This is a genomic window from Agromyces sp. C10, from assembly GCF_023217995.1.
GTDB classification, from domain to species: Bacteria; Actinomycetota; Actinomycetes; order Actinomycetales; family Microbacteriaceae; genus Agromyces; species Agromyces indicus.
In genome coordinates this window covers 1-54,796 of record NZ_JALPSX010000001.1, presented here as the reverse complement: position 1 = coordinate 54,796, position 54,796 = coordinate 1, and the positions used below count along the sequence as shown (strand labels likewise).

General features: G+C 72.9%; 59 protein-coding genes and 1 pseudogene (1 of these 60 cut by a window edge). 33 read left to right on the top strand and 27 right to left on the bottom strand.

Annotated elements, in window-relative coordinates:
- Positions 1–19, top strand: the end of a protein-coding gene (locus M1L56_RS00300; RefSeq protein ID WP_248597670.1) for an alpha/beta fold hydrolase. It extends 815 nt beyond the left edge of the window; the window shows 19 of its 834 coding nt (coding positions 816–834); the start codon falls outside the window, past its left edge; its stop codon occupies positions 17–19.
- Positions 20–110: 91 nt separating this feature from the next.
- Entirely contained in the window at positions 111–809 is a 699-nt protein-coding gene (locus tag M1L56_RS00295; protein ID WP_248597669.1) for an alpha/beta fold hydrolase, read from the top strand.
- 47 nt (positions 810–856) lie between these two features.
- Here the strand turns inward: M1L56_RS00295 and M1L56_RS16170 are convergent.
- Positions 857–1,733: pseudogene (locus M1L56_RS16170) on the bottom strand (RNA polymerase sigma-70 factor).
- A gap of 10 nt (positions 1,734–1,743) precedes the next feature.
- Positions 1,744–2,331 (bottom strand): carboxymuconolactone decarboxylase family protein, encoded by a 588-nt coding sequence (locus M1L56_RS00285; protein ID WP_248597668.1) that lies wholly within the window; start codon positions 2,329–2,331, stop codon positions 1,744–1,746.
- 270 nt (positions 2,332–2,601) lie between these two features.
- On the opposite strand from M1L56_RS00285, the gene M1L56_RS00280 reads away from it, so the two are divergent.
- The 3 genes from M1L56_RS00280 (at position 2,602) to ectB (ending at position 6,357) form a co-directional block, all read left to right on the top strand.
- A complete protein-coding gene (locus M1L56_RS00280) occupies positions 2,602–3,963 on the top strand; it encodes a hemolysin family protein (RefSeq protein ID WP_248597667.1) in 1,362 nt (453 codons plus the stop codon).
- The gene (locus M1L56_RS00275; RefSeq protein ID WP_248597666.1) at positions 3,960–4,991 is read left to right on the top strand and encodes a hemolysin family protein; all 1,032 of its coding nucleotides are present in this window, start codon (positions 3,960–3,962) and stop codon (positions 4,989–4,991) included. Before M1L56_RS00280 ends, M1L56_RS00275 begins: the two co-directional genes overlap by 4 nt.
- Before the next feature lie 79 nt (positions 4,992–5,070).
- A complete protein-coding gene (ectB, locus tag M1L56_RS00270) occupies positions 5,071–6,357 on the top strand; it encodes a diaminobutyrate--2-oxoglutarate transaminase (protein WP_248597665.1) in 1,287 nt (428 codons plus the stop codon).
- A gap of 7 nt (positions 6,358–6,364) precedes the next feature.
- On the opposite strand, the gene M1L56_RS00265 is transcribed toward ectB, so the two are convergent.
- Complete coding sequence (locus tag M1L56_RS00265) at positions 6,365–7,474, bottom strand: hypothetical protein (protein ID WP_248597664.1); 1,110 nt, start codon at positions 7,472–7,474, stop codon at positions 6,365–6,367.
- A gap of 104 nt (positions 7,475–7,578) precedes the next feature.
- Here M1L56_RS00265 and M1L56_RS00260 point away from each other — a divergent pair, with 104 nt between their 5' ends.
- From M1L56_RS00260 to M1L56_RS00245, 4 genes are read left to right on the top strand one after another with little or no spacing between them, the layout of a single operon-like run.
- Entirely contained in the window at positions 7,579–8,046 is a 468-nt protein-coding gene (locus tag M1L56_RS00260; protein WP_248597663.1) for a VOC family protein, read from the top strand.
- Positions 8,047–8,091: 45 nt separating this feature from the next.
- On the top strand, positions 8,092–8,727 hold the full coding sequence (locus M1L56_RS00255; protein ID WP_248597662.1) for an NAD(P)-dependent oxidoreductase: 636 nt from the start codon (positions 8,092–8,094) through the stop codon (positions 8,725–8,727).
- A complete protein-coding gene (locus M1L56_RS00250; protein ID WP_248597661.1) occupies positions 8,724–9,164 on the top strand; it encodes a MarR family winged helix-turn-helix transcriptional regulator in 441 nt (146 codons plus the stop codon). Before M1L56_RS00255 ends, M1L56_RS00250 begins: the two co-directional genes overlap by 4 nt.
- A gap of 7 nt (positions 9,165–9,171) precedes the next feature.
- Positions 9,172–10,035, top strand: coding sequence for an SDR family oxidoreductase (locus M1L56_RS00245; RefSeq protein WP_248597660.1), 864 nt, complete (start codon positions 9,172–9,174; stop codon positions 10,033–10,035).
- Positions 10,036–10,248: 213 nt separating this feature from the next.
- Here the strand turns inward: M1L56_RS00245 and M1L56_RS00240 are convergent, their stop codons facing one another.
- Positions 10,249–10,926, bottom strand: a complete 678-nt coding sequence (locus M1L56_RS00240; protein ID WP_248597659.1) for a response regulator transcription factor — start codon at positions 10,924–10,926, stop codon at positions 10,249–10,251.
- Positions 10,919–12,982, bottom strand: a complete 2,064-nt coding sequence (locus tag M1L56_RS16020; RefSeq protein WP_248597658.1) for a sensor histidine kinase — start codon at positions 12,980–12,982, stop codon at positions 10,919–10,921. Before M1L56_RS16020 ends, M1L56_RS00240 begins: the two co-directional genes overlap by 8 nt.
- Before the next feature lie 194 nt (positions 12,983–13,176).
- Here M1L56_RS16020 and M1L56_RS00230 point away from each other — a divergent pair, with 194 nt between their 5' ends.
- Genes M1L56_RS00230 through M1L56_RS00220 form a run of 3 tightly spaced genes read left to right on the top strand, consistent with a single transcriptional unit; the run spans position 13,177 to position 15,804 of the window.
- Positions 13,177–13,647 carry a hypothetical protein gene (locus M1L56_RS00230; protein ID WP_067946203.1) on the top strand — a complete coding sequence of 157 codons (471 nt, stop codon included), beginning with the start codon at positions 13,177–13,179 and terminating at the stop codon, positions 13,645–13,647.
- Positions 13,631–15,118, top strand: coding sequence for a multicopper oxidase family protein (locus tag M1L56_RS00225; protein ID WP_248597657.1), 1,488 nt, complete (start codon positions 13,631–13,633; stop codon positions 15,116–15,118). Before M1L56_RS00230 ends, M1L56_RS00225 begins: the two co-directional genes overlap by 17 nt.
- Positions 15,119–15,135: 17 nt before the next feature.
- Positions 15,136–15,804 carry an HAD family hydrolase gene (locus tag M1L56_RS00220; protein WP_248597656.1) on the top strand — a complete coding sequence of 223 codons (669 nt, stop codon included), beginning with the start codon at positions 15,136–15,138 and terminating at the stop codon, positions 15,802–15,804.
- Between the two features lie 19 nt (positions 15,805–15,823).
- Here the strand turns inward: M1L56_RS00220 and M1L56_RS00215 are convergent, their stop codons facing one another.
- Complete coding sequence (locus tag M1L56_RS00215; RefSeq protein WP_248597655.1) at positions 15,824–16,819, bottom strand: DUF5937 family protein; 996 nt, start codon at positions 16,817–16,819, stop codon at positions 15,824–15,826.
- A 46-nt stretch (positions 16,820–16,865) separates the two neighbouring features.
- Here M1L56_RS00215 and M1L56_RS00210 point away from each other — a divergent pair, with 46 nt between their 5' ends.
- From M1L56_RS00210 to M1L56_RS00175, 8 genes are all read left to right on the top strand, one after another.
- Complete coding sequence (locus M1L56_RS00210; RefSeq protein WP_248597654.1) at positions 16,866–17,267, top strand: cupin domain-containing protein; 402 nt, start codon at positions 16,866–16,868, stop codon at positions 17,265–17,267.
- Between the two features lie 10 nt (positions 17,268–17,277).
- The gene (locus M1L56_RS00205; protein WP_248597653.1) at positions 17,278–17,568 is read left to right on the top strand and encodes a DUF4287 domain-containing protein; all 291 of its coding nucleotides are present in this window, start codon (positions 17,278–17,280) and stop codon (positions 17,566–17,568) included.
- A gap of 150 nt (positions 17,569–17,718) precedes the next feature.
- A complete protein-coding gene (locus M1L56_RS00200) occupies positions 17,719–18,291 on the top strand; it encodes a CalY family protein (RefSeq protein ID WP_248597652.1) in 573 nt (190 codons plus the stop codon).
- A 38-nt stretch (positions 18,292–18,329) separates the two neighbouring features.
- On the top strand, positions 18,330–18,953 hold the full coding sequence (locus tag M1L56_RS00195; protein ID WP_248597651.1) for a signal peptidase I: 624 nt from the start codon (positions 18,330–18,332) through the stop codon (positions 18,951–18,953).
- Positions 18,950–19,384: a hypothetical protein gene (locus M1L56_RS00190; protein ID WP_248597650.1), complete on the top strand. Its 435-nt coding sequence runs from the start codon at positions 18,950–18,952 to the stop codon at positions 19,382–19,384. Before M1L56_RS00195 ends, M1L56_RS00190 begins: the two co-directional genes overlap by 4 nt.
- Before the next feature lie 77 nt (positions 19,385–19,461).
- The gene (locus M1L56_RS00185) at positions 19,462–21,279 is read left to right on the top strand and encodes an Ig-like domain-containing protein (RefSeq protein WP_248597649.1); all 1,818 of its coding nucleotides are present in this window, start codon (positions 19,462–19,464) and stop codon (positions 21,277–21,279) included.
- Positions 21,280–21,365: 86 nt separating this feature from the next.
- Positions 21,366–22,082, top strand: coding sequence for a response regulator transcription factor (locus tag M1L56_RS00180; RefSeq protein ID WP_248597648.1), 717 nt, complete (start codon positions 21,366–21,368; stop codon positions 22,080–22,082).
- The gene (locus M1L56_RS00175; protein WP_248597647.1) at positions 22,075–23,319 is read left to right on the top strand and encodes a histidine kinase dimerization/phospho-acceptor domain-containing protein; all 1,245 of its coding nucleotides are present in this window, start codon (positions 22,075–22,077) and stop codon (positions 23,317–23,319) included. Before M1L56_RS00180 ends, M1L56_RS00175 begins: the two co-directional genes overlap by 8 nt.
- Here M1L56_RS00175 and M1L56_RS00170 read toward each other — a convergent pair.
- A complete protein-coding gene (locus M1L56_RS00170) occupies positions 23,306–25,039 on the bottom strand; it encodes a PfkB family carbohydrate kinase (protein ID WP_248597646.1) in 1,734 nt (577 codons plus the stop codon). The two genes, M1L56_RS00175 and M1L56_RS00170, sit on opposite strands and share 14 nt — an antisense overlap.
- Before the next feature lie 175 nt (positions 25,040–25,214).
- Between M1L56_RS00170 and M1L56_RS00165 the strand changes: the two genes are divergently transcribed.
- The 3 genes from M1L56_RS00165 to M1L56_RS00155 all read left to right on the top strand — a co-directional run bounded on the left by M1L56_RS00165 (position 25,215) and on the right by M1L56_RS00155 (position 28,039).
- The gene (locus M1L56_RS00165; protein ID WP_248597645.1) at positions 25,215–25,880 is read left to right on the top strand and encodes a DUF6518 family protein; all 666 of its coding nucleotides are present in this window, start codon (positions 25,215–25,217) and stop codon (positions 25,878–25,880) included.
- 54 nt (positions 25,881–25,934) lie between these two features.
- Positions 25,935–26,510, top strand: a complete 576-nt coding sequence (locus tag M1L56_RS00160; protein ID WP_248597644.1) for a GNAT family N-acetyltransferase — start codon at positions 25,935–25,937, stop codon at positions 26,508–26,510.
- A 200-nt stretch (positions 26,511–26,710) separates the two neighbouring features.
- A complete protein-coding gene (locus M1L56_RS00155) occupies positions 26,711–28,039 on the top strand; it encodes an MFS transporter (protein ID WP_248597643.1) in 1,329 nt (442 codons plus the stop codon).
- Between the two features lie 76 nt (positions 28,040–28,115).
- On the opposite strand, the gene M1L56_RS00150 is transcribed toward M1L56_RS00155, so the two are convergent.
- The gene (locus M1L56_RS00150; protein WP_248597642.1) at positions 28,116–28,595 is read right to left on the bottom strand and encodes a GNAT family N-acetyltransferase; all 480 of its coding nucleotides are present in this window, start codon (positions 28,593–28,595) and stop codon (positions 28,116–28,118) included.
- Complete coding sequence (nhaA, locus tag M1L56_RS00145) at positions 28,592–30,448, bottom strand: Na+/H+ antiporter NhaA (RefSeq protein WP_248597641.1); 1,857 nt, start codon at positions 30,446–30,448, stop codon at positions 28,592–28,594. The genes M1L56_RS00150 and nhaA overlap by 4 nt, the downstream gene beginning before the upstream one ends.
- 93 nt (positions 30,449–30,541) lie before the next feature.
- Between nhaA and M1L56_RS00140 the strand changes: the two genes are divergently transcribed.
- The gene (locus M1L56_RS00140; RefSeq protein WP_248597640.1) at positions 30,542–30,889 is read left to right on the top strand and encodes a cupin; all 348 of its coding nucleotides are present in this window, start codon (positions 30,542–30,544) and stop codon (positions 30,887–30,889) included.
- 15 nt (positions 30,890–30,904) lie between these two features.
- Here M1L56_RS00140 and M1L56_RS00135 read toward each other — a convergent pair whose 3' ends face one another.
- Together M1L56_RS00135 and M1L56_RS00130 are read right to left on the bottom strand one after the other, a co-directional pair.
- Complete coding sequence (locus M1L56_RS00135; protein ID WP_248597639.1) at positions 30,905–31,471, bottom strand: NADPH-dependent FMN reductase; 567 nt, start codon at positions 31,469–31,471, stop codon at positions 30,905–30,907.
- Positions 31,472–31,498: 27 nt separating this feature from the next.
- Positions 31,499–32,446, bottom strand: a complete 948-nt coding sequence (locus M1L56_RS00130; RefSeq protein WP_248597638.1) for an oxygenase MpaB family protein — start codon at positions 32,444–32,446, stop codon at positions 31,499–31,501.
- Between the two features lie 94 nt (positions 32,447–32,540).
- On the opposite strand from M1L56_RS00130, the gene M1L56_RS00125 reads away from it, so the two are divergent.
- Positions 32,541–32,903, top strand: a complete 363-nt coding sequence (locus M1L56_RS00125) for a CHY zinc finger protein (RefSeq protein WP_248597637.1) — start codon at positions 32,541–32,543, stop codon at positions 32,901–32,903.
- 4 nt (positions 32,904–32,907) lie between these two features.
- On the opposite strand, the gene M1L56_RS00120 is transcribed toward M1L56_RS00125, so the two are convergent.
- From M1L56_RS00120 to M1L56_RS00085, 8 genes are all read right to left on the bottom strand, one after another.
- Complete coding sequence (locus M1L56_RS00120) at positions 32,908–33,210, bottom strand: hypothetical protein (RefSeq protein WP_067946093.1); 303 nt, start codon at positions 33,208–33,210, stop codon at positions 32,908–32,910.
- A 160-nt stretch (positions 33,211–33,370) separates the two neighbouring features.
- A complete protein-coding gene (locus M1L56_RS00115) occupies positions 33,371–33,790 on the bottom strand; it encodes a DUF6098 family protein (RefSeq protein ID WP_248597636.1) in 420 nt (139 codons plus the stop codon).
- 140 nt (positions 33,791–33,930) lie between these two features.
- Complete coding sequence (locus M1L56_RS00110) at positions 33,931–34,731, bottom strand: alpha/beta fold hydrolase (RefSeq protein ID WP_248597635.1); 801 nt, start codon at positions 34,729–34,731, stop codon at positions 33,931–33,933.
- A 19-nt stretch (positions 34,732–34,750) separates the two neighbouring features.
- Positions 34,751–36,106 carry a class I SAM-dependent methyltransferase gene (locus tag M1L56_RS00105; RefSeq protein ID WP_248597634.1) on the bottom strand — a complete coding sequence of 452 codons (1,356 nt, stop codon included), beginning with the start codon at positions 36,104–36,106 and terminating at the stop codon, positions 34,751–34,753.
- Positions 36,103–37,482: an FAD-binding oxidoreductase gene (locus tag M1L56_RS00100; protein WP_248597633.1), complete on the bottom strand. Its 1,380-nt coding sequence runs from the start codon at positions 37,480–37,482 to the stop codon at positions 36,103–36,105. Before M1L56_RS00100 ends, M1L56_RS00105 begins: the two co-directional genes overlap by 4 nt.
- 55 nt (positions 37,483–37,537) lie before the next feature.
- On the bottom strand, positions 37,538–38,443 hold the full coding sequence (locus M1L56_RS00095) for a potassium channel family protein (RefSeq protein WP_248597632.1): 906 nt from the start codon (positions 38,441–38,443) through the stop codon (positions 37,538–37,540).
- Positions 38,444–38,473: 30 nt separating this feature from the next.
- Positions 38,474–39,814 (bottom strand): serine hydrolase, encoded by a 1,341-nt coding sequence (locus M1L56_RS00090; RefSeq protein ID WP_248597631.1) that lies wholly within the window; start codon positions 39,812–39,814, stop codon positions 38,474–38,476.
- A 34-nt stretch (positions 39,815–39,848) separates the two neighbouring features.
- Positions 39,849–40,367 carry a bifunctional nuclease family protein gene (locus tag M1L56_RS00085; protein WP_248597630.1) on the bottom strand — a complete coding sequence of 173 codons (519 nt, stop codon included), beginning with the start codon at positions 40,365–40,367 and terminating at the stop codon, positions 39,849–39,851.
- Between the two features lie 160 nt (positions 40,368–40,527).
- Between M1L56_RS00085 and M1L56_RS00080 the strand changes: the two genes are divergently transcribed.
- Both M1L56_RS00080 and M1L56_RS00075 read left to right on the top strand, forming a co-directional pair.
- Positions 40,528–41,247 (top strand): IclR family transcriptional regulator, encoded by a 720-nt coding sequence (locus M1L56_RS00080; RefSeq protein WP_248597629.1) that lies wholly within the window; start codon positions 40,528–40,530, stop codon positions 41,245–41,247.
- An 83-nt stretch (positions 41,248–41,330) separates the two neighbouring features.
- Entirely contained in the window at positions 41,331–43,721 is a 2,391-nt protein-coding gene (locus M1L56_RS00075) for a glycoside hydrolase family 65 protein (RefSeq protein ID WP_248597628.1), read from the top strand.
- A gap of 6 nt (positions 43,722–43,727) precedes the next feature.
- Here M1L56_RS00075 and M1L56_RS00070 read toward each other — a convergent pair whose 3' ends face one another.
- Positions 43,728–45,641 (bottom strand): FAD-binding monooxygenase, encoded by a 1,914-nt coding sequence (locus tag M1L56_RS00070; RefSeq protein ID WP_248597627.1) that lies wholly within the window; start codon positions 45,639–45,641, stop codon positions 43,728–43,730.
- 165 nt (positions 45,642–45,806) lie between these two features.
- Between M1L56_RS00070 and M1L56_RS00065 the strand changes: the two genes are divergently transcribed.
- The 3 genes from M1L56_RS00065 to M1L56_RS00055 are packed head-to-tail and all read left to right on the top strand — an operon-like array spanning position 45,807 to position 47,500.
- Positions 45,807–45,989, top strand: coding sequence for a hypothetical protein (locus M1L56_RS00065; protein WP_067946072.1), 183 nt, complete (start codon positions 45,807–45,809; stop codon positions 45,987–45,989).
- Positions 45,990–46,027: 38 nt separating this feature from the next.
- A complete protein-coding gene (locus tag M1L56_RS00060; protein ID WP_248597626.1) occupies positions 46,028–46,723 on the top strand; it encodes a YdeI family protein in 696 nt (231 codons plus the stop codon).
- A gap of 27 nt (positions 46,724–46,750) precedes the next feature.
- Positions 46,751–47,500, top strand: a complete 750-nt coding sequence (locus M1L56_RS00055; RefSeq protein ID WP_248597625.1) for a sulfite exporter TauE/SafE family protein — start codon at positions 46,751–46,753, stop codon at positions 47,498–47,500.
- On the opposite strand, the gene M1L56_RS00050 is transcribed toward M1L56_RS00055, so the two are convergent.
- Together M1L56_RS00050 and speB are read right to left on the bottom strand one after the other, a co-directional pair.
- A complete protein-coding gene (locus tag M1L56_RS00050; protein WP_248597624.1) occupies positions 47,501–47,980 on the bottom strand; it encodes a YdeI/OmpD-associated family protein in 480 nt (159 codons plus the stop codon). It abuts the gene before it with no gap.
- 17 nt (positions 47,981–47,997) lie between these two features.
- Positions 47,998–48,957, bottom strand: coding sequence for an agmatinase (gene speB / locus M1L56_RS00045; protein WP_248597623.1), 960 nt, complete (start codon positions 48,955–48,957; stop codon positions 47,998–48,000).
- A gap of 190 nt (positions 48,958–49,147) precedes the next feature.
- Between speB and M1L56_RS00040 the strand changes: the two genes are divergently transcribed.
- The gene (locus M1L56_RS00040) at positions 49,148–49,822 is read left to right on the top strand and encodes a type 1 glutamine amidotransferase domain-containing protein (protein WP_248597622.1); all 675 of its coding nucleotides are present in this window, start codon (positions 49,148–49,150) and stop codon (positions 49,820–49,822) included.
- Between the two features lie 9 nt (positions 49,823–49,831).
- Here M1L56_RS00040 and M1L56_RS00035 read toward each other — a convergent pair whose 3' ends face one another.
- The 3 genes from M1L56_RS00035 to M1L56_RS00025 are packed head-to-tail and all read right to left on the bottom strand — an operon-like array spanning position 49,832 to position 52,404.
- Positions 49,832–50,719, bottom strand: coding sequence for a LysR family transcriptional regulator (locus tag M1L56_RS00035; protein ID WP_248597621.1), 888 nt, complete (start codon positions 50,717–50,719; stop codon positions 49,832–49,834).
- Between the two features lie 38 nt (positions 50,720–50,757).
- Complete coding sequence (locus M1L56_RS00030) at positions 50,758–51,501, bottom strand: SUMF1/EgtB/PvdO family nonheme iron enzyme (RefSeq protein ID WP_248597620.1); 744 nt, start codon at positions 51,499–51,501, stop codon at positions 50,758–50,760.
- 9 nt (positions 51,502–51,510) lie between these two features.
- Complete coding sequence (locus tag M1L56_RS00025) at positions 51,511–52,404, bottom strand: lytic transglycosylase domain-containing protein (RefSeq protein ID WP_248597619.1); 894 nt, start codon at positions 52,402–52,404, stop codon at positions 51,511–51,513.
- 140 nt (positions 52,405–52,544) lie between these two features.
- Between M1L56_RS00025 and M1L56_RS00020 the strand changes: the two genes are divergently transcribed.
- Positions 52,545–53,093 (top strand): hypothetical protein, encoded by a 549-nt coding sequence (locus tag M1L56_RS00020; RefSeq protein ID WP_248597618.1) that lies wholly within the window; start codon positions 52,545–52,547, stop codon positions 53,091–53,093.
- On the opposite strand, the gene M1L56_RS00015 is transcribed toward M1L56_RS00020, so the two are convergent.
- Positions 53,023–53,586 carry a hypothetical protein gene (locus tag M1L56_RS00015; RefSeq protein ID WP_248597617.1) on the bottom strand — a complete coding sequence of 188 codons (564 nt, stop codon included), beginning with the start codon at positions 53,584–53,586 and terminating at the stop codon, positions 53,023–53,025. The two genes, M1L56_RS00020 and M1L56_RS00015, sit on opposite strands and share 71 nt — an antisense overlap.
- A 61-nt stretch (positions 53,587–53,647) precedes the next feature.
- Between M1L56_RS00015 and M1L56_RS00010 the strand changes: the two genes are divergently transcribed.
- Positions 53,648–54,247 (top strand): TetR/AcrR family transcriptional regulator, encoded by a 600-nt coding sequence (locus M1L56_RS00010; protein ID WP_248597981.1) that lies wholly within the window; start codon positions 53,648–53,650, stop codon positions 54,245–54,247.
- A gap of 25 nt (positions 54,248–54,272) precedes the next feature.
- Here M1L56_RS00010 and M1L56_RS00005 read toward each other — a convergent pair whose 3' ends face one another.
- A complete protein-coding gene (locus tag M1L56_RS00005) occupies positions 54,273–54,749 on the bottom strand; it encodes a DNA alkylation repair protein (RefSeq protein ID WP_248597616.1) in 477 nt (158 codons plus the stop codon).
- Positions 54,750–54,796: the final 47 nt, after the last annotated feature.

The following is a 54,796-nucleotide window of genomic DNA, read 5'->3' as shown; positions in this document are numbered from 1 at the left end:
CGCCTTCGTGCAGAAGTAGGCGCTGCTTCCGCACGACACGGTTCCGACCGAGGGGCCCGGGGCGACCCGGGCCCCTCGTCGCATCCGCGCGGCTTCGCTACCATCGCGGGATGCCGGACCTCGTGCTCCTCGGGAGCGTCTTCCTCCCGGCCGCGGCGTTCGACCCGCTCGCCGAGGTGCTCGAGCGTCGTGGGCGCACCGTGCGGGTCGCCGACGCCGGCCCGGCGGCGACCGCCGAGGACGTCCTGGCCGCCTACCGTGCCGCCATCGCCGAGCGCGGCGACGTCATCGGCGTCGCGCACTCGAACGCGGGCACCTACATGCCGGCGCTCGTGGCCGACGGTGCGCTGACCTCGATCGTGTTCATGGATGCCGTCCTCCCCGCGCCGACCGGCGGGGTCGTGCCCGCCGTGCGCCCGGACCTCGGCGGGCTGCTCCGCCCGCTCGTCGTCGATGACGCCCTCCCCCGCTGGACCGAGTGGTGGCCGCCGGAGACCGTCCGCGCCCTGTTCCCGGACGAGGCGACGTTCGAGCGGGTGCACGCCGCGACGCCGCGCGTGCCCGCGTCGTACCTCGGCGCGGCCGTGGACGTGCCCGCCGGATGGACGGACGGGCTCCGGGCGGCGTACCTCGCCTTCGGCGACGCCTATGCCGACGAGCGGCTGCTGGCCGAATCGCTCGGCTGGGCCACGCAGACCATGGAGCTCGCGCACCTCGGCCACCTGCAGCGCCCCGCGGAGGTCGCCGACGCCCTCGAGGTCCTCATCGAGGCGGCGGGCAGCGGCGGGCTGCCACCGCGGCGACCATGAGCGGATGACGCGTCCCGCCGTCGCCGGCGGCGGCCGCGCGGCATCCGTCACCGCGCGAGCGCGGCCTCGGCGCCCAGCCGCGCCAGCTTGTCGGGATTCGCGACCGAGTAGATGCGGGTCACGAGCCCGCCCTCGATGGTGACGCTGAGCGCCCCGACGAGCTGCCCGTCGACCTCGACGAGCGCGCCCGGTCCGCCGTTCACCCACGCGGGCACCGCCCGGTACGCCACCGCGTACTTGCGGATGGAGCCCGCGAGGTAGGCGACGAGCTTCTCCGCGCCCACGATCGGCCGCCGCGCCGCGCCGCGCACCTTGCCGCCGCTGTCGGCGACCGACACCACGTCGGGTGCGAGCACGTCCATGAGCCCCTGCAGGTCGCCCGTGTTGAACGCGTCGAGGAACCGTTCGAGCACGCGCTCCTGCTCCGCCCGCGCCACCTCGACGCGGGGCCGGTCGGGCGGCGACGTGCTGCTTGGCCCGGTGCGCGATCTGGCGCACCGCCGCGGGCGTCTTGTCGACGGCATCCGCGATCTCGTCGTACCGCACGTCGAACACCTCGCGCAGCACGAACACCGCCCGCTCGGCGGGGCCGAGGGTCTCGAGCACCGTGAGGGTCGCCATCGACAGCGACTCGGCGAGTTCCACGTCGTCGGCGACATCCGGGCTCGTCAGCACCGGCTCGGGCAGCCACTCCCCCACGTAGTCCTCGCGGCGGCGCGAGAGCGTGCGCAGGTGGTTCAGCGCCTGGCGGGTGACGATGCGCACGAGGTAGGCGCGCAGGTCGCGCACCTCCGCGCGATCGACGCGCGACCAGCGCAGCCACGACTCCTGCAGCACGTCCTCCGCGTCGGCGGCCGAGCCGAGCAGCTCGTACGCGACCGTGAACAGCAGGTTCCGGTGCGTGACGAACGGGTCGGCGCTCATGCGCGTCACCCTACGCCGCCCCCGCCACGGCCGGGCGCTCCGCGAGCGGCGGCAGGCCGCACGCGTCGGCGTAGTGGTCCGAGCGGATGCCGAGCGCGAGGTTCATCCGCGCCGTCGCGTTCATCAGCGCGACCTTCGCCGCGAGCTCGAGCAGCGCGGCCGGCCCGAGGTCGTCGAGCAGGGCGTCGGACAGCTCGTCGGTCACGGCCGGCGGGCTCTGGCACATCGCCTCGGCGTACTCCATCACGCGGCGCTCGAGCGGGCTGAAGACCGACGCCTCCCGCCATCCGGGCACCTGGCGCACCTTCTCCTCGTCGAGCCCGCGGTGGTGCGCCATGAAGTAGTTGAAGTCGAGGCAGAAGCTGCAGCCGACCTCGGCCGCCGCGGCCATGCGGGCGAACACGGCGAGGTGCTCGTCGAGCGCGTCCCAGCGCTCCGACTTCCGGCCGATGCCCATCAGGTCGGTGAACACCCGCGGGTTGTGCCAGAGCACCCCGATCGAGTCGGGCACGTCGCCGACCATGCGCCGCATCGCGAACTTCGCCAACGCGCCGTACGGCCCGGTGACCTCGGTGGCGGGAATCCTCGTGGTGGTCATGTCTCCTCCAACGTTCGTTCGTCGTGACATGGAGACACCGGCCGCGCACCCGTCGTGACATCCCTCGGACGATCAGCGCTCAGTCCGTACAGCCGCCTTCAAGCGTCCGCTCGTACGCTGGGCCGCACACATTCGCATTGGAGGCGACGAGCACACCGTGCCCACCACCACCGAGGGTCCCGCCGCGACGTGCGGACCCGCGACCGCTGACACACCCCCGGCCGACGATCCCAGCCATAGATCCGAGCACGGGTCTCCGGCGGTGACGCGATGATCACCGCGCTGCTGCTCCTGCTGCTGGGACTCCTGCTCACCGCTGCGATCATCGCGGCGAACGGCTACTTCGTCGCCCAGGAGTTCGCGTACATGTCGGTGGACCGAGCGCGACTCCGCGCTCGAGCCGAAGCCGGCGACGCTCAGGCCGCGCGGGCCCTCGCCGTGACGAAGCGCACGTCGTTCATGCTGTCGGGGGCGCAGCTCGGCATCACGGTCACCGGCCTGCTCGTCGGGTACGTCGCCGAGCCGTTCATCGGCGAGTCGCTGGGCATGCTGCTCGGCGGGGTCGGCGTTCCGACCACGACGGGCATCGCGGTGGGCACCGTGTTCGCTCTCGCGCTCGCCACGGTCGTGCAGATGATCTTCGGCGAGTTGTACCCGAAGAACCTGGCCATCGCGAACCCGGAACCCCTCGCACGCGCGCTCGCACGATCCACGCAGGCCTACCTCGCGGTGTTCGGATGGCTCATCGCCCTGTTCGACCGCGCCTCGAACGCAGTGCTCCGGCTGATCCGGGTCGAGCCCGTCCACGACATCGACATCAGCGCGACCGCGGCCGACCTCGAGCACATCATCGACGACTCGCGCGCGAGCGGCGACCTGCCCGCGGAGCTGTCGATCCTCCTCGATCGCGTCCTCGACTTCCCCGAGCGCGATGTCGAGCACGCCATGATCCCCCGCGTCCGGGTCGACGTCGCCGGCCCTGAGACGACGATCGCACAGATGCGCGCTCGCATGGCGAGCGGGCACACGCGCTACCCCGTGCTGGGCGAGGGCGAGGAGCCGGTCGGCGTCGTGCATCTCGCCGACGTGCTCGCCGCCGAGCCGGACGACGCGCGCCCGGTCACGGCCGTCATGCGCGAACCGCTCGTGGTGCCGACGCTCATGCCGCTTCCCGACGCCCTCGCCGCACTCACCGAGTCGCACAACGAACTGGCCTGCGTCATCGACGAGTACGGCGGCTTCAGCGGCATCGTGACCATCGAGGACCTCGCCGAGGAGCTCATCGGCGAGATCGAGGACGAGCACGACACCCCCGCCGGGGTCGGCGCGGAACTCGACGCCGACGGCGCCTGGGTCATGGATGGCGACCTGCACCTCGACGAGGTCGAGCGCATCATCGACCGCGACCTGCCGCGCGGCGACTACGAGACGATGGCGGGCCTCATCATCGCGCAGGAAGGCAGCCTTCCGGAGGTCGGCGAGACCGTGCGCGTCGACCTGCCGACGACCGGTGCCGAGCTCGCGGAGGACGAGCCCGGGCGCCGCCACCTCCTCATCGAGGTCGCGGAGGTCGACCGTCACGTGCCCTCCGTCATCAAGGCGAGGGTCGTCGAAGAGGAGGGCGAGCGATGAGCGCCGGGGCCGTCGTCGCGATCACGATCGCGCTCATCGCGCTCAGCGCGTTCTTCGTCGTCATCGAGTTCTCGCTCATGGGGGCACGCCGCCACCGCCTCGAACAGGAGGCCTCGGGCAGCCGATCCGCGCGGGCGGCGCTGCGCGGCATGAACGAGCTGACCATCATGCTCGCCGGCGCGCAGCTCGGCATCACGGTATGCACGTTCGCGCTCGGCGCGGTCACGAAACCCGCAGTCGACGGATGGCTCGGCCCGGTGTTCGCCTCGTGGGGCGTGCCCGACTGGCTGGCCGGCAGCGCAGCGTTCGCGCTGTCGCTCCTGTTCGTGACCTTCCTCCACCTCGTGATCGGCGAGATGGCGCCCAAGTCGTGGGCCATCGCCCATCCGGAGCTCGCCGCGAAGGCGATCGCCCTGCCGTCGCGGGGCTTCATCTGGGTCTTCCGCCCGTTCCTCGTCTGGGTCAATCGCATCGCCAACCGCCTCGTCGCCCGAGCGGGCGTCGAGCCGGTCGATCGCGCCGCCGTGGGCGGTCGGGACGCCGACACCATCCGACAGCTCGTCGAGCATTCGACCCAGGCGGGCGTCCTCGAGCCCGAGCTGCGCACGCAGATCACCGAGGTCATCGGATTGCAGGAGCTCACCGTCGGGGAGATCGCGAACCCCGACGCCGAGCCCGCCGCGGTCGGGGCGGACGCCACGGTCGCCGACGTCCGCGCGGCCGCGCTGGCCTCGGGGCATCTGCGCATCCTCGTCCGCGACCCCGACGGTCGCGTGACGCGGTTCGTCCACGTCCGCGACACGCTGCAGGCGGCCGATGGCACGCGGGCCGACACGTTCGCGAGGCCGGCGTACCGGGTCGACGCGGCGACCCCGGTGTACGAGCTGCTCCGCGACCTGCGCGAGCAGCGGGTCCAACTCGCGGTCGTGGAGCGCGCGGGCACCCTGCTCGGCATCGTCACGCTGACGGATGTCGCTTCGCGACTGCTTCCCGTGGTGGCGGCCCAAGCGGAGCTGCGCCCCCGCTGATCCCCTCCCACATTGCGCTCCCGGGCTGAGGCCGTAGGGTCGATGCACCGCCACCTTCCTCGAGAGGAGACCGCCTGCCATGAGCAGCGTCACGACCAGCGCCACCGACCTGGACGTCTTCGACCGCCGCGAGTCGGAGGTGCGCGGGTACGTGCGCGCGTTCCCGACCGTGTTCGACCGCGCGACCGGATCGACCCTCGTCGACGCCGACGGCCGCGAGTACCTCGACTTCTTCGCGGGCGCGGGCGTGCTGAACTACGGGCACAACAACCCGGCGTTCACGCGGGCGCTCATCGAGTACCTCGAGCGCGACGGCATCATCCACGGCCTCGACATGGCCACCTCGGCCAAGCGGGCGTTCATCGAGGCGTTCGAGCGCTTCATCCTCGAGCCGCGGGGCCTCGACCACAAGCTGCAGTTCACCGGCCCGACCGGCGCGAACTCCGTCGAGGCGGCGCTGAAGGTCGCCCGCCAGGCGACCGGCCGGTCGACCGTGGTCGCGTTCACGAACGCCTTCCACGGGCTGAGCATGGGCGCGCTCGCGGTCACCGGCAACAGCCACTACCGCTCGGCGGCGGGCGTCGGCCTCGACGACGTCGCGCGCATGCCGTACGACGGCTACCTCGGTGCCGACGTCGACACGCTCGACCTGCTCGAGAAGCAGCTCGACGACCCGGGTTCGGGTCTCGACCTCCCGGCGGCGGTCATCGTCGAGGCCGTGCAGGGCGAGGGCGGCATCAACATGGCCCGCGTCGAATGGCTCCAGCGGCTCCGTGCGATCACCGAGGCCCGCGGCATCCTGCTGATCCTCGACGAGATCCAGGCGGGCGTCGGCCGCACCGGCCGCTTCTTCGCGTTCGAGCACGCCGGCATCGTGCCCGACATCGTGACGGTCTCGAAGTCCATCTCGGGCTCCGGGCTGCCGATGTCGCTCGTGCTCCTCCGTCCGGGCGTCGACGTGTGGAAGCCCGGCCAGCACACGGGCACGTTCCGTGGCAACAACCTCGCGTTCGTGTCGGCCCGGGTCGCGCTCGAGACGTACTGGGCGGATGCCGCCTTCGCCGAGGCGGTCACCGCCAAGGGCGAGCTGCTGCGCACCGAGCTCGAGCGGATCGCCGACGAGCACCCGGACCTCGACTTCGTCGTCCGCGGGCGCGGTCTCATGATGGGCATCGCCTGCGACGCCGACCGCACCCTCGCGGGCCGCGTGTCGAAGGCGGCGTTCGAGCGCGGCCTCGTCATCGAGACGTCGGGTGCGCACGACGAGGTGCTGAAGTTCCTGCCCGCGCTCACGATCACCGAGGACGAGCTGCGTCGCGGCCTCGCGATCGTGCGGGAGAGCCTCGCGGCGGTGCGCGCCGCCTAGGCCGCGGTCATCGCGACTGGGCGACGATCGCGCGGGCGACCTCCTCCACACGCTCGCCGCGCACCTGGTACAGCGCATCGCCCACGGCGACGACGGCGACCGCCGCCGGGTCCTCCGCGGGCCGTTCGACGACGGCGGAGGCCTCGACGCCGGCCGGCGCCCCGTCGAGCGGGAGCCCGTCGAACGCGACGTCCGCGTCGGGGGCGCGGAAGGCATCCATGAGCGGCCCGAACCCGGGTGCGGCGGTCACGGTCACCACCGTCCCGCCGTCGACCCGCAGTTCGCAGTCGAACGTGCGCGCGGCGGCGTGCACGGCGGCGGCGAAGTCGCGGAGCGGCTCCGCCGTGGCATCCGTCACCAGGTATTCGACGGTCGTGCCGGCCCGCAGCTGCGCCGCGTCGACGATGCCGTCGCGGTCGAGCGCGCCGGTGCACGCGGCATCCGTCGCACGCAGCTCGACCGCGGGCCGCTCGAGCCGGTCGGGCGTCGCGGTGCCCAGCGTCGCGAACGCCGCCTCGGCGACGTCGGCGAGTCGGTCGAGCATCCGCTCGGCATCGATGCCCTCGAACCGGCTGCCGGTTCCCGCGAGGCCGGCGGCGGTGATGGACGCGACCGCCCAGTCCTCCCCCACCGGCGCCGACAGGAACCAGCCCGCATCGCCCGCCGCGACGGAGGCCTCGACGCCCGCCGCCTCCCGAGTGTCGGGTGACGGCGCGTCGCCGAGCAGCAGCGGCACCCACTCGCCCGCGGCATCCGGAAGCACGTCGAGTCGCAGGTAGGCCCAGTCGCTCGGCGCCTGGTACTCGGGCATGCCGGAGCCGACGCGCCAGGAGCAGGCGAACCCGCCCACGCCCTCGAGCAGCACGCCGGTGAACGCGTCGGTACCGTTCACCGCGGGAACCGGGTCGACCGGGTCGCCGTCCGCGCCGACGAGGGCGGCGGCCACGAGTTCGCCGGAGACGAGGTCGTCGCAGGACAGCGGCCCCGAGGCATCCGCCGACGGCGACGGACTCGCGCCTGCCGTGGGCGTCTGCCCGGCCTGTGGCCCGCCGGCGCATCCCGCGAGGGCCGCGGCCAGCACGGCCGCGGACGCGGGCAAACCTCGCTTCGCCCCCACCCCTCGACTCTAGCGACGCAGCGCACGTTCGCGAAGGCCCGCGCGGATGGGACGCGGTGGGCGTACCGTGGCCCCGAGCACCGTTCCGAACAAGGGGGTTCCCGATGGCCGAGCTCGCACCGATCCAACCGTGCCTGTGGTTCGAGGACCAGGCGCGCGCGGCGATGGACTACTACGTCGACGTCTTCCCGAACTCGCGCATCGTGGAGGTCGTCGAGTATCCCGACGAGTCGCTCGACGAGCACTTCCGGGGCATGGCGGGCAAGGTGGTGAACGGGCGGTTCGTCCTGAACGGCGTCGAGTTCACCTGCCTCGACGGCGGTCCGCTCTTCACGTTCAACGAGTCGATCTCGTTCATCGTCTCGTGCGCCGACCAGGCCGAGATCGACCATTACTGGTCGCGGCTCTCGCACGTGCCCGACGCCGAGCAGTGCGGGTGGTGCAAGGACCAGTTCGGCGTCAGCTGGCAGATCCTGCCCGCGAACATGAACGAGCTCACCCGGCGGCCCGAGCAGGTCCAGGTGATGATGCAGCAGAAGAAGGTCGTCATCGCCGAACTCGAGCAGGCCTGACGAGCGGATGCCGCAGGCAGTTGCTTTAGCGGCTAAACTGTCTGCATGACCACCCTCGCTCTCTTCGGCGCGACCGGGAAGACCGGTCGCCGCGTCCTCGATCGGGCCCTCGCCGAGGGCTTCGACGTCCGCGCCCTCGTGCGCGACCCCGCCCGCCTCGGGGTGCAGCACGAGCGGCTCACCGTCATCCGCGGCGATGTGCTCGACGCCGCCGCGGTCGACGAGACCGTCGCCGGCTCCGACGCCGTGCTCAGCCTGTTCGGCCACGTGAAGGGGTCGCCGGCGTCGCTGCAGGCCGACGGCACCCGCCACATCGTCGCCGCCATGCAGCGCCACGGCGTCAGCCGCATCGTGTCCCTCTCGGGCGGCGGCCTGCGTGCCGAGCAGCACGATCGCCCCAAGGCGGCCGACCGGGTCATGCGCCTGCTGCTCAAGACCCTCGCCGGCGACGTCCTCGCCGACGCCGAGGCCCACCTCGGCGTGCTCCGCGACAGCGGCCTCGACTGGACCATCGTCCGCGGCCCCCGACTGCTCGAGACCCCCGGCACGGGGACGTACCGCGTCGGATGGGTCGGCGTCGGCACGGGCATGCAGATCAGCCGCGACGACCTCGCCGACTTCATCCTGAGCCAGGTCGAGGACCGCACCTACGTGCACCAACTGCCGTTCGTCAGCGCATGACTGACGACACCTCGCGCCGCGAACACGTCGCCCGCGTCATCGAGCGGACGGTCGCCCTCGGGCGTTCGCTCCGGAGCGGACGCCGCACGCCCTTCCACGGGCGAGTGCTCACCGGCTCGCAGCTCGAGGCCCTGTTCCACCTCGCCCACGACCCCGCACCGGTGACCCCGAGCGCCCTCGCCGCGGCGCTCGCCCTGACCCCCGGCGCGGTCACGCAGCTCGTCGACGGCCTCCGCGCGGAGGGCCTGGTCGAATCGGCGCCGCACCCCGACGACGCCAGGTCCCGCGTCATCCGCCTCAGCGCGGAGGCCGCTGAGCAGGTCGACGCCTTCGAGCAGGAGCTCGTCGCGCACGCCCTGCCGACGTTCGACGCCCTCGACGATGCCGAGCTCGAGACGCTCGCCTCGCTCCTCGACCGGGTCGGCCGACGACCGTGAGCGCGCGATGACGAGCGACGCCGTCTTCGTCACGGGCGCCACCGGGATCGTCGGGTCGGCCGTGGTCGACCACCTGCTCGAGCGCGGCGAGCCGGTCGTGGCGGGCGTGCGAACCGAGGCGGATGCCGCACAGTTGCCACGCGGCATCCGTCACCGCCACTTCGACTTCGGCATGCCCGCGCACCGGCTCGATGCGGTGCTCGACGGATGCGACCGGCTCTTCCTGATGCGCCCGCCGCCCATCGCCGACGTGGAGCGGTACCTGTTCCCGCTCATCGACGCGGCGATGCGCCGCGGCATCCGGCAGATCGTGTTCCTCTCGCTGCAGGGCGTGCAGGCGAACCGGTCGACCCCGCACCACGCTGTCGAGCGGTACCTGCGGGAGGTCGATGCGCCGTTCACCTTCCTACGGCCGAACTTCTTCATGCAGAACCTGACGACGACGTACCGCGACGACATCCGCGACCACGACGAGATCTTCGTGCCGGCCGGCCGATCGCGCACGGCCTTCATCGACGCGCGCGACATCGGCCGGGTCGCGGCGGCGGTGTTCACCGGGCCTGGCCACCTCCGCGCGGCGTACACCCTGTCGGGCGAGCAGAGCCTGACGTACCGCCGGGTGGCCCGGCTCCTCTCCGAGGTGCTCGGCCGGGAGATCCGCTACGCGCGGCCGGGCGAGCGGGAGTACCTCGCGCGTCTCGCCGCGAACGGGGCGCCCGAGGACTACCTCGCCGTGCAGCGCATGATCCACCGCGTCGTGCGCTGGAACGTCTCGGCCCTGCCCAACCGGGCGGTGCGCCGGTTGACCGGCCGGCCGGCGACGACGTTCGCCGAGTTCGCGGCGCGGGAGCGCGCCGCCTGGGAGCGCTGAGCGCCCCGGCCGACGGGAGCCGCCACGCCACGAGCCTCGCGGAGGAGGCCGTCGGCATCGTCGAAGTCGTCGCCGATGTCGCCCGTGGCCGCGTCGAGGATGGTGCCGATCGAGCTGCTCATACCTCGATCCAAGCAGCACCCACCGACACCCGGCACGGCCCGACGGGAGACCCGAAACGGCCGGACAGCGGCCGATTCCACCGCCCGCCGACTACCCCTCGGCGCTCCTCAGGAACGCCAGCACCGCGGCCACCCGCCGGTGCACGCCCGACTCCGGCAGCCGCAACTTGGTGAAGATCGCGTTGACGTGCTTCTCGACGGTCGACGACGACAGGAACAGCGCCTGCTCGATGCCCGCGTTCGTCTTGCCCGCCGCCATCTCGCGCAGCACCTCGAGCTCGCGCGGCGACAACGCGGCGAGCGGACTCGCGGCGTTCGCGCTGCGCCGGCGCACGAGCGTGTCGACGATCTGCGGATCGATCACCGATCCGCCCGCGCGCACCTCTCGCAGCGCGTGCACGAGGTCCTCGAGGTCGCCGATCCGGTCCTTCAGCAGGTAGCCGAGGCCGGCCGACCCGTCGGCGAACAGCGCGAGTGCGTAGCTCTCGTCGGCGTGCTGCGAGAGCACCACGACCCCGGTCGAGGCCGCCGTCGCACGGATGGCGTGCGCGGCCTCGATCCCCTCCATGTGGTGGCCCGGCGGCATCCGGATGTCGGTGAGCACCGCGTCGGGACCGAGCCGTCGCACGGCGTCGAGCAGTTCGGTCGCGTTGCCCACCGAGGCGAGGACCTCGACCTCGCCCGAGTCCTCCAGCAGGCGCCGAAGCCCCTCGCGCACGAGGTAGTTGTCCTCGGCGATGACCACGCGCAGCGCGCTCCCGTCAGCCACCCGACGCTCCCGCCGTGCTGAGTGGCAGGTCGACGACCACGGTGGTCCCCGTCGGCACGGCGGGTGCCACCTGCACCGTGCCGCGGAGCGCCGCCACCCGGTCGCGGATGTTCGCGAGCCCCCCGCTCGTCGCCGACGCGGGCGACACGTCGCCGATGCCGCATCCGTCGTCGCTGATCGAGATGCGCAGGTGCCCGTCGTCGCGCGCGAGCCCGACCGAGGCGTGCGACGCGTGCGCGTGCTTGGCGGTGTTCGCAAGCGCCTCGCGCACGACGTAGTACGCGGTCGTCTCGACGTCGTCGGGGTAGCGCTCGGCGCGCACCGCGGCATCCGCGTCGACCGTCAAGGGGATCGGGTACCGGGCGACACCCGATTCGACCGCCGCGACCAGCCCGTTGTCGCTCAGCACCGGCGGGTGGATGCCGCGGGCGAACTCGCGCAGGTCGGTGAGCGTCTCCCGGGCCTGGTCCTGCAGCTCCGCCAACTCGTCGGCGGTGAGCTCGCCGCGCTCCAGGCGGTTCCGGGCGAGGCGCAGCCCGGCGATCTGCGCGACGACGTCCTGCTGGATGCCGTCGTGCAGGTCGCGCTCGAGGCGGCGCCGCTCGTCGTCCTGGGCGGCGACGAGCCGTTCGCGCGAGGCGGTGAGCTCGTCGAGCTGCTCGGCGAGCTGGGCGGTGAGGCGCAGGTTGGCGACGGATGCCGCGGCCTGGCCCGCGACGGTGCGGAGCATCGTCCGCTCCTCGTCGGAGTACTCGCCGCGGCGGCGGGGTCCGAGCTCGATCCGGCCGAGGGTCTCGTCGGCGTGCACCAGGTCGACCGACTCGACCGGCTCGGTGCCGGCGGCCTCGCCGGGGATCGCGGCGACGCCCGCGGGGGCATCGGCGAGCGCGCCATCCGTCGCCGCCAGCCGGATGCGGACCCACGTCGCGTCGAGCCCGGCGCGCACGGCCTCGGCGAGCCGGGTGAGCAGCTCGCGCGGCTCGCCCGCCTGCTCGAGGCGGGAGCCGAGCTCGCTCAGCATGCCGAACTGGCGGTCGCGATCGCCGAACAGGGCGCGGTGCAGCCGACGCTGCATCCACGTGCGCACCGGCAGCAGCACGACCGCGAGGAGCGTGGTGAGCAGGATCGCCGGCACCGTCTGCAGCGGTGGCGTGAGCAGCACGGCGGGCGTCGCGACCCCGGCGGCGTAGACGACCGTGATGAGCAGGTTCGACGAGCGTTCGACGCGCGCGCCGCGTTCGCCCGGCCCGATGTCGAACGCGCCGTAGCGGAGGATGCCGTGGATGGCCGCGACGGGGATCGCGAGCATCGACGCATAGACGAGCAGCTCGACGCCCCACAGGCCCGGCGCGAACGTCCAGAGCAGGAACGCCACGATGGCCCCGGCGACGGTCAGCGCCATGACCCGCGTGCGCGCCCGCACCTCGGGCGGGCCGAACGCGGCCCGGGAGACGAGCACGGCGAGCGCGAGCGCGACGGCCGCCCACGCCTGCAGCACGAGGTACTGCACGAGCGGCGCCGCCCACTCGAGCCACGGCACGGCGAGCGGGTTCGGGATCGCCTCGCCGCTGATGCCGAGGAACGGCGACATCACCACGTGCGGGGTGGTGAGCAGGGTCAACGGGCCGACGAGCACGGGCAGCCAGAGGAAGTGGACCGCGACGCGCTCCCAGCGCCGATCGGGGACCCCGTCCGGGAAGGTCGCGAAGACGATGAGCAGCGAGGAGGTCGCGAGCGCGTCGGCGGTCAGGCCGAGGGTGTTGAAGAGCGGGAACCACGACTCGGTCAGCAGGTCGGGCGTGCGGAGCACCAGGGTCTCGTAGGCCGACCCGACGAGCATCGACGTGGCCCCGAGCGCGATGAGCACCGCGACCCGCGACGACGACACGGTGAGCAGCCACATGCCGAACACGAACAGCGGCAGTGCGCCGAGCAACGGCCAGGCGAGGCCGTGGTCGCTGTCGGCGTCGAGGAAGCCCCGCACGACGACGACGTAGACCAGGGACGCGACCCCGATGGGGCCGAACGTCGCGAGGCACACCCACCTGCGGTCCACGGTTCCATGGTCCTCCTGTCGCGGCGATCGCGGGAGGGGGCGAACCGGGACGCCCCTTGGCGGCTGGCCTCCATCACGCGTCCGGTGCTCCGCCATGCGGCATCCGGCGGGCTGCGTTCCGGCGCGGGCGGCGCCGGGCGAACGTGGGGTCGAGCGGATGCCGCGACGAGGCGCCGCACGAAGGAGAAGGCATCATGCGCACCCTGTACACCGGTCTCGCCTGGACCGTCGCCGGCGCGGTCGTCGTCCAGGCCGCCGCGATCGCGTTCGCGTTCAGCGGCATGCTGAACCTCGTCTCGGAGGGCGGCGTGGTCGACAAGGCGCTCCTCGAGGGCTTCCAGGCGGCCGGCGTCGGCGAGGCCGGGTTCCTGGTCCACGGACTCGTCGGCGGCATCGTGATCCCGCTCGTCGCCGTCGCGCTGCTCGTCGTGTCGTTCTTCGTCCGCGAGCGCGGCAGCACCATGTGGGCGGCGATCGTCCTCGGGCTCGTGGCGCTGCAGGTCACCCTCGGCTTCTCCGTCACCGACCTGCCCTACCTCGGGCTCGTGCACGGCGCGAACGCGCTCGCGGTCGTCGCGGCGGCGTCCGTCGCCGCCCTCCGGATGCGTCGCACTCGCGGCGAGTCCGCCCCGGAGGAGGCGACCTCACGTGCGGTCGCGGCGTGAGCTGCTGCGACGCGTCGCCGTCGGCGTCGCGGTCGCGACCGGACTCGGCGCGGCGGGGCTCGCGTGGAGTTCCACGCTGCTCGGCGAGTACTCGGTCATGGACCTCGGCGCCGAGCAGGCGGGGCACGGCGCGCACGCGGCGGGCGGAGCGGCATCCGTCGCCGGCAGCCCGGGCACGACCGACGTGACCGCGCTGACCGCCGACCCGGATCGGCCGGCCGACGTGCGGGTCGAGTTCGTGGCGCGGCAGGAGCGCATCGACGTTCCCGGCGGACGCACGGTCGACGGCTACACCGTGAACGGCACGTCGCCGGGGCCGGAGCTGCGCGCCCGGCAGGGCGACCTCGTCGAGGTGACGTTCGTGAACGAGTCGGTGGTCGACGGCGCGACGCTGCACTGGCACGGCATCGACGTGCCGAACGCGGCCGACGGCGTCGCGGGCATCACGCAGGACGCCGTACCCGTGGGAGGGCGCCACGTGTACCGCTTCGAGGCGACGGATGCCGGGACGTACTGGTACCACTCCCATCAGGTGTCGCACGTGCAGGTCGAGCGCGGGCTGCTCGGTGCCATCGTGATCGAACCCGCCGACCCCCCGGAGGTCGCGACCGACGCCGAGACCACCGCGCTGCTGCACGTGTACGGCGGGCGGCACACGGTGAACGGCCGCGCCGAGGATGCCCGCGTCGACGTCGAACCCGGTACGACGGTGCGCGTGCGCGTGATCAACACCGACCAGGGCACCGCCGCCGTGTGGTCGGCGGCGCCGTTCCGGGTCGTCGCGACCGACGGGCACGACGTGCACGAGCCGACTCCCGTCGACGGCGAGCGCGTGCTCATCCCCGCCGGCGGTCGAGCGGATGTCGCGGTGCGGGCACCCGACGACGGCTCCGCCGTGCGCCTGCATACCGGCGGCCGCAGCGTGATCGTCGGCGGCCCGGCGGCATCCGTGCCCCCGCCCTCCGCGCAGCCGTCGCGGACCCTCGACCTGCTCGCCTACGGCAGCCCCGAGCCGCTCGAGTTCGGCACCGCCGACCCCGACCGCGAGTTCGACTACGTCATCGCCCGCCGCTTCGGCATCATCGACGGCCGGCCCGGCAACTTCTGGACCATCAACGGGCGCATGTTCCCCGACATGCCGATGTTCCACGTGCGCGAGGGGGACGTGGTCGTCATGCACGTCCGCAACGACTCCGGCGACGTGCACCCGATGCACCTCCACGGGCACCACGTCGTGGTCCTCTCGCGGGACGGGATCGCGGCATCCGGGAGCCCGTGGGTCGTCGACTCGCTCGACGTGCACCCCGGCGAGGCGTACGACGTGGCATTCGTCGCCGACAACCCGGGCATCTGGAGCGACCACTGCCACACGCTGCGGCACGCGGTCGACGGACTCGTCGCCCACGTCATGTACGAGGGCGTCACCACGTCGTTCACCATCGGCGCGGTCTCGGGCAACCGGCCGGAATGAGGCGTAGAACGGGACGCATGACGCCCACGGCCCGACCGAGCACCATCCTGTTCGACATCGACGGAACGCTCCTCGACTCCAACTTCCTGCACGTGGACGCATGGCAGCGCGCGTTCGCCCTGCAGGGCGTCCACGCCGACGCCTGGCGGATCCACCGGGCCATCGGACAGGACGCCTCCAGGCTCGTGACGGAACTCGCGGGCGAACGCGACGAGGCATGGACGGCGGAGGCCAAGCAGGGGCACTCCCTCTTCTACCGCGAGCTCGCCCCGCGGCTGCGGGCCTTCGACGGCGCCACGGACCTGCTCCGGGCGGTCGCCGACCGCGGCACGCGCGCCGTGCTGGCCACCTCCGCCCCCGACGAGGAACTCGAACTGCTGCTGCGTGCGCTCGACGCCGGCGACGCCGTGCACGCCACGACCTCGGCCGACGACGTCGACCGCGCCAAGCCGGACCCCGTCATCCTGGCCGTCGCGCTCGAGCGCGCGGAAACGGAGGCCGCCGACGCCGCCTTCGTCGGCGACTCGACGTGGGACATGATCGCCGCCGAACGCGCCGGGGTCATCGCCTACGGCGTGCGATCGGGCGGCACCTCGGCCGCGGAACTGCGCGAGGCGGGGGCGCGCGAGGTGTTCGACGATCCGGCCGACCTGCTCGCCCGTCTCGACGAGCTCGTGCTCGGCTAGCCCCGCATCCAGGTCGCGATCAGGGAACGCGCGCCGACCCGACGAGCGCCTCGCCGAGCGGCGCCCGGAGGTGCAGCATCCGCGCACCCTCGCGGCGGCTCACGATGAGGCCGGCCTCGCGCAGCACCGTCAGGTGGTGCGACGCGGTCGACAGGGCGAGTGACGCGTCCGCGGCGACCTGCGAGGTCGTGCGCGGCGCGTGCGAGGTGAGCAGGATGCCGGCTCGGGCGGGGCCGAGCAGCGCGCCGAGTGCATCGGCGAGCGCCGCGGCATCCGTCGCCCATCGCTCGGTCACGCCCTGCGCCGGGTAGAAGACGGTGGGCTGGGCCGGCGGCTCGGTGAGCACGGAGCATCCGGTTCCGCCGAGCACCGACGGCACGAGGACGATGCCGGAGCCCCGGCAGTCGAGCACCTCGGAGTGGAGGCGCAGCTCGACCCGGACGGCGTCGTCGTGCCATTCGATCGCGCGGTGCAGCCCGCCGACCATGCCGCCGAGCCCGTCGGTCGCCACGCGGCGGGCGCGCACCGCGATGTCGGCCCGAAGGATGCGCTCGAGCTCCGTCCACACGGGCGCGAGCAGGGCCGCCCACAGCTCCAGCCACGCGTCGGCGATGAGGCGCCGCGCCAGCGGCAGATCGGCCAGCATGCGCTCGACCGCATCGCGGCGGTGGCCTGCGGAGCGGACCACGACCTTGCGGAGGTCGACGGCCATGGGGCCGAGCGGCGCCTCGCCGAGTCGCGCCGCCTCATCGGCCGGCTCGAGGTCCCACGTGGGCGTGGTCGTGAGGAAGTCGGGGAAGTAGCCGCGCTCGCCGATGAGCACGGCGAACAGCTCGAACGCGTCGCGCGGCACGTTCGCGCGCACGCTTCGGAGCCAGCCCCACTGCAACGGGTGCTCGTCCGGACGCTGCAGCACGCGGACCGCGTGGCACAGCTCGTGCCCCGGCGAGACGCCGAACCGGATCGCGGAGATGTCACCGGGGGCGAGCCGGAACTCCGCGAAGTTTCGCTCCACGTCGAAACACTAACGGCGACGGATGCCACGGCGCGACGCTTGCCCCATGACCGATGCAGAGATCACCCTCAGCCCGTCCGGAACCGCGGCGACGGTTCCGGTGCTCGTGCCCGCCGAGACGCTGCACATCGGCACCGGGCGCACGCGGCGCTTCGTCGGACGCGAGTACGGCGCGGGCGTCTCGTACTTCTTCGTCGACAACGACCCCGGCCAGGGACCAGGCCTGCACTGGCATCCCTACCCGGAGACGTGGGTCGTGCTCGAGGGCACCGCCCGCATCATCGTCGGCGACGCCGAGCTGGTTGCCACCTGCGGAGACACCGCCACGGTGCCAGCCGGCGTGTGGTACCGCTTCACCAACACCGGCGACGGCCCACTGCGGATGCTGTGCATCCACGCGTCCGACACCATCATCCAGATCTGGGCCGACGGGCCCGCCGACCGCTGAGGAGCAGCGCATGTCCTTCCAGGCTTATCTCGACAACATCGAGGCCAAGACCGGCCTCACCCCGCGGCAGTTCATCGAGCTCGCGACCGAACGGGGCTTCGGCCCCGGCACCAAGGCGACGCCGATCGTCGCCTGGCTCGCCGAGGACCACGGCCTCGGCCGCGGCCACGCCATGGCGCTCGTGCACGTCATCACGAAGGGACCGCAGATCAGCGCCAAGCACGTCGACAGCGGCGGCGCCCACAGCGACCCCGCCGACACGCTGTGGCTCGACGGCGCGGCGACGAACCCGAACGGATGACGCGACCCCGGGTTTCCATACCGTTGCATTGATCCCCAGCTGTGACCCAAGCCTGTCCGGACGGTGGATCTGCCGTGGGGTTCCTGTTGCCGACGCCTCCATAGCGTTGCCATCACGACGTTCACACGAACAGAACAGGAACCCCACCCCATGGACGCCATCACCCCCGAGGCCCCCCAGGCCACCGAGAAGCCCCGCTCGCGCAAGCGCATCCTCGTCCCGCTCGCCGGCCTCCTGGTCGCCGCCGCGGTCACCGCTGGATCGGGTGCGGACTTCATCTCCAACTCGGTCAACTCCGCCAACGCGTTCAACGCCGGCACGCTGACGCAGTCGAACTCGAAGGCCGGCAACGCGATCTTCAACGTGAGCAACCTCAAGCCGGGCGACGTCGTCAACGGCAAGGTCACGATCACCAACACCGGCTCCCTCGCCTCGAACATGAAGCTCACCGAGGACGCGGTCAACAACTTCGCCACGAAGGCGAACCTCACGCTCGTCATCACGCAGACCGGCTCGCAGACCCCCGTGTGGTCCGGCACCTTCGGCGCGCTCACCACCTCGGGCCCGATCGACCTCGGCACCTTCGCCGCCGGCGAGGCGCGCGAGTACACCTTCAGCGTCACGCTCGCCCAGGCCGCGACCAACGCCGAGCAGGGCAAGACCGCGTCGGCCACGTACACCTGGAACGGCACGCAGACCGCCGCCACCACCTACAACCAGTGACGACCTGACGACCACGAGACCAGGACGGGAGCAGCAGCATGAGCGCCACGCGCACGGCGAAGACCATCGGCAACGCGATGATCACGGCGGTCGCCCTCATCGCCACCGCCATCGCAGCGCTCATGCTGCTGCCCGGCCTGCTCGGGCTGGACCGCTACGTGATCACGGGCGGCTCCATGTCGGGCACCTTCGAACGCGGCGCCCTCGTGTTCGAGCGGCAGGTCCCGGTCGCCGACCTCCGCGTCGGGGACGTCATCACCTACCTTCCCCCGGCCGAGTCCGGCATCACCGAACTCGTCACCCACCGGATCATCTCCATCGAGCCCGCTCCCGCCGGCACCGACTCCCCGATCTTCCAGACCCAGGGCGACGCCAACGAGAGCGCCGACCCGTGGACCTTCGCCCTCGAGGATGCGGTGCAGCCCCGGGTCGAGGGCTGGCTGCCCGAGGTCGGTTGGATCTTCATCGGCCTCGCCGAACCGCTCACCAGGGTCCTCGTGATCGGCATCCCCGCCGGCATCGTCGCCCTCCTCTGCCTCCGCGACGTGATCAGCGCGCTCCGCGGCTCCAAGGCCACCGGGACGCCTGTTCCCCCCGACCCGAACGCGGGCGTCCCGGTTCTCACTCCCGCCCCCATCCCCACCGGGCAGGTCGTCACGTGACGACCGCGCCCACCTCCCCCCGGCGACGCCGCCCACTCCGGTGGGCGGCGGTCGCCGCGCTCACCGCCCTGTCGCTCCTGCACCTCTACGCCGCCCCCTTCGGCGACATCATGACCGACCCGTACCTGATGTTGTCGGTCCTGGTCGGCGTGATCGGCCTCGGCGCGGCCGCGCGCTTCGCCGCCGCGGGATGCATCGAGTCCCGCCTGGGCATGGCGATCGTCGCGGGCGCATCGCTCGTCGGTGCGCTCCTCGCCCATGTCGTCGGCCTCCCCGGCGCCGCGGCCCAGGCCTGGACCGCCCGCGACATCGCGATCACCGTCCTCGCCGCGGGCCTCCTCGTCGCCCTCCGCATCGGGCTCAGCAGCGGATGCGAGCCGGCGCCCGCCCGCGCCGGCGCGGGCGAGCGCGAGCGTTTGTTGCGCCGGTGAGGTGCTCCCGTGGGGTGGCTGTAACCCACCGCCGCGTAGCGTCGGAACCGACCCCCGCCCCCTGAAGGGACCACCCCATGATCCACGCTGCCGTCCGCATCGCGATCGGCGCCGCACTCGCGGTGCTGCTCGTCGCGGGCGTCGGCGCGAACGGCCCGGGGTTCTCCTCGGCGGCGTTCACCTCCCAGACCTCGAACGGATCGAGCGCCGTCGGCGCCGCCGTCGACTGGACGCCGCCCACCGTCTCGGTCCAGAACCCGGGCACCGGCCTGAAGGACACCGTCTCCATCACGGCCGCCGCGTCCGATGCCGAGACCGGCATCCGCGACGTCGTCGTCCAGATGCAGGCCGCGGGCGCGACCACCTGGACCACGCTGTGCACCGCGACCGCGTCGCCGTACCGCTGCAGCTGGGACACGCGGACCGTGCCGGACGGCAGCTACGACCTTCGCGCGATCGCCACCGACAACGCCGGATACACCACCACCTCCGCCCTCGTCCGCACCACCGTCGCCAACGCGTTCGCCGTGCTGCTCGCCGACCCGGGCGACGTGGTGCGCGGCACGGTGCCGCTCGCGACGACCCTGCAGAACGCCGGGACCGGCACCTACTCGGTCCGCGTCGAGTACGCCGCCGCCGGCTCCGGTACCTGGCGGACGCTGTGCAGCAACCTCGCGGCGCCGTACACCTGCAACTGGAACACCGCGTCGTTCGCCAACGACTACTTCGACCTCCGGTCGGTGGCGACACTCAACGGCATCACCACGACGTCGGCCGTCGTCGCCGACGTGCTCGTCGACAACCTGGCGCCGACCGTGGCGATCACCGATCCGGGCACGCCGCTCAGCGGCACGGTCACGCTCGCGGCATCCGCCTCGGACGCCCATTCGGGCGTGAACCGGGTCGTGATCCAGTACGCGCCCACCGGCACGACCGCCTGGAAGGACGCCTGCACCGTCACCGCGCCGCCGTACTCGTGCCGATTCGACACCACAACGGTCGCCGACGGCGTGTACGCCTTCCGCGCGGTGGCGACGGATGACGCCGGCAACTCGGCGACGTCGACCACGGTGTCGAACCGCACGGTCGACAACAGCGTCATCTCCATCTCGATGGAGGACCCGGGCGCCTTCCTCAGCGGCACCGTCACGCTGACGACCGCAGCCAACTCCAGCGCCGGCGTCAAGTCGATCGTCATCCAGCGCGCCCCGAGCGGCACCGGCACGTGGACGACCGTGTGCACCATCACCACCGCGCCGTACGGCTGCGCGTGGGACACCCGCACCATCGCCGACGGCCTCGTCGACTTCCGCGCCGTCCTCACCGACAACGCCAACAAGCAGGCCACCTCCAACACGGTGAGCGGTCGCCGAATCGACAACACTCCCGTGCGCGGGTTCGACGTGCAGACCGCCAACGGCGGCGCCGCCCCCGGCAAGGTCGACACCGGCGACACCATGACGTTCACGTACAGCGAGCAGATGAACCCGGCGAGCATCGTGGCCGGATGGAACGGGTCGGCGCTGCCGGTCACCCTCCGCCTGCGCGACGGCAACCTGCTCGGACTCGGCAACGCCGGCGACACCGTCGACATCCTCCGCTCGGGCGCGGCCGTGAACCTCGGATCGGTGAACCTCAAGCAGGACTTCATCAAGACGAACAAGACGTCGAACTTCAACGCGACGCTCACCGCGACCACCGCCACGGTGAACGGCGTGCCCGTCACCGTCATCCAGGTCACCGTCGGGTCGCTGCTGAACGGCGGCGCGCTGCGCACCGTGAACACCGCGTCCGCGATGGTGTGGAGCCCCTCGGCCGCGGCCACGGACATGGCCGGCAACCCCTGCTCGACCGCTCCGGTGACGGAGTCCGGCGCGCTGGACCGGGAGTTCTGAGCATGGGCGACCCGGGGCGACGAGATGCCGACACTCGGGGTCGCGCGCCCCGGGAAGACGAGGGCGACGTCGATAGCATCGACGTCGTGGGGCGGCAGATCCTTGTTGTGGAAGACGATGACGGCATCGCGCTGCCGTTGGTTCGAACCCTCTCGCGGGAGGGCTACGAGGTGCTGCGCGTCGCCGAGGGGCGCGCCGCGATCGAGCAGGCGACCGCGGGCGAGGTCGAACTCGTGGTGCTCGACCTGGGGCTTCCCGACATGGACGGCCTCGACGTGTGCCGCCGCCTCCGCGACCTGGGCTACGACGGCGGCATCGTGATCCTCACCGCCCGCGACGGCGAACTCGACCGGGTCGTCGGGCTCGACGTCGGCGCCGACGACTACATCGCCAAGCCGTTCGCGCTCGCGGAGCTGCTCGCCCGCCTTCGGGCGCTGCTCCGCCGCAGCAGCTCCCGGCCGATCGCCGCCGAGCCCGGCACGACCGCCCCGCCCGCGGCATCCGCCACGCCCCTGACCGTCGACCCCGCCTCGCGTCGCGCCCACGCCGGCGACCGGGAGGTGCAGCTCAGCACCAAGGAGTTCGACCTGCTCGCCCAGCTCGACCGCTACCGCGGCGCGGTCGTCACGCGCGAGCAGCTCATGGACGAGGTGTGGGACGAGAACTGGTTCGGCTCGACCAAGACGCTCGACGTGACCATGGCGCGACTGCGGCAGAAGCTCGACGACGCCGGCGCCGACGTGCGCATCACGACCATCCGAGGCGTCGGGTTCCGCCTCGACGAGGGACGCGCGGATGCGTGAACGGCTCGTCATCGCGTTCGTCGCGCTGGCGGTCGGGATCATCGCGCTGTACGGCATCCCGCGCGCCTACATGGTCGCCGACCTCGTGCAGTCGAGCGAGCAGCGCCGCGTCGTGCGCCTCGCCGACTTCCTCGCCGTGCTCATGACCGAGCGCGAGGCCGGGAACGAGGTCACCGAGGAGTTCCTCGAGCCGCTCCTCGTCGAGGGCGAGCGGGTCACGTTCACCGCCGCCGACGGACGGGTCGTGACCGCCGGCGTCGACCCGGAACCCGACGACATCACCGCGACGGCGGAACTCGCCGACGGGGGCACGGTCGAGTTCAGCCGCTCGAGCGAGGTCATCGGCGAGCGTGTACAGGAGGCGCTCATGCCGGTCGTCGTCATCGGCGTCGGCCTGCTCCTCGCCTCGGCCATCGTCGGCGTGCTGCTCGCCGGCCGCCTCTCCGACCCGTTCGTGCGCCTCGCCGGCACGGCGCGCGAGCTCGGGCGCGGCCGCCTCTCCCCGCCCGGCGACGACCTCCGGATCCCCGAGGCGCGTGCCATCGACCAAGCCCTCCGCACGAGCGCGGCGACGCTGGAGGACCGGATCCGTCGCGAGCACGAGTTCGCCGCGAACGCCTCGCACCAGCTCCGCACGCCCATCACCGCGCTGCGCCTCGAACTGGAGGACCTGACGCTCTGGAAGGAGACCACGCCCGAGCAGCGCGACCAGCTCGAGCACGCCATCCAGGAGATCGACCGGCTCTCCGACGCCATCGGGCACCTCCTCGACCTCGCCCGCGGCGGCACGCCCGGCGCCGACGACTGGCTGCCCGTCGACGAACTCCTGGAGGACGCCGCGGACCGCTGGAGCGCGCACGCCGACGAACTCGACCGCACGATCGAGGTCGTGACGACGAGCGAGCTCGCCGACGCCGCAGCTCCGGCACCGGCGGGGCAGATCCTCGACGTGCTGATCCACAACGCGCTCCAGCACGGACGCGGCGACGTGACCGTGTCCGCGTCGACCGCGAGCGCCTACGTCACCGTCCGCGTCGCCGACGAGGGCGAGCGACCGATCGGCAACACCGTCTTCCAGCGCACGCCCGGGCGGAGCACCAACGGCGGCGAGGGCATCGGCCTCGCCCTCGCGGCCGAACTGGCCGAGGCCCTCGGCGGGCACCTGCTGCTCGACTCCGCACCCACGACCACGTTCTCGCTGATCCTGCCGCGCGAGCAGGAGCTCACGACCGGCTGAGCCCGTCCGGCAGCGCCGTCTCCCCCACCGCGGTGATCGCGGTGAGCGTCGCCCGGCCGGTCGCGAGCAGCCACGCGTCGCTCCGCTCGTCGTGCTCGCCCTCGAGGTCGGCCACCGTCAGGCGCACGCCCCCCTCGCCGGCTTCGGCGGCGGTGGTCTGCACGATGCCGAACGGGGCGAGGGTCGCCGGTTCCGGGCGCAGGCCGGCGGCATCCGCTCGGTTGGGCACGTTGAGGTTCAGTACCGTGCCGGGCGCCGCGGCGAGCAGCGGGCGCAGGATGCCGCGGGCGAGCGCGGCCGCGGCCGCCCACTCGTGCGCGACCGGGTGCATGCCCACGTCGAGCGAGACCGCGAGACCGCGACCCCCGCTCGATCCGCCCGTGAGCGCGGCGCCGACGGTGCCCGAGTGCAGCACCGCGTGTCCGATGTTCGCGCCGCGGTTGATGCCGGAGAGCACCGCATCGGGGACGTCGCCGAACGCGCCGTGCGCGGCGATGAGTGCGATCAGCGCGGGCGCCGCGCGAACCGCGTAGCACGGCACGTCGAGCCCCGCGATCTCGCGGCGCGACATGTGCACGTGCCCGTCGTGGTCGGCGCCGATGATCGAGGCGCTCGACCCGCTCGCCTCGGAGGCGGGCGCCGCCACGACCACCTCGAGCCCCTCGTCGATCGCGACCGCCGCGAGCGCGTGCAGCCCGGCCGAGTCGATGCCGTCGTCGTTGGTGATCAGCACGGTGCTCATCGGTCGTCCACCTCCGCGCGCGCCGCGAGCTGGTCGGGGTGTGACCACCTGCACGTCGTCGTCGCCGACCTCCTCGATCGTGACGCGTGCCCGCAGGCGGTGGATGGCCTCGGGGTCGCCCGTGCCGAGGCCGTGCCTCGTGACGTTGAGCGCCCCGGCCGCCGCGCCCAAGGCGATCGCCTCGAGCAGCGGCTGGTCCTCGGCGAGCGCGCTCACGACCGCGGCGAGGAGCGAGTCGCCGGCGCCGTTCGGGTCGACCTCCTGCATGCGCGGCACGTGCACCAGGCGGGCGTGCTCGCCGTCGATGAGCACGAGCGGTTCGCCGGCGCGCGTGATGACGACGCTGCGGGCTCCGGCATCGCGCAGGCGTCGGCCCGCGGCGACGACCTCGTCGACCGAGTCGCCGCGGATCTCCCGGGCCTCGCGCAGTTCGGCGTCGCTCACCTTGGCGAGCGTCACCCCGCCGGCGAGCGCGGCCTCGAGGCGGGCTCCGGCGAGGTCGACGACGACCGGCACGCCCTCGGCCCGGAGGTCGGCGGCGAGCCTCCGGTACACGTCGTCGGGCAGGATGCCCTCGTCGGCCGGCCCGCTGAGGATCACGATGCGGGCGGCCATGGCCTCGCGGAGCACCGCAGCGTACAGCTCGTCGAGGTCGTGCCGCGAGAGCGGGTCGCCGGCGAGTTCGGCGACGACGGTCCGCTGGCCGGTGCGCCGGTCGTGCACGTACGCCGGTCCGCGGCCGGTGCGCACGACGGGGTGCACCTCGATGCCCTCGTCGCCGAGCAGGTGCTGCACGACGCGACCGGACTCGCCGGTGAACGATCCCACGATGGCCACGGTGCGGCCGAGGGTGCGCAGCATCCGCGCCTGCCAGACGCCCTGCCCGCCCGAGTGCACGTGCAGGTCGCCGCCGGGATGGTCGCCCTCGAGCGTCACGGTCAGCAGCGGCGCGGGAGCGAAGATCAGCACGTCGGTCATGGTCCTCACCTCGTCGGGTCGGTTCCGTCGGCCTCACGCGCCACGATAGGGGCGGCGAGCGGATGGCACGAGGGCCTTGCGTCGGGCGTTCGTCGCCGTTCCACGGCCTCCCCCGTGAGGATGAGATCGTCCGCCGAACGGCCCGGGGCGGGCTGCAGGCGGCGAGAATCGTCGGGTGACCTCGACCAGCACCGCCCCTCCGACCTCGCGACTCCCCGACGACCGGTTCCTCGTGCCCATCCGTCCGGCCGCGCTGCGGGTCGCGGCGGTCACGGCCGTCGCGTTCGTGCTCGGCGGGGCGACGTCGTTCGGGCAGGCGTTCCTGCCCGCGGAGTTCGCGTCGCTCGCCAATTCGGCGTCGGGCTGGATGATGCCGACCGCGGTCCTGGTGTTCCTCAGCGCCCGCCGCCGGCCCGAGGCCGCCATCGCGGGTGCGCTCGCTTTCGTCGCGTTGACGGTGGGCTACGCCGTCGTCTCCGGATGGCGCGGCTTCCCGTTCGATCCCGTGGTCTGGGGGGTCATCGGCATCGTGACGGGACCGGTCGTCGGCGTCGCCGCGCACGCCCTGCGCCGGCGCCCGATGGAGGCCGCCGTGGGCGCGGGGGTGCTCGCCGGGATCCTGATCGGCGAGGGCGCCTACGGTCTCGCCGTCGTCGCCGAGACCACGAGCCCCGTGTACTGGTGGGCGGTGATCGTCCTGGGCGCCGCGCTCGTGGTCGCCATGGCGGTCCGCCTGCGCTCGGCTGTGCCGGTCGCGCTGATGGGCTTCACCACGGCGGTCGTGGCCGGGGCCTTCATCCTGGCCTTCCTCGCGCTGCCGCTGGTCTTCTCCGCGCTCTGAACCGGCCGTCCGCCGCCCGCCCGCGATGTCGGATGCCGCTGGCATGATCGGCCCATGGCGATCGAGGTGCGCGCGGCATCCGTCTTCGACGACGTCGCAGCGGTGCTCGGGCCGAAGCGGCCCGATGCGAACGTGTGCTGGTGCCTGAGCTATCGGCTCACCTCCTCGAAGGAGAACCTGGCGCTTCGCGGCCCGGCGCGCGGCGAGCGCGTGCGAGAGCTCGTCGCCCAGGACCCGCCGCCCGGCGTGATCGCGTACGACGGCGACGAGCCGGTCGGCTGGGCGGCCGTGCACCCGCGGGCCGACACGAGCTTCGCCACGAACCGGAAGATCCCGCACGTCGACGACCTCGACGTGTGGTCCGTGTGGTGCATCCGGGTGCGGCCGGGCCACCGCGGTCGGGGGCTCTCCCACCGGCTGCTCGCCGGCGCCGTCGCGTTCGCGCGCGCGCACGGTGCGGCGGCCGTCGAGGGGTACCCGGTCGACAACGGCGGGGCGAAGGTCGACCTGACCATGGCGTACGTGGGCACGCGCGCGCTGTACGAGGCCGCGGGCTTCACGAAGGCGTCCGACACGGAGTCGGTGATCAACGGGTTCCCGCGCGTGCTGATGCGGCTCGACCTGCGATAGCCGCCGTTCGTCGCGTCAGGGCGACCGTTCATCGCAGGGGGTTTCGGTGAACGACCTGCGTGCGCTATGGTCTGCTTTACATACCGAACGATCGGTCAGCAAAACGACCGGCGTCCGGCCTGCATCCGCAACGGCGCACCCACCCCCCGCGCCGCGGACAACCCGACCCACCCGAACCTGCACAGAACAACGGAGTTCGCATGACGACGACGTCACAGATCCACGAGGAAGCCGAGCGCACCGGGCGCATGCCGAAGGAGGAGCGCAAGGTCCTCGCCGGAACCCTGGTCGGCACCTCCATCGAGTGGTACGACTTCTTCATCTACGCCCAGGCCGCCGGCCTCGTGCTCGCCCCGCTCTTCCTCGCGCCCGTCGCCGAGTCGAACCCGGCGCTCGCGCAGATCCTCGCCTTCGCGACCATCGGCATCTCGTTCCTCTTCCGCCCGCTCGGCGCGGTCGTCGCCGGTTACCTCGGCGACAAGCTCGGCCGCAAGAAGATGCTGGTCTTCACGCTCATCATGATGGGCGTCTCGACCTCGCTCATCGGCTTCCTGCCGACCTACGCCGCCATCGGCATCGCCGCGCCCATCCTGCTGATCACCCTGCGCATCCTGCAGGGCTTCTCGGCGGGTGGCGAGTGGGGCGGCGCGGCCCTCATGGCCGTCGAGCACGCACCCAACCAGAAGCGCGGCTTCTTCGGGGCGTTCCCGCAGATCGGCGTCCCGGTCGGCATGATCCTCGCCACGTTCACGCTCTGGGTGATCACCTCCACCATGTCCCAGGAGGCGTTCCTCGAGTGGGGCTGGCGCATCCCGTTCCTGCTGTCGATCGTCCTGATCGTCGTCGGCTACGTCATCCGCCGTGCCGTCGAGGAGAGCCCGGTCTTCCAGGACCTGCAGCGCCGCAAGCAGGAGTCGTCGGCGCCGCTCGGCCAGCTCTTCCGCCACAACACGAAGAACGTCGTCCTCACCGCGCTCGTCTTCATCGCCAACAACGCGGCCGGGTACCTGCTCATCGCGTTCTTCGCCACCTACGCCGTGACGGCGCTCGGCATGGACCGCCCGACGGTCCTCCTCGCGACGGTCCTCGCCTCGTTCGGCTGGCTCGGCTTCACGATGTTCGGCGGCCGCCTCTCCGATCGCCTCGGCCGGATCCGCACGTTCCAGATCGGCTACACGTTCCTCGCCCTGTGGGCGGTGCCGATGTGGTTCCTCATCGACACCGGCAACATCGTCTGGTACTTCGTGGCCCTGTTCGTGATGACGTTCGGCCTCGGCCTCTCGTACGGCCCGCAGGCGGCGCTCTACGCCGAGCTGTTCCCGGCGAACGTGCGCTACTCCGGCGTCTCGATCGGCTACGCGCTCGGCGCGATCCTCGGTGGCGCGTTCGCCCCGATGATCGCCGAGGCGCTGCTCACCGCGACCGGCAACTCCTGGACGATCGGCGTCTACATCGCCATCGCCTCGGTCATCTCGCTGGTCGCCGTCTCGCTCATCAAGGAGACGAAGGGCACCGACCTGCACGTGTAGGGGGCGCGTGCAGCGCGCGGTGGGGTCCGCGCGAAGGGGCGGATGTCGCAGGACATCCGCCCCGTTCCCTGTGCCGTCAGCCCGATCCCCGGACCACGCGGCTCATGGCGAAGTTCTCGAAGACGACGCCGTTGCGCACGGGGTGGCGCACCGCGTCGACACGGAATCCGTGGGCCTCGAAGAAGGGCCTCGCGGTGATGCTGGCGTGCGTCCGCACCACCTCTGCGCCCGCGCGGCTCGCCTCCTCGAGCGCCCAGGCGAGCAGGGCGCGACCCACGCCCCGGCCGCCTACGGCCGGATCGACGTACATCATGTCGAGGTAGCCGGTGGCGTCGACATCGGTGAACCCGACGACCCGACCGTCCACCTCGGCGACCACCGTGTTGCGTTCCGCACGCCGCACGGCCCATGCTGCGGGGTCGAGGTCCTCCGGCGCCCACGCCGCGACCTGCTCCGGGCCGTAGTCGGCCGCCGCGGTCAGGCGAACGGCGCGCCGGAACACCTCGAGCGTCGGCGCCGCATCGGCGGGCCCGTACGGACGGAGGCGGACCGTCATCCGATCGACCGCGGTGTCTCGACCGACCGCTCGAGGGCGCGGATCAGCGAGCGCGAGTCCCACGGACCGATATGGCGGACGCCGCCGACGAAGAACGTCGGCGTGGAGTGCAGGTCCATCACCTCGGCGTCGAGCTGGTCGTCCTCCACCCGGCGCACCACCTTCGGCGAGTGCAGGTCGTCGAGGAAGCGCTCGACGTCGAGGCCGATCTCGGCGGCGTACCGGCACAGGTCGTCGGTCTCGAGCGCGTCCTGGTTCGCGAACATCAGGCGGGCCAGCTCGAGGTGGCGCCCCTGCAGCGCCGCGGCCTCGTACGCCTGGGCCGCATCCTTGGCGTGCGCGTGCACGCCCTCGAGCGGCAGGTGGCGCCACACCCAGCAGACGTCGTCGCCGAAGTGCTCGAGGACCGCGTCGATCGACCCCGTCGCACGGCTGCAGAACGGGCACTCGAAGTCGCCGTACTCGACGATCTGGTATGGCGCGTCGGGTCGCCCGCGGTAGTGGTCGCGGGTCGGGTCGAAGGGGCGCACGAGGACCTTGCCCACCGGCTGCGGCGGCCAGAGCCGGTCGCCGACGGTGAACACGGCCCATCCGAGGAGGAAGGCGATGACGGATGCCGCGAGCACGCCGACGCGTCCGAGGTCGCGGAGTTCGGGGTCGGTGAAGGCGAGCGACACGATGAACAGCGAGATCGTGAACCCGATGCCCGACAGCGCGGCCCCGCCGGCGATGCGCGGCATCCGCAGACCGGGCGCCAGCCGGCCGAGTCCCGTGGCGGTGACGACGGCGACCGCGCCGGTGATGCCGACGAACTTGCCGACGACGAGCCCGGCGACGATGCCCCAGACGAGCGGCGACACGACGGCGGCGCCGATGGTCTCGGCATTCAGGTGCACGCCCGCGTTCGCGAGCGCGAAGATCGGCAGCACGAGGAACGAGATGTACGGCCCCCACGCCCCCTGCAGCCGGTCGTTGATCGAGATCGACTCGCGCAGGCTCCGGTTGACCGCGGCGGCGTAGGCGGCGTTCGGCGACTCGCGGAACGCCTGAGTGAGCTCGGCGGTGCGCTCCACGTCGGACCGCGCCGGCGGGAACACGGGGATGAGCAGGGCGACGGCGACCCCGGCGAGGGTGGGGTGGATGCCGGCGGCGAGCACCGCGAACCAGAGCGCGATGCCGAGGACCGCGTAGGCGATGCCGCGGCCCGCGCGGAGGAACCGGACGAGCGCGATCGCGACCATGAGCACCACCGCGATGGCGAGCGGCGCGGGATCGAACCCGGTGTTGTAGAACACGGCGATGACCAGCAGCGCGCCGATGTCGTCGACGACCGCGAGGGTGAGCAGGAACGCCCGCAGCCGCGCCGGGAACTTCGGGCCGATGATCGCGAGCGCCCCGAGCAGGAACGCGGTGTCCATCGAGATCACGATGCCCCACGCGTGCGCCTGCCCGGTCGGCCAGGCGATCGCGAGGAAGATCAGCGCGGGGACGATGAGTCCCGCGATCGCGCCCACCACGGGGACGATCGCGCGCGACCGGTCGGTGAGCTCGCCGAGGGTGAACTCGCGCTTGACCTCGAGGCCGACGACGAAGAAGAACAGCGTCATCAGCGCGTCGTTCACGAAGTGGTGCAGGTCGGTGCGCAGGACCACGTCGCCGATGCCGAGCTCGATCGGCAGGCCCCAGAACGCCTCGTACGTCTCGCCCCATGGCGAGTTGGCCCACGCGATCGCGAGCACGGTGGCCAGCAGCAGCAGTGCGGCAGCGGCGCGGTCGCCGGTGCCGAGGTGCAGCCGGGGGCGCCGCCGACCGCCCTCGGTCGTGGCGGCCGGAGCGGGGGCGGGGGCGCTCATGCGCCCATGCTAGGGGCGGATGCCGCGGCGGGGGCAGTGGGCGAGGGCGCCGCTTGGCATACTGGACGACATCCCGTCGGACGGAGGATCCCCATGGCCGACCTCATTGATCGCGCCCGCGTCCATCTCGCCGCCGCGCTCGAGGACGAGCACGGCCGGAGCGCCGAGCTGATCCTCCGCGACGGACCCATGCGGCAGACCATCATCGCGCTGCGATCCGGAGCGGAACTGGCCGAGCACAACTCGCCCGCCGCGGCGAGCGTGCAGGTGCTCTCCGGCCGGATCCGGGTCACCGGCCAAGAGGTCGACGAGATCCCGGCCGGCCGCCTCGACGTGCTGAGCCACGACCGTCACTCGGTGCTGGCGCTCGAGGACTCGGTGTTCCTGCTCACCGCGGTCACGGGGATCGACGGCACCAACGGTCCCGAGCGGGCACGCTGATCAGGGCGCCGGCGCTCAGCGCGGCAGCACGGTGAGCACCCGCTCCATGTAGTCGCGGAACTCCGCCATGAACTCGGTGAGGAACTGCTCGGTGCCCTCGTCGGCGATCGAGCCGTCGTCGCCGTACACCTCGGGCTTGAACGTGATGTACCCCTCCGGGGCCGTCATCTGTCGCGCGTTGCAGAAGCTGAGGACGGCGCGGAGGCTCTGCTGGGCGACCGCGGTGCCGATCTGCCCGGGCGACGCGCCGATGACGGCGGCGGGGATGTGGTCGAAGGAGTTCTGCCCCCACGGCCGTGACGCCCAGTCGATCGCGTTCTTCAGGGCCCCGGGGATCGACCGGTTGTACTCCGGCGTGACGAAGAGCACCGCGTCGGATGCCGCGATCGCCTCCTTCAGCGCGGTCGCCTCGGGCGGGTAGGCGTCGTCGTAGTCGGGACTGTAGAGCGGAAGGTTCCCGATCGGGATCTCCGTGAACTCCAGGTCGTCGGGTGCGACGCGCATCAGCGCCTTCGCGAGCGTGCGATTGATGGACGTGGAGGACAGGCTGCCGATGAAGGTTCCGACCCGGTACGTTCGCATGATGCTCCTCTCGGTCGGGGAGCCACGCTACGCGGCCGCGGACCTCCCTGGCGAGGGGTTGCGCGACCCCTCCCCCGGCTGACGGCCTGCCGCGTCGAGGCGGGCGATGCGCGCTCGCGCGTTCCGTTCGCTCGGCGACATCCGCCCCAGCACGCGCGTCGCCGACCACAGCAGGACGCGCGTCATCGTGATCGCGGGCCAGCGCGGGCGGCGCAGCCCGAGCAGCTCGCGATGGCGCGGCTCGAGCGAGGCGACCGCGCCACCGAAGAGGATCGGGTACAGGCGCCCCGTGAGGCCCGGCAGGCCCGGTCGACGGATGAACCGCACCGCCTCGGCGACCCGGTCGTCCGGCTTCGCGTCGGCGAGGAACGCGTCGAGCTCCTGCCGCAGCTGCCCCCTCGAGGTCGGCGGCTCGGGCAGGCCCATGAGTCGACCCGCCTGCGCCCATTCGCGCACGTAGGCGTCCGCGCCGCCCGGGATCGGCCCGCCCCAGATCTCGTGCGCCCCGATGAACGCCTCGGTGAACGCGTCGTGCACCCAGCGCAGCAGTTCCACGTCGTTCGCGGCGTACGGACGGTCGACGCCGCGCGCGTCGACGTAGGTGCCGGTGACTCGGTCGTGCAGGCGCGTCACGAACGTGCAGGCGGCCGCGGCGGCCCGGCGGTCGCCGAACGTGGTCGTCGCGACCCAGCGGATGGTGCCGTCGAGGCGGCCGAGCGGGTCGTCGCGGTATCGCGAGTGATCGTGCACGCCGGCCATGGCGCCCGGGTGCAGGGTCTGCAGCAGCAGCGCACGGATGCCGGCGACGAGCGTCGGCAGCGCGCCGTGCACCGCCCACACCGCACTGCCCGGTCCGAACCAGCCGGCGTCGTCGCCCTCGGCGAGCGCGCGCGTCCAGGCGGGCGGCTCCGCACCGGGGCGCCGGACGGGCGCGGGGCGGGCGTTCGAGCCCCGTGCGTGCGCGCGTCCGTCCATGTGATCGACCGTAGGCGCCGACGCGACCCCGGGGCTGCGGATCCTCTGCGAAGCCGCTGGGAGGGCTGCCCGTTCGGCCTGCGATCATGGACCGGTGACCGAACGCCCCGCCCGCCCGACCGTGACCGCCGGGGATCGGCCGCGCGTGCTCGGCCCGGTCGTGGACGAGGCGACCCGGTGCGTGCACTACCGCACCGAGGTCGACATCATCGCGATCCGCTTCGCGTGCTGCGGCGAGTACTACCCGTGCCACCGGTGTCACGAGGAGACCGCCGACCACCCCGCCGAGCAGTGGCCGGTGGCCGAGCGCGACCGTGCGGCGGTGCTGTGCGGTGAGTGCGGCACGGAGCTCACGATCGCGGCCTACCTCGAGGCGACCGGGTGTCCGGCGTGCGGCGCGCGGTTCAACGAGCGCTGCCGGCTGCACACCCACCTGTACTTCCAGGTGGAGGGCTGACGCGCTAGGCGGGCACCGACTCCGCGGCGTCGGGCGCCGCGACGAGGTGGGCCGGGTCGTCGGCCAGGCGCAGGCCGAGGTTGCTGTTCGCGGCGATCATCATGCGCTCGGCGCGGCGGCGGTCGATCGAGGTGTCGGCGCCGGGCGTGTGCCGGGCGACGATGGTGGCGTTCGGGTGCAGCCAGGCCTGGGCGGGGCTGCCGGCGGGGTCGGTCCAGGAGACGAGCATCGGCTCGTTGCGGCGGAGCTTGGCGAAGACGACGAGGGCGACGTGCGCGAGGAGCTCGTCATCCAGCTCGATGCGCATCCAGCCATCGACCTCGAGGGCCGGGTCGGTTGACGGTCGGGCGTGTGCTTCGTGTTGTCGCATCGGCCCCACGGTTGCAGTGCCGCCGCGGGGCGGCAAGCGCATACCGGTGTTTCACAGGCGCTGCACCCGGGCTTCGGTGGCGATGAAGGGTGCACGCTTACGATTCGTCGTCGCCGGGGCCGCGGCCGGCGTCGAACCGCTCCCGGTATCGCTGCGTCGCCTCCTCGAGCAGGTCGTCCGACAGGCGTGCGACGGGTCGGAACGGGCGGATGAGCGGCTCGCAGTCCGGCCCGCGTCCGACCACGGGTCCGGCGAGCACCCAGGCGAAGCGTGCGGGCTCCTTCCGCCGGAGGTGCTCGTACTGGCACACCTGCCGCGCGAGCCAGTCCTCGACGGGCCGGGTCCACCACGATTCCGGGCGCAGCGGGTTGGCCGACAGTCCGGGCAGTTCGAGTCCGCTCTCGGTGTCGAGGCTGCCGCTGGACCGGTCGTCGTCCGGACCCTCGGAGTAGCGCACGTACAGCTCCTCGTCGGCGATGGCCTCGCCGAGCTCGCGCAGCGTCGTGATCTCCCGCATGGCCCCTCCCTCGTCGCGACCTCCGGCCCGTCGGATGCGTCCCGTCCCGGGATCATGCCCACGCGGTGCACGCCGGCGGAAGGGTGTTGACTTCCGGTGTCCGCTTCTGCGCGAGGCGGTGCCGGCGGTCAGGTGCGTGATCAGGAGCCCTGCGTGAAGAAGTCCACCGCCGCCTGCCGGAACACCCGCGAACCCGGCGCGTTGAAGTGGTGCCGGCCCGGCAGCTCGACGAAGGTGCCGTCGGGCGTGGCATCCGCCAACTGCCGCGACTGCGCGAGGATCGCGTCGTCGCTGCCCGTCGCGAAGAGGATCGGCTGGCGCGGCGGGTTCGCGGGATCGGGGTCGGCGTCGCCGAAGCGCATGCCCTCGGCGAGCGCGACGAGCGCGTGCAGGTCGTTGCCCGGCACGCGTTCGGCGAGGGTGACGTAGTTCCGCGTGACCGGATCGTCGACGGGCGTCCGGTCCTCGGCGTACGCGCGCGCCTGCTCGATCTGCATGCGCGCGAGCGGACGACCGTCGGGGATACCGCCGAGGACGGCCCGTTCGACGCGGTCGGGCGCCTGGACGGCCACCTGCCATCCGACACGTGCGCCCAGTGAGTACCCCGCGTATCGCACGGTGTCGAGCAGGTAGGTGTCGAGCACCGTCACGAGGTCGTCGACGAGCGCGTCCATGCCGTACGCGCTCGCCTCGTGCGGCTTGTCGCTCTGTCCGTGGCCGCGCTGGTCCACCCCGAGGACGCGGAAGCCGGCGCGCGTGAGGTCGCGCACCCAGCCCGTGTGCACCCAGTTGTCGCGGCAGCTCGACGCGAACCCGTGCACGCACAGCACCGTGGGTGCGTCCTCGTCGCCCCAGAGGTAGGTCGCGATGCGGCGCCCCTCCCCCGACATCACGAACTGCGGCGACGGCATCTCCGTCAGGGCGGGCAGTGGGGCATCCATGCGCCCATTCTGCCGGTCGCTACGGCGTCCACCACGGCCGGAGCGGCAGGTCGCCGACACCCCCGTCGTCGTGGGGACGCACGGCCAGCACCTGGTGCAGCTGGATGCCGCCCTGCTCGAAGGCGAGCCGCGACCCGGCCATGTACAGTCCCCAGATCTTCGCGGTCGGCAGGCCCACGTCGGCGACGGCCTCGTCCCAGTGCGCCACCAGGTTCGCGCACCAGTCGCGCAGGGTCATCGCGTAGTGCGGGCGCAGGTTCTCCTCGTGCAGCACCTCGAAGCCGCCATCCTGCGCGGCGCTGATGATGCGGCCCGAGCCGGTGAGCTCGCCGTCGGGGAAGACGTAGCGGTCGATGAACCCGTGGGCGGCGGGGTCGGTGCGGTTCTCCGGGCGGGTGATGCAGTGGTTGAGCAGCATCCCTCCGGGGCGGAGGCGCGCGCGCAGGAACTCGAAGTAGGAGGGGTAGTTGCGCACGCCGATGTGCTCGAGCAGCCCGATCGAGGACACCGCGTCGAAGCCGGACTCCGCGACGTCGCGATAGTCGGCGAATCGCACCTCGGCGAGGTCGTCGAGGCCCTCGTCGGCGATCGCCCGTCGGGCCCACGCCGCCTGCTGCTCGGAGAGGGTGACGCCCACGGCCCGGACGCCGCGACGGGCGGCGTAGCGCACCATCCCGCCCCAGCCGCAGCCGACGTCCAGGAGCCGGTCGCCCGGTGACAGGCGCAGCTTGTCGAACACGAGCCGGTACTTGTTCTCCTGCGCCTCGTCGAGGGTGGCGTCCGGCCGCGGGTAGCACGCGCACGTGTACGTCATCGACGGGCCGAGCACCCACTCGTAGAAGGTGTTCGAGACGTCGTAGTGGTGGTGGATGGCCTCGGCGTCGCGTGCCTTGCTGTGCCGGAGCCCGGCGGCGGCGCGGCGCCAGCGGGGTCGCGCCTCCTGCGGCGGCGGCGCGATCGGCCGGAGGTGCCGCACCCCCACCGAACGCACGAGCTTCGCCATCATCGCCGGGGACGGCCGGGTGAACACGAGGTCGTCGGCGAGGGCCCGGAGCAGCTCGTAGGGGTCACCGGGGTGGACGCCGTGCGCCTCGAGGTCGCCGGCGATGTAGGCGCGGGCGAGCCCGAGGTCGCCGCGTCCGGTCGCGAGGTAGGTGGTGCCGCGCGGCGAGACGAGGTCGAGTCGGAACCGGGCGTCGGCCGGGCCGGCGGAACTGCCGTCGTAGGCGGTGAAGCGGATGGGCAGCCTGCCGCCCGCCAGGGTCTCGAGGATGCCGGCGAGCGTGAGCCGGCCGTCGTGCGCCGGCGCCGCGGCATCCGTCGCCGTCGCCCGGTCTCGCTGCGTCGTCGCCGCGTCGTCCTTGAACGAGGTCATCGTCGTTGCACCGCCTTCGCGTAGAGGTCGAGGAGCCGGGAGTCGGGGTCGTACCGTCGCTTCACCGCCCGGTAGGCGGTCCCGCCGTAGAGCCGGTCGAATTCGTCGGGCGGGTAGTAGGCGTCGGAGTAGAGGGACTTGTGCCCGTCGAGCGCGGCGACCTCGCGTTCGATGCGCCGGTTCGCCTCGCCCTCGGTCGCGCCGACCGGCACGGTCGACCAGAAGCCGACGTTGACGTAGGTGCGGCGCGGCTCCAGCGGGTACAGCGGCCAGCCGTCGTCGTCGCGCAGGCGAAGCGGGCACAGCCAGATCGGCGCGATGGGCACGTTCGCGAGGAACCAGTCGAGGAACTCGGCGGTGCGCTCGATCGGCACCTCGATGTCCTGGATCACGCGTTCGCGCGGCGGGCGACCCTTGAGCCGTTCGAGCCGGTTGCCGAGGTCGTAGCGGCGCTCGAGCCGCATGAGCGTCGCGTACGAGCGACTGCGGCGGTACCGCCGCGGCCAGACGCGGCGAACGAGCGGATGCTGCGCGCCGAACGCCGCCGAGCACCAGAACCAGTCGGCATCCCAGCGCCACAGGTAGTCGTGCGTCGTGAGGCGGTCGTGCGCGGCGCCCTCGTCGTGCCGGATGGAGCGGTAGTAGATGCGTTGCCCGGTGTAGTCGCTGAGGGGTCCGGATGCCGCGGTGCGGACGCCGAGGCAGAGGTACCCCTCGTCGGCGCCGAAGACCACGCCGTCGAGGTAGTCGACGGGCGCACCGTCGTGGCGGCCGGTCGCGACGATGGCGTCCATCGCCGCGACGAGTTCGGGCAGCGAGTGGAATCGGAGGTGGGTGAGCGCGACGAACGGCTCGACCGGCTCCAGCTCGATGCGGAGCCGCACGGCGTACCCGAGCGTTCCGTACGAGTTCGGGAACGCGCGGAACAGGTCGGCGTGCTCGTGCGGCGACGCGGTGACGAGTTCGCCGGCGCCGGTGAGGACGTCCAGGTCGAGGACGGATTCGTGCGGCAGCCCGTTGCGGAACGAGGTCGACTCGATGCCGAGTCCGGTCACCGCCCCGCCGAGCGTGATCGTCTTCAGCTGCGGCACCACGAGCGGCGCGAGCCCGTGCGGGAGGGTCGCGGCGACGAGGTCCTCGTACGTGCACATGCCCTGCACGTCGGCCGTGCGCGCATCGGGGTCGACCGCGATGACGCCCGTCAGGCCCGACGTGTCGAGCCCCGCGACATCCGTTCGCACGCGTGACCGGAACAGGTTCGACGTGCGCTTGGCGAGCCGGACCGGGGCCCCCGGCGGGATGGCCCGCGCGCTCCGCAGCAGGCGCTCGACACCCTCGGCGTGAGCGGCCCGAGCGTCGATCGCCGGAGCGGACACGTTCTCACGCTAATCCGACCCGTGCCGTGGCGCACCCGTCGGCGCGCGGTCGGCGTCAGTCGGACGCGCGCTCGGCCGACTCGTCGATCTCGACGGGTCGCTGGCGGTGCTGGCGGGCGTACTCGCGGAGGATCTCGTCGGTGCCCTCGACGCGCAGCGTGAAGCGGTTGCGGACGAGGTCGGCGAAGTCGTCGATCGCCTCCTCGAGCATCTGCCCGCTGTTGCGCACGGTGCGGTCGGAGGACCGCCGCGCCACGCGCGCGAGGTGCAGGCCGTACGGCAGCTGGGCGGCGAGCGAGGTCTCGGGCTCCTCCTCGGTGAAGTGGTAGGTCTCCGCGTTCTGCCAGAGGTCGACGCGGGCCTGCGCGAGCGCGACGGTGATCGAGTCGAGCACGCCGCTCGAGCTCGCCGACTCCATGTCGAGCAGGTGGCCCGACGTGCCGGCGCGTCCCATGAGCGCGAGGCGCAGGGCGAGGGCCCGCCGGCGGCCGAGGCCGGGGTAGAGCTCGAGGAACCACGCGACCGCCGCGGTGAGCAGCGCGAAGCCGATCAGGGCCTGCAGCGGGGAGAACACGCGGAGCCACGGCTCGATCGGGTAGACGTCGCCGAGCCCGAGGGTCGACATGCTGACCACGGAGAAGTAGAACGCCTCGACGATCGCCGGGTAGTCCTCGGGGCGGATGTCGCTGCCGTACGAGAACCCGTCCGGCACGAACGGCAGGTACACGAGCGACCAGCCGACGAGCTGGAGGGCCGCCCAGCTGCCGATCACCGCGACCGCAGCGAGCGGGCCCGCGAGGCTGCGGCCCCGCCGGCCCATCCGCGACGACAGGTTCCAGGTGGTGCTCGCCGCGAAGTGCGAGAGACGACCCCGGCCCGTGGGGTGCAGCAGCGTGTGGAAGACCTCGTTGAGCCCGAGCGCGATGAGGACGACGCCTGCAACCACCCAGAGCCACTCCACCCCGCCATCGTCCGTGGCGGGTCAGGCGCGTCAGCCGAGTGCCGCGATGGCCTCCTCGACCAGCGCGACGACCGACGGGTCGTCGTCGGCCTCGGGCGTGAAGCCGAGCCGCACGACGACGAGCTGCTCCGACGGAACGATGATCATCTTCTGCCCGTCGTGTCCGCTGGCGTAGTACGTGTCCTCGGGAAGCTCGGGCCAGCGCGCTTCACCGAACAGCACCTCGTTGCCCCGCCAGCTCGCGCCGAGCCCCGGATCGTCGGTCTCCTCCACCTCGTCGACCTCGAGGCTCTGCGCCATCCACCCCTCGGGCAGCATCCGCTCGCCGTTCCACTCGCCGCCCTGCAGCGCGAACTGCCCGATCGCGGCCCAGTCGCGCGGCGTCGCCCACAGGTACGACGAGCACACGGGCGTGCCCGCGGCATCCGGTTCGAGCACCGCCGAGGTGAGGCCGAGCGGCCCCAGCAGCACCTGCCGCGGCAGGTCGGCGCCGAGACCGGTGCGCTCGGCGAGCACCGAGCAGAGCAGGTTGGTGTTGCCGCTCGAGTACTGCTGCACGGTCCCGGGCTCGTGCGCGAGCGGTTGCCCGGCGACGTACTGCCCCATGTCGGGCTCGAGATAGAGCATGCGCGTGATGGGCGTGCCGAGGTCGTAGGTCTCGTCCCACTCCAGTCCGCTGGTCTGCCGCAGCAGCTGGTCGATCGTGATGTCGGCGCGTTCGTCGGTCCACTCCGGCCGGAGCCCGTCGTCGTCGAGCGCCACGACGCCCTGATCGACGAGCACGCCCGTGAGGAGGTTCGCGACGCTCTTCGACATCGACCAGCCGAGCTGCGGGGTGTCGGCGTCGAACCCGTCGGCGTAGCGCTCGGCGACGAGCTCGCCGTCCTTCACGATGACGACCGCGCGCGTGCCGAGCGCCGCCGCCACGTGGCCGGGCAGGTGGTCGCCGAACGCACGGGCGACGGCCTCGTCGAGGGCCGGGTCGGCGTCGGGCGCCGGCGCGTCGGTGAACGGGTTGGCACCGGGCTCGATGACGGATGCCGCGCCGAGCTCCGGCCGCTCGTCGGCCAGCGTGCACCCGAACCCCTCGGCGTACCAGGCGCGCTGCGTGGCGATGGCGCCCGGCAGGGCGCCCGTCGTCGGGTCGCCGGCGCCGTCGACCCGCAGGTACGGGACGAGCGGGTTCGACGGCAGGTCGGAGGCGGGGTCGTCGCGCCCCGCGAGCTCGGTCACGGCGCAGGCGTTGTGCGCGGCGTAGCCGGTGCCCGTGAGCAGGATCGGCTGCTGCCAGAGGGAGACGCCCGTGAAGGCGACGATCAGCACCAGGGCGAGGACGGCGACGACGGCGACCGTACGGCGGAGGATGCGCACGCTGGATCGTAACAGCGGGCGCGGGCGCCGCCCGTCAGCCCTGGAAGTCCTCCGGATCGACGTCGTCGAGGAACTTCTTGAACTCCTCGAGCTTCTCCTCGGCCGACTCCTCGGCCTCCTCGTCGTCGGATCGCGACTCGACCATCTCGGCGGGGATGCCGGCCTGCGCGAGCACCTCGTCGGCCACGAACAGCGGCGCGTCGGTGCGCGAGGCGAGCGCGACGGAGTCGGACGGCCTCGCGTCGATCACGTACGGACCGGTCGGGGTCATGATGGTGAGTTCGGCGTAGAACGTCCCGTCCTCGATCCGCGTGACGTCCACGCGCTCGATGTTCGATCCGACGGCCTCGAGCAGCAGCTTCATCAGGTCGTGGGAGAGCGGCCGCGGAGCCTGCTCGCCCTGCACCGCGATGAGGATCGAGGTGGCCTCCTGCGCGCCGATCCAGATCGGGAGCACGCGGCCGCGGCCCTCGTCCTCGCCGAGCGGCTTCAGCAGGATGATGTGCTGGCCGGACTGGTCGAGCGCGACCCCGAGGACCCGGACCTGGACCATGACGCCTCCCGTCGGACGATGGGCGTGGTCCTCCATCGTAGGCACAGGGCGCGGCCGCGGCACCCGAACGTCCTGCGCGCCGATGTTCTAAAGTCGAACGCAACGTTCGACTGCCGAGCGCTGTCGAGCCAGGTCCGCTCCCCCGATCCGAGGAGATCCGATGCCCGCCGTCGACGAGGGCAGCACCGCCGCCCCGCACTCGCAGACGCTCTCGCGCGGCGTCCGCATCCTCGAGATCCTCGCCGACGCACGCGAACCCCTCTCCATCGACGAGCTCGCCCAGCGCCTCGGCGTCCATCGCTCCGTCGCCTACCGGCTGCTGCGCACCCTGGAGCACCACCGCCTGACGGTCCGCGACCCGCGTGGGCGGATCGCGCTCGGCGCGCGACTCGCGGCGCTCGCCGCGGGCGTCGCGCACGACCTGCAGGCGGAGGCCCTGCCCGAGCTCACGAGCGCCGCGAACGAACTGGCCATGACCTGCTTCCTCGCCGTCCTCGACGCCGATGAGATCGTGACCCTCACGAGCGTCGAGCCCCGGCACGCGGTCGCGTCGGTCGCCCAGCGGCCGGGCACGCGGCATCCGATGGGCATCGGCGCGCCCGGCAAGGCGATCCTCGCCTCGCTGCCCCCGGGCGAGGCGCCCGAGCCGACGGATGCCGCACGGCGGGCCGAGCTCGACGAGGTCCGCCGGCGCGGCTGGGCGATCAGCCACGACGAGGTGATCCCCGGGGTGCGCTCGACCGCCGTCCCCCTCCGGCTCCCGAGCGGACAGCCGGCCGCGCTCGCGGTCGTCTACGTCTCCAGCCCCCACCCGGACGCCGAGATCGCCGAGCGGCTGACGGCCGCGTCGACGTCCATCCGGGAGGCGCTCGGGGGCTGACGGCGGTCGAGCAGAGCCGTGCGAGCGCTGGGCATCCGACGCGCCGCCGGGCTGCGGCGCGGCATCGCGACTAGGTTGTCGCCGTGAGCGACGACCGACATGATCCCGACCGCCGCCCCCTGCGCTTCGACGACGACCCGTGGGGCCTCGGCCTCCAGGGCGTCGACGCCGACCGACTGCCCCACCGGGAGTCGGTGTTCGCCCTGTCGAACGGCAGCATCGGCTGGCGCGGCGTCCTCGACGAGGGCGAGCCGGTGGGCATCGCCGGATGCTACGCGAACGGCGTCTTCGAGACGCATCCGATGCCGTACTCCGAGCCCGCCTACGGGTACCCCTCCGAAGGGCAGAGCATCGTCAACGTGCCCGACGGACAGCTGATCCGGCTCCTCGTCGACGGCGAGCCGTTCGACGTCCGGACCGGCGTGCTGGAACGCCACGAGCAGCGGCTCGACTTTCGCGCGGGCACGTTGCACCGCGAGGTCGACTGGGTCTCGCCCTCGGGGTCGCGGGTGCGCGTGAGGTCGACGCGCCTGGTCTCCTACGACCGCCCGTCGGTCGCGGCCGTCCGGTACTCGGTCGAGGCCGCGGACGCCGCGGTGGAGGTGACCGTGCAGTCGGAGCTCGTCGCGAACGTCCCGGTACCCGAGGGCACGCACCCGGACGAGCGCATCCAGCGGATGCTCGAGCGTCCACTCGCGCCTGTCGGCGACCACGTCCTCGGTACGGCCGCCACGCTCGTCCACCGGCTGCGCCGACGCCGCCTGCGCATCGCTGCCGCCATGGACCACCTCGTCGACGCACCCGGCGGGGCGTGCGTCGACACCGAGACGTCGCCGGACCTCGCCCGCACCACCGTCGGGGTCCGGCTGGGGCCGGGCGAACGGCTGCAGCTGGTGAAGGCCGTCGCCTACGAGTGGGCGGACGATGCCACCGCCGGCGGGCTGCGCGACCGGGCCGACTCCGAGGTGGCCGAAGCGCTCCGCGAAGGCTGGGACGCCCTCGCGGACGCGCAGCGCCGCCGCCTCGATCGGTTCTGGCACGCCGCCGACGTGGTCGTCGAGGGCGAGCCCCGGCTGCAACAGGCGGTGCGATTCGCGCTGTTCCAGGTGTTCCAGTCCGCGGTCCGCCTCGACGGGCGGTCGGTGCCGGGCAAGGGGCTCACGGGCGCGGGCTACCAGGGCCACACCTTCTGGGACCTCGAGGGGTTCGTGCTGCCGGTCCTCACCTCGACCCTCCCCGAGTCGGCCCGCGAGGCGCTGCGATGGCGGCATGCGACGCTCCACCTCGCGCGCGACCGCGCGCGGGAGCTGCACCTGGCCGGTGCGGCGTTCCCCTGGCGCACGCTGGACGGCACGGAGAGCTCGGGCTACTGGCCCGCGAGCACGATCGGGTGGCACGTGCAGGCGGCGATCGCCGCCGCGGTCATCCACTTCCACCGGGGCACGCGGGACGAGGCGTTCCTGCGCGAGTGCGGCGCGGAACTCCTCATCGAGACGGCACGGGTCTGGATGTCCCTCGCCCGTCGCGACGAGGACGGCGGCGTGCACTTCGACGGCGTGACGGGGCCCGACGAGTACAGCGCGATGGTCGACGACAACGCGTACACGAACCTCATGGCCGCGCAGAACCTGCGCGCCGCGGCATCCGCTGCTCGGAGCGTGCCGGACGTCGCCGAGCGGCTGGGCGCCGGCGCCGACGAGGTCGACGGATGGCGCGACGCCGCGGCCCGGATCGTCGTGCCGTACGACGAGCGCCGAGGCGTGCACCAGCAGGCCGCGGGGTTCACCGAGTACGCCCGCTGGGACTTCGAGGGCACCCCGGCCGAGCACTACCCGCTGCACGACCACTACCCGTACTTCTCGCTCTACCGGAGCCAGGTCGTCAAGCAGGCCGACCTCGTGCTCGCGCTGTACTTCGCGTACGACGCCTTCACGCCCGAGGAGACCGAGCGGGCCTTCCGCTACTCCGAGGCCATCACGGTGCGCGACTCGTCGCTGTCGGCCTGCATCCAGGCGGTCATCGCCGCGCAGGTCGGGCAGCTCGAACTCGCGGCCGACTACCTCGCGGAGGCCGCGACGCTCGACCTCGACGACGTGCAGGGCGATACCGAGGACGGCGTGCACCTCGCCTCGCTCGCCGGCATCTGGACGGCGCTCGTCGCGGGCTTCGGCGGGTTCCGCGACAGCGAGACCGAGGTGCGGTTCGCTCCGCGGCTGCCGCCGCAGCTCACGCGCCTCGCGTTCGGCATCCGGTTCTGCGGCCGGGTTCTCCGCGTCGACGCGTCGACGGATGCCACGACGTACACCCTCGTCGAGGGCGAACCCGTGACGGTGCGCCACTTCGACGAGGCGGTCGAGCTCGAGTCGCACCGGCCGACGACCTGCGCGACCCCGCCCCTGCCGGACCCGGGCCCGCGACCCACGCAGCCGAAGGGCCGCGCACCGCGACCCTTCGGCGAGGCATTCGGCCGATGACGGCCGTCAGGCGGTCGCGGGCTGGCGCTCGCCCGACCGGAGGATCGGCGCGAAGAACGCCGCCAGCTCGGCCGTCGCGGTGAGCGGAAGCACGTGCGACACGTACTGGTCGGGTCGCACCACGACGATCGCCCCGGCGCGGTCGATGCCGCGCACCTCGAAGATGTCGTCGGCGGGGTCGGCCGCGTACACCTTCTCGTAGTCGACGAGGCCGAACGGGCCGACGTGCGGCAGGAACACCGACGGCACGCTGCCGAGGTCGACCTCGGTGTGCGGCTGCTGGGTGACGAGCTTCACGTCGAACCACGCGTCGCGGTCGAGGCCCTCGGGCGTCGCGGCGAGGGGCGACTCGGGCGAGGAGGCGAGCCAGTCCGCGAGCTCCGCGGCCGCCGACCCGCCGCCGACGGGGGCGGCGTCGGCGAAGACGTAGATTCGCCAGCGCCCGTCGGCCGTGGCGTGGTGGCCGAGGTGGACGGGGTTGCCGTCGCACACGCGCGTCACGGGCGCCGACTTGAACCGCTTGCCCACGGGGAACCCGGTCGCGAGGTCCTGGTGGGCGGCCTCGCCGACGATGAGCGACGGCGTGTACTGGGTCATGAAGCCCGCGGGGAACTCGTGGGTCTGCACGTAGAAGTCCTCGAGCTCGGAGGGACTCGCGAACTCCTCGGGCTTCTTCGCCATCATCGTCGACCACTGCTTGTCGAAGTCGATGAGGTTCTGCGCGACGACCTGGCGCTCGGCCGAGTACGTCGCGAGCAGGCTCTCGGGGCTGCGGCCCTCGAGCACGTGGCCGAGCTTCCACGCGAGGTTCCAGCCGTCCTGCATGGACACGTTCATGCCCTGGCCGGCCTTCGCGCTGTGCGTGTGGCAGGCGTCGCCGGCGATGAACACGCGCGGGGTGCGGGTGCCCGCGGCATCCGTCGGCACGTCGTCGAACCGATCGGTGAGCCGGTGGCCCACCTCGTAGACGCTGTGCCACGCCACGTTCTTCACGTCGAGCGTGTACGGGTGCAGGATCGCGTTGGCCTTGGCGATGACCTGGTCGAGCGTGGTCTGGCGCACCCTGCCGGCGTCGTCGGGCGCCACCTCGCCGAGGTCGACGTACATGCGGAACAGGTGCCCGCCCTCGCGCGGGATGAGCAGGATGTTGCCCGCCTCGGACTGGATCGAGCACTTGGTGCGGATGTCGGGGAAGTCGGTCACGGCGAGGGCGTCCATGACGCCCCAGGCGTGGTTGGCCTTGTCGCCCTTCATGGTGCAACCGATCGCGGCGCGCACCCGGCTGTGGGCGCCGTCCGCACCGAGCACGTACTTGGCCCGGACGACGCGCTGCTGCCCCTCGCGCTCGCCCGAGGTGTACGCGAGGGTGACCGCCACCGGGTACTCGGCGCCCTCGGACTCGTCGGCGATCTCGAGCCCGACGAACTCGTAGCCGTAGTCGGGCACCGATCGGGTGGGACCGTTCGCGGCGACTTCGGCGAAGTAGTCGAGCACACGGGCCTGGTTGACGATGAGGTGCGGGAACTCGCTGATGCCGGTCGGGTCGTCGGCCGGACGCGCGGTGCGGACGATCTTCGACGGGTCGGCGGGGTCGGGCTTCCAGAAGCACATCTCGGTGATCCGGTAGGCCTCGGCGATGATGCGCTCGGCGAACCCGAAGGCCTGGAAGGTCTCGACGCTGCGCGCCTGGATGCCGTCGGCCTGCCCGATCGCGAGTCGCCCGGGACGGCGCTCGACCATGCGGGTCACGACGTTCGGGAACTGCGCGAGCTGCGCGGCGGCGATCATGCCCGCCGGGCCGGAGCCGACGATGAGCACGTCGACCTCGTCGGGCAGCTCGGCGGGGCGGTCGAGGCCGACTCCCGCGGCGGGCTTCACCCGGGGGTCGCCCGAGACGTATCCGTGGTGGTGGAACTGCACGGGTGCTCCTTCACATCGTTGTGGTCGCTGCGCTTCGCGGGGTGTTCGATAATCGAACGCACCATTCACATATCGCTCAGTCGATGGTAAACGGATGTCGCGACCTCGGCAACCTGCGAGAATCGGAAGTCCAGCCCAGCCGCCTCTCGACCGAAGGACCACGCGATGACGCTGTACCGCCCGAGCTCCCCCGAACGGCAGGACCAGCAGCCGCGGGGCCACGAGTCGAAGGTCTCCCTCTTCGGCGCCGCGCTCATGCTCGGCATCGCCCTCGTCGTCATCGGCACCGGCGCCATCCTGAGCTTCGCCGCGGTCGCGCTCGGCGGAACGGCGCTCGAGCTGCCCTGAGCCCGACGACCGTCGGTGGCGGGTGGCAGACTCGCCCCATGGGCGGGAACGCGACGATCGGCACGCCGGGCGGCACGCCCGAGCGCCCGGCGGTGTTCTTCTCGGGGCCGGAGGAATTCCGCGCCTGGCTCGAGGCGAACCACAAGACCGAGACCGAGCTCTGGATGGGGCTCTACAAGAAGCACGTGCCCGACCGCGGCCTGACCTGGGAGCAGGCGGTGCCCGAGGCGCTGTGCTTCGGGTGGATCGACTCCGTCTCCCAGCGCATCGACGACGACGCCCGCCGCCAGCGCTGGACCCCGCGCAAGCCGGCGAGCATCTGGTCGGCCGTGAACATCGCGCTCGTCGAGCAGCTGACGGCCGAGGGCCGCATGCGACCGGCCGGCATCGCCGCGTTCGAGCGTCGCCGCGACGACCGGTCCGCCGTCTACTCCCACGAGAACCCCGAGCAGGCCCTCCCGCCCGAGTACGCCTCACGGCTCGAAGCGGATGCCGCGGCATCCGCCTTCTGGGAGGCCGCGACCCCGACCTACCGGCGCCAGGCCGTGCACTGGGTGCTGAGCGCCAAGCAGGAGGCGACCCGCGAACGCCGCCTCGCCCAGCTCATCGACGACAGCGCCGCCGGCCGACTCGCGCCGCCGTTCCGCTTCGGCGAGACCCCGAAGTGGGCGGTGCGAGCGGCCGAGGCGGCGCGGGCCGCGGGCGGCCCTGCCGCGTCATCCGACGGCAGCTGACCCCGCCGCCGTGCGAAGGTGGGCTCCGTGCCCGACTTCACCGCGCTCGACTGGCTGCTCCTCGCGATCGCCGCGTGCGCCGTCGGCCTCTCGAAGAGCGGCGTCCCGGCGTTCGGCCCGGTGCCCACGGCGCTGTTCGCCACCGTGCTGCCGGCGCGGGCGTCGACCGGCGCGGTGCTCGGCCTGCTCCTCGTCGGCGACCTCATCGCCGTGCGCATGTACCACGCGCACGCCGACTGGCGGATCCTCCGCCGACTCGTCCCGTCCGTCCTCGTGGGCGTGCTGCTCGGCGTGGTCGTGCTGTGGTACGCCGACGACACCGCGGTCCGCCACATCATCGGCGCGATCCTCCTGCTGCTCGTGGCGCTCAGCCTCGTGCTCATGGCGCGCCGCCGCCGCGGCGACGGGGAGCTGCGACCCGTCCCGCCCGGGCTCGCCCATGTCTTCGGCCCCTTGGGCGGCCTGACCACCATGGTCGCCAACGCCGCAGGTCCGGTGATGTCCCTCTACTTCGTCACCTCGCGGCTGCCCGTGCAGGCCGTCCTCGGCACGGCGGCCTGGTTCTTCCTCGTCGTCAACGCCGTCAAGGTGCCGTTCTCGATCGGGCTCGGGCTCATGACCGCCGAATCGCTCGTGCTCGACCTGGTGCTCGTGCCCGCGCTCGTCGTGGGCGCGCTGCTCGGATGGCGTCTCGCGCGGCGCATCCCGGCCGCGTGGTTCGAGCGGATCGTGCTCGTGCTCACGTTCGCCTCGGGCGTGTACCTGCTGGTCGCCTGATCAGCCGCGGCCGGCGAGCTCGTCGACGAGGGCCGCGATCCGCCGGGCGCGGGTCTCGGGGCGGGCGGCCGACTCGACCGGGTACAGCCGCCGTCGTCGGTCCGCGGGCGGCAGCCCCTCCCACCGTTGGAGCACGCCCGCGTCGGCGAGGCGTTCGGCGACGTCCTCCGGCAGCAGCACGTCCTCCTCGTGCGCGGGCCGGAGGCGGCACTCGACCACCGCGCCGGCGTCGACCCCGATGCGGCGCAGCAACGAGCGACCGGCCCACAGGAAGGGTCCGTCGACGACGGGCGCCCTGGTGATGGCGAGGTTGACGTCGGCGCCGTCGATGGTGCCCTCGACGCGGCGGGTGCCCGCCTCGCGCGCGGCGTCGGCGAGCGCCTCGGGGATCCGGATCACCGTGTACGTGCTGCGTCCCCACCGCACGGGCTCGATGAGGGCCTCGAAGGCCGACTCCTCACGCGGCATCCGATCGCGCATGGCGGCATTCCTTCCCGTCAGTCATGCCGAGCGCTGAGGCCCATCAGCGTCAGCAGTTCCCACGCGGTGTGCGCGGCGGCGAGGCCCGTGATCCCGGCGTGGTCGTACGCCGGCGCGACCTCGACCACGTCGCCGCCGACGATGGGCAGGCCCGCGAGACCGCGGAGCACGGCGAACAGTTCGCGCGTGGTGATGCCCGCGACCTCGGGCGTGCCCGTGCCGGGCGCGTGCGACGGGTCGAGCACGTCGATGTCGATCGACACGTAGACCGGGCCGGAGCCGACCCGCCGGCGGACCTGCTCTGCGATCTCCTCCATGGGGCGCCGCTGGAACTCGTCGCTGCGGATGAGCTCGAAGCCCGCCCGCCGGTCGTCGTCGAACTCGTCCGGCCCGTAGACGCCGCTGCGGATGCCGACGTGCTGGCAGTGCTCGAGGTCGAGCAGGCCCTCCTCGGCCGCGCGACGGAAGGGCGAGCCGTGCCAGAGGCTCGCGCCGTGCAGCACGTCCCACGTGTCGAGGTGCGCATCGAAGTGGATGACGGCGAGCGGGCCGTGCGCCGCGGCCGCCGCCCGGAGCAGCGGCAGCGCGACCGTGTGGTCGCCGCCGAGCGCGAGCACCTTCGTGCCCTGCCGCACGAGCCGGGACGCCTCGGCGTGGATGCGCTCGACCGCCTGCGCGAGGTCGTACGGCCCGACCGCGACGTCGCCCGCGTCGACGACCTGCTGGTCGCGGAACGGGTACGTCTCGTGGACCTGGTGGTACGGGTGCAGCTGGCGCGAATGCTCCCGGATGTGCGCCGGACCGAACCGGGCGCCGGGCCGGAAGCTCGTGCCCGAGTCGAGCGGGATCCCGAGCACGGCCAGGTCGGCGTGCTCCACCTCGTCCAGGCGCGGCAGCAGCGCGAACGTCGCGATGCCCGCGTACCTCGGCATGGCCGGGTCGTTCCGTTGGCCGATGATCCCTCGCTCCTCGGTCACCGCGTCGCCTCCTCGCGTCGTCGGGCGGCCGGTCCGCCGCGTCGCGGGCCGCCCCCGGCATCGTGCCATACCCCGCCCCGGCGATCGGAATCCCGATGGCGGGCATCGCCCGACCGGTTGGTTCCGGATGGCGCCGCCTCCGTACCGTCGACTCGTCCATCGAGAACGACGCAACCGAGGAGATCCACCGATGACCGAGAAGCGAGTGCTGCTGGTGCTGACGAGCCACAACGACCTGGGCGGCCTCCGCCCGACCGGGTACCACGCCGGCGAGGCGGCCCACCCCTGGCAGGAGTTCACGACGGCCGGCTTCCGCGTCGACCTCGCCTCGATCGCGGGCGGCGTGCCCCCGCAGGTCGGCCGCGACGAGACGGATGCCGCGCAGAACGCGTTCTTCGCCGACCCGTCGATCGCCGCGCAGCTGGCCGACACCCCGAAGCTGGCCGACGTCGACGCGTCTCGCTACGACGCCGTGCTCTTCGTCGGCGGCCACGGCACCATGTGGGACTTCCCGGACGACCCGGCCGTGAACGCCGTCGGCCGCGCCGTGTACGAGCAGGGCGGCGTCGTCGCGGCGGTGTGCCACGGCCCGTCCGCGCTCGTGGGCATCACGCTCGCCGACGGCACGCCGCTCGTGTCGGGCAGGCGCGTGGCGGTGTTCACGAACGCCGAGGAGGCCGCGGTCGAGCTCACCGACGTGGTGCCGTTCCTCCTCGCGGACGCCCTCGAGGCGAAGGGCGCGACGCACGTGCCCGGTCCGGACTTCACCGAGCAGGTCGTGGTCGACGGTCGGCTCGTCACCGGCCAGAACCCCCAGTCGGCGACGCGCGTCGGCCGCGAGGTCGTGGCGCTCCTGTCGGCCTGACCGGCCGGTTCAGGCGCGCAGCAGCGCGTGCAGTCGCTCGGCCGCGGCATCCGTCGCGGGGTTCGCGCCCGGCCGCGAGCGGCGCCGGGCGAGGTACACGGTGTTGAGCGGCGGGTCGGCCGGGTCGACGGGATCGACCAGCCGGCCCGCCGCCAGGTACGGCTCGGCGAGGTAGGTCGGCAGCACGGTCATCCCGACGCCGTCGGCCGCGAGGCCCGCGAGCACTCGCAGGTCGGGCACGATCGCGACCGCGCGGAGTCCGGCGGGCCGCCGACCGAAGACCGACCGCCAGTAGCGGCGGATGATCGGCAACTGGTCGCCGTACGCCACGACGGGCACCGAATCGGAGTCGCGGCGGAACGCGTCGAGCAGCGCCGGCGCGACGACGAGCACGAACTGCTCGTCCACGATCGGCGCGAACTCGATCCCGCGCATGCGCGGCTGCGTCGTGCTCACGACGAGGTCGAGCTCGGATGCCTCGAGGCCGGCCAGGAGCTCGGGCGTCTCGCCGAACCGCACCCGCACGTCGAGGTCGGTGCCGGCCCACTCGCGCAGCCGCGGCAGCACGACCGTGGAGAGGAACTCCGCCGGGCCGCCCAGGAACACCGTGTGCTCGGTCGCGCCGGCACCCGTCGCCTCCGCGACCGCGTCGACCGCGGCGTCCATCGCCCCGCCGATGCGGGCGAGGAGGGCCCGGCCGCGGCTCGTCGGCGTGACGCCCCGCGACGTCCGATCGAAGACGCGGTACCCCAGCTCGCGCTCGAGCGCCTGCAGCTGCGCCGAGACCGTCGACTGGGTGAGGCCGAGCTCGTCGGCCCCGCCGGTGACCGAGCCGGCGCGGGCCACGGCGACGAACGCGGCGAGCGCGTCGAGCGACGTCCTCCTCGTGGGCGGCATGTCGTGATCCTACGACCGGGCGGGCCGCGTGGCCCGGCTCAGCGCCGCGGCGTCCAGCCGAACGGCAGCGGGCCGTCCACGGCGGCGCGCTCGAGGTCCGCCTGCGCGGACCAGCCCTGCGCGGCATCCGTCGTCTCGAAGCCGCCGCGAGCCACCCGGAAGCCGACGTCCTCGTGGTGCATGCGCGGTGCGCCGCCGCGCCGCGTCGAGGCGCGCACGCTCCACGCGTCGTCGGCGAACCCGCCGCCGCGGAACACCCGGTAGTCGTCGTACCTGGCCGGGTCGAGCAGGTCCCAGCACCACTCCCACACGTTGCCGAGCGTGTCGAAGAGGCCGTTGAGGTTCGGCAGCTTGCCGCCGACCTCCTGCGGCGCGCTCACGCCGTCGGCGCTCGTCCACGCGATCTCCGGCAGCGGGCCGTAGTGCGGACCCGTCGAGCCCGCGCGGCACGCGAACTCCCATTCCGCCTCGGTCGGCAGCCGGTACCCGTCGGCGTCGACGTGCCAGGCGACCTCCTCGCCGTCGAACGTGTACGCCGGGTCGAGGCCCTCCCACTCCGATGCGGCGTTGCAGAAGCGGATGGCGCGCAGCCAGCTCACCCCGGTCGCCGGTCGCCGCGGGTGCGAGGCCGTCTCGCCGATCATCTCCGCGAGCTGCTCCTGCGTCACCGGGTAGACGCCGATCTCGAACGGCTCGAGGTCGACGCTCCAGCGCACCTTGCGGCGTGCGTCGTGCAGGGCGACGGTGCCGCCGGCGATGCGGGCCAGCTCGATGTCGGACACCGGCCGGGCCTAGCCGACCGCGGCCGCGTACTCGTTCGCCACGCGGGCGACGGCGTCGACGTAGTCGCCGTCGCGGTTGTACGAGAAGATCGCGGCGCGCCAGCCCTCGAGGCTCCGCATCGACCCGGATGCGCACAGGTACCGCGCCGTGGTCTCGGCCGCGTCGTCGATCTGGTGCGGGTCGGCGACCCCGTCGCCGTCGGCGTCGCTCGCCCATTGCGCCCAGGTCGACGGGATGAACTGCATCGGCCCGACCGCCCGGTCCCACGTGGTGTCGCCGTCGAGTCGTCCGCCGTCGGTGTCGGTGATCGTGGCGACGCCGTTGCCGTCGAGCGCCCGCCCGATGATCTCGGGCAGCGCCCGGCCCCGGTCGTCGAGGCTCGCCCCTCCGTGACGGCCGTGGTTCGACTCGATCGCGCCGATCGCCGCGATCGTCGCCCAGTCCACGCCGCACTCCGCGTCCTCACGCGCAACCACGCCGTGGGCCTGCGCGTAGGCGGCGAGGGCGCGCTGCGGGATGCCGGTCGCCTCCGCGGTCCGCGCCGTCCAGTCCGGGTCGATGGGCCCGGTCTCCGAACCCGACACGGCGGGCGGGCCGGTGAGGCCGTCGACGGTGTTCTCCGACTGCGCGTCCGCCTCCGCGGCGTCCTCCGGCTCGGCCGTCGCCGCCATGGGCGGCAGCGCGACGCGGGGCACGTGCGCCTGCGTCGACACGGTGCCGGCCGGGTTGCTGCCGAGCCCGAGCACGCCGGGGAGCATGACCGCCGCGACGAGCAGCGCGATCACGCCGACGACGAGCCCGACGTAGCCGGCGGCCTGGCCCGCGATCTGCCACCTGGTCGCGCGGCGGCCGGGATGGCGCTCGCCGAAGCCGTCGGCGAAGGAATCGTCATCCCAGGACATCGCTCGGTCGCTCCCGGTTCGGCACGGGTTCCGAGGGTCGGCATCGGTCGCGCCGATCCTCGACGGGATGCGGGGGCACCCCGATGTTTCAGGCTACCCCCGCTCGGCGGGCGGTGCACCGGGTCGCCCCCGGACGTGGGGTGGCCGGCCCCGCCGACCTCGCCACCGCCGCGCCGCCCGCGACCGGCGCGGAGCGGTTCGCCGACGAGCGCGAACAGGGCGGCATCGCGTACGCGTCGAGCAAGCTCGCCCTCGTGACGCTCTCGAACCCGTGGGCGGCGCAGCTGGCCGCCGACGGTCGGCGACTCAACACCTACGACCCCGGGCTTGTCGCCGGCACGGGCCTCGGCCGCGACATGCCCGGTTACATGTTCTGGGTGTGGCGACGGCTCATGCCCGCCATGAGCCTGCTGCCCGGAGCGACGACGCCGAACATCACGAGCCGGCACGCGATCGAGCTCGCCCTCGGCGACGCGCACCGCGACCTGCACGGCGGGTACGTGGAGATCGGCCGCGTCACGCAGGCGGCGCCACGCGCATCGGGTCGCGGCGGGACGAGCTGTGGTCCTGGCTCGAGCAGGCGACGGCGCCGTTCGTGCCGGCGTGGGCGGACCCCGCTCAGGGCGCGGTCGCGCGCGAGACCGGCACGGATGCCGCCGGCCCGGGCTTCGGCCAGATGGTGTAGCTGACCGCCCAGATCAGCTCGATGGCGAGGATGATGCCGAGGATGCGATAGGTCCCGACGAGCGCCTCGAGGTCGGCCCCCTCGGCCGCCACGAGCGTGAGCAGCCAGAGCACGCCGGCGGCGATCCCGAGTGCCAGGGCGGTTCGCGGCACATCCCGCCAGCATGCGGCCGCGTAGTCACGTCCGTGGAGCTTCACGGGCGCCGGGCCGTCGGCGAAGCGGTGGGCGAATCGCACGTCGGCCCAGCGGATCATCCGATGCCCGTACGCGACCGAGAACCCGAGGTAGATGGCCGCGAGCGCATGGGCGAACGTCGCGTCACCGCCGCCGCGGAGGTCGATGCCCGCCGCGACGAGGAGGATCAGGTCGACGACGGGGGTCATGGCCAGGAGCATGACGCCGAGCCGCGGCCGGGCCAGCAGGTACCGCGCGACGAGGCCGAGGATGATCAGGACCCAGAAGCCGATCTCGCAGGCCACGATGATGCCGAGGATCACGGTTCGTCCTTTCGGGAGGGTGAGCGATTCAAATTAGCACGACCGTGCTAATTTGAATGACGTGCCCCGTCGCATTGATCTCGACCGTCGCCGCGCCGAACTCGCCGAAGCCGTGTGGGCGACGATCCGGCAGCGCGGCATCGGCGCGGTGTCCGTCCGCACCGTTGCCGCCGAGGCCGGCGTGGCTGTCGGTTCGCTGCGCCACGTCTTCCCCACCCGCTCGGAACTGCTCCGGTTCTCGGCCGACCTGATGGCCCGCCGCGCGACCGAACGCATCATCGCGACGGAACTGACCGGTGATCCCGAGGCCGACGCGCTCGCCCTCCTCAGGCACCTGCTCCCGCTCGAGGCCGACAGCCGGGCGGAACTCGACGTCAACCTCGCCCTGATCGCCGAGGCGCCGGCCCTGCCGGAACTGGTCCCCATCCGCGACCGCACCCACGCCGAGATCCAGACGATGTGCGAGCGCGTGATCGAGCTGCTCGCGCCGGGGCTCCCGGCGACTTCCCTCACTCGGGAGGCCGCGCGCCTCTTCGCCCTGATCGACGGTCTCGCCCTTCACCTGCTCGGCCAGGCGGCGGAATCGGATCCGGGCTGGGCCGTCGAGATCCTCCGCGACGAGATCGCCCGCATCCGGGAGCTGGACGCAACGCCCCGATAGCGTGGCGGCCCGACCGCTCACGCGGTCACTGCATCGCGGCCGCCCGCCGCAGCTGCGGATCGTCCGCTTCGGCCCATCGGTCGATGATCCGCCGCGCGCGGTCGGCGTCGGCGCCTGACATCCGCTCGACCAGGGCCTTCACGACATCACGAGCGAGCGGGTCGACGAGCTGGTCGACGCGCGCGTCGCGGAGGAAGCCCTCGAGCCGGGTCAGGTCGCCGGCCCGGAGCAGATCGACGTTCGACTGCAGCAGCACCACGGCGGCGAGCCGGCGCTCGTAGACCGGCTCCGACCAGAGCTCCGAGGCGAGCGCGGTGACCTCGTCGTGCGTCATCCCCCGATGCCGCCGCAGGGCGTTGCGCACCGTGCCCCGCACCGCACCGACCGAGGCGCCGGTGAACCGCAGGCCGGCGCCGATGCGCCGCGCCGCCTCCTCGGCACGCTCGTCCGAGCCTTCGGCCTCCAGCGTGCGGTCGATGAACTCGGCGGCCGGGGTGGGCATGCGTCGATCCTGCGGCATGGTGATGGCGAGCGGATGCCGCGGCTAGG

Bases quoted from the DNA above. Each gene is read 5' to 3' on its own strand.
- M1L56_RS00295 (WP_248597669.1), top strand. From the start codon at position 111: ATGCCGGACCTCGTGCTCCTCGGGAGCGTCTTCCTCCCGGCCGCGGCG.
- M1L56_RS00285 (WP_248597668.1), bottom strand. From the start codon at position 2,331: ATGACCACCACGAGGATTCCCGCCACCGAGGTCACCGGGCCGTACGGC.
- M1L56_RS00280 (WP_248597667.1), top strand. From the start codon at position 2,602: ATGATCACCGCGCTGCTGCTCCTGCTGCTGGGACTCCTGCTCACCGCT.
- M1L56_RS00275 (WP_248597666.1), top strand. From the start codon at position 3,960: ATGAGCGCCGGGGCCGTCGTCGCGATCACGATCGCGCTCATCGCGCTC.
- ectB (WP_248597665.1), top strand. From the start codon at position 5,071: ATGAGCAGCGTCACGACCAGCGCCACCGACCTGGACGTCTTCGACCGC.
- M1L56_RS00260 (WP_248597663.1), top strand. From the start codon at position 7,579: ATGGCCGAGCTCGCACCGATCCAACCGTGCCTGTGGTTCGAGGACCAG.
- M1L56_RS00255 (WP_248597662.1), top strand. From the start codon at position 8,092: ATGACCACCCTCGCTCTCTTCGGCGCGACCGGGAAGACCGGTCGCCGC.
- M1L56_RS00250 (WP_248597661.1), top strand. From the start codon at position 8,724: ATGACTGACGACACCTCGCGCCGCGAACACGTCGCCCGCGTCATCGAG.
- M1L56_RS00245 (WP_248597660.1), top strand. From the start codon at position 9,172: ATGACGAGCGACGCCGTCTTCGTCACGGGCGCCACCGGGATCGTCGGG.
- M1L56_RS00230 (WP_067946203.1), top strand. From the start codon at position 13,177: ATGCGCACCCTGTACACCGGTCTCGCCTGGACCGTCGCCGGCGCGGTC.
- M1L56_RS00220 (WP_248597656.1), top strand. From the start codon at position 15,136: ATGACGCCCACGGCCCGACCGAGCACCATCCTGTTCGACATCGACGGA.
- M1L56_RS00210 (WP_248597654.1), top strand. From the start codon at position 16,866: ATGACCGATGCAGAGATCACCCTCAGCCCGTCCGGAACCGCGGCGACG.
- M1L56_RS00205 (WP_248597653.1), top strand. From the start codon at position 17,278: ATGTCCTTCCAGGCTTATCTCGACAACATCGAGGCCAAGACCGGCCTC.
- M1L56_RS00200 (WP_248597652.1), top strand. From the start codon at position 17,719: ATGGACGCCATCACCCCCGAGGCCCCCCAGGCCACCGAGAAGCCCCGC.
- M1L56_RS00195 (WP_248597651.1), top strand. From the start codon at position 18,330: ATGAGCGCCACGCGCACGGCGAAGACCATCGGCAACGCGATGATCACG.
- M1L56_RS00185 (WP_248597649.1), top strand. From the start codon at position 19,462: ATGATCCACGCTGCCGTCCGCATCGCGATCGGCGCCGCACTCGCGGTG.
- M1L56_RS00175 (WP_248597647.1), top strand. From the start codon at position 22,075: ATGCGTGAACGGCTCGTCATCGCGTTCGTCGCGCTGGCGGTCGGGATC.
- M1L56_RS00170 (WP_248597646.1), bottom strand. From the start codon at position 25,039: ATGACCGACGTGCTGATCTTCGCTCCCGCGCCGCTGCTGACCGTGACG.
- M1L56_RS00160 (WP_248597644.1), top strand. From the start codon at position 25,935: ATGGCGATCGAGGTGCGCGCGGCATCCGTCTTCGACGACGTCGCAGCG.
- M1L56_RS00155 (WP_248597643.1), top strand. From the start codon at position 26,711: ATGACGACGACGTCACAGATCCACGAGGAAGCCGAGCGCACCGGGCGC.
- M1L56_RS00150 (WP_248597642.1), bottom strand. From the start codon at position 28,595: ATGACGGTCCGCCTCCGTCCGTACGGGCCCGCCGATGCGGCGCCGACG.
- nhaA (WP_248597641.1), bottom strand. From the start codon at position 30,448: ATGAGCGCCCCCGCCCCCGCTCCGGCCGCCACGACCGAGGGCGGTCGG.
- M1L56_RS00140 (WP_248597640.1), top strand. From the start codon at position 30,542: ATGGCCGACCTCATTGATCGCGCCCGCGTCCATCTCGCCGCCGCGCTC.
- M1L56_RS00135 (WP_248597639.1), bottom strand. From the start codon at position 31,471: ATGCGAACGTACCGGGTCGGAACCTTCATCGGCAGCCTGTCCTCCACG.
- M1L56_RS00130 (WP_248597638.1), bottom strand. From the start codon at position 32,446: ATGGACGGACGCGCGCACGCACGGGGCTCGAACGCCCGCCCCGCGCCC.
- M1L56_RS00120 (WP_067946093.1), bottom strand. From the start codon at position 33,210: ATGCGCATCGAGCTGGATGACGAGCTCCTCGCGCACGTCGCCCTCGTC.
- M1L56_RS00115 (WP_248597636.1), bottom strand. From the start codon at position 33,790: ATGCGGGAGATCACGACGCTGCGCGAGCTCGGCGAGGCCATCGCCGAC.
- M1L56_RS00110 (WP_248597635.1), bottom strand. From the start codon at position 34,731: ATGGATGCCCCACTGCCCGCCCTGACGGAGATGCCGTCGCCGCAGTTC.
- M1L56_RS00105 (WP_248597634.1), bottom strand. From the start codon at position 36,106: ATGACCTCGTTCAAGGACGACGCGGCGACGACGCAGCGAGACCGGGCG.
- M1L56_RS00085 (WP_248597630.1), bottom strand. From the start codon at position 40,367: ATGGTCCAGGTCCGGGTCCTCGGGGTCGCGCTCGACCAGTCCGGCCAG.
- M1L56_RS00080 (WP_248597629.1), top strand. From the start codon at position 40,528: ATGCCCGCCGTCGACGAGGGCAGCACCGCCGCCCCGCACTCGCAGACG.
- M1L56_RS00065 (WP_067946072.1), top strand. From the start codon at position 45,807: ATGACGCTGTACCGCCCGAGCTCCCCCGAACGGCAGGACCAGCAGCCG.
- M1L56_RS00060 (WP_248597626.1), top strand. From the start codon at position 46,028: ATGGGCGGGAACGCGACGATCGGCACGCCGGGCGGCACGCCCGAGCGC.
- M1L56_RS00050 (WP_248597624.1), bottom strand. From the start codon at position 47,980: ATGCGCGATCGGATGCCGCGTGAGGAGTCGGCCTTCGAGGCCCTCATC.
- M1L56_RS00040 (WP_248597622.1), top strand. From the start codon at position 49,148: ATGACCGAGAAGCGAGTGCTGCTGGTGCTGACGAGCCACAACGACCTG.
- M1L56_RS00035 (WP_248597621.1), bottom strand. From the start codon at position 50,719: ATGCCGCCCACGAGGAGGACGTCGCTCGACGCGCTCGCCGCGTTCGTC.
- M1L56_RS00025 (WP_248597619.1), bottom strand. From the start codon at position 52,404: ATGTCCTGGGATGACGATTCCTTCGCCGACGGCTTCGGCGAGCGCCAT.
- M1L56_RS00005 (WP_248597616.1), bottom strand. From the start codon at position 54,749: ATGCCCACCCCGGCCGCCGAGTTCATCGACCGCACGCTGGAGGCCGAA.